Below are 57,090 nucleotides of genomic sequence, written 5' to 3' on the forward strand. Positions count from 1 at the left end.
GTGCACATGCCGGACGTGGCGTACTCGAGGGTCGGCGTGGTGGCGGGCGCGAAGTTCAAGGTGGCTGAGGCGAAGGACAAGAAGGGTCAGATCTACTACCGCGTCACCGTAAACCTGCCCACCGACCTGTTCCGGCTCGTCTTCACCGACCTGCTGCGCGACCCCCGGTGGAAGACATGACGCCGCCGGCCGCCCCTCACGCCGGGCCGAGCAGCGCGACGAGCCCGACGCGCGACCTGATCCCCAGCTTCCCGTACGCATGGCCCAGATGGTGCTCCACCGTCTTGGTGCTGAGCAGCAGTTCGCGGGCGATCTGCCGGTTGGTGAGACCCTGCGCGGCGAGCCGGGCCACGGCCAGTTCCTGCGGGGTGAGCCGCGCCACGGCCTGGGCCCGCTCACCGGAGGAACGCCCGTCGGAGGTGTGCGCGCGTGCCCCGCAAGCCGCCAACTCGCGCTCGCAGCGGCCCGCATACGGCAGGGCCGCCAGGGCGCCGAACAGAGCGCGCGCCGCCTCGAACCGCTCCGCGGCGGCCGCCCGCTTCCCGTCGCGCCGCAGCAACTGGCCGTACGAGAACAGGGTCTGTGCCTCCTCGAATGGATGCCCCGCCCCGTCGAGCAGTTCGAGCGCGCCGCGGAACGCCGCCGCTGCCGCGCCCCGCTCCCCGGCCGCCGTGTGCACCGCGCCCCGTGCCCGCGCGAGCGCGGCCCGCGCGGCGGGACCTCCGCGAGCCGCCGCGGCCCTCTCGTGGTGGACGAGGAACTCGGCCGCCTCGGCGCCCCGGCCGGTGCGGGCCAGGGATTCGGCCAGTAGCGCGGGCCAGGGGAAGAACCCGGGCTCGTCGATGCTGTCCCGATGCTCGAACTCGGGCCCGCGCAAGGCGTAGAGCGCATCCACCACTGCGGCGTGGTCCCCGGCGGCGGCCCGCACCTGGGCGAGCGCGGTCGTCGCGTACGCGGCGTCACTGGCGTCGCCGAGCGCGCGGGCGTGCCGCAGGGCCTGTTCGGCCTGGGCGAGCGCCGCGTCGTGCTCGCCGCGTCCGGCGAGCGGGCCCGCGGTCATGGCGTGGGCGAACGCCATCAGCCACTGCTGGTCGGTGTCCTGCGCGAGGGAGAGGCTCTGATGGGCGTGGGCGAGCGCGGCGTCCCAGTCGCCGCCGCGGTAGGCCGCCTCGGCGAGGAAGCCCGTCGCGAGAATGCCGAGTCCGGGCAGCCCGCCCCGGTGCAGATGCCCGTCGGCGGCCTCGGCGAGCGCCGTTCGGGCGCGCGCGAGTTCACCGCGCCACATCAGGAGCACGCCCCGGGCCAGGACACCGTCCAGCGGATGGCGTCCGCCGAGGGGTGCCGGACGGTCGAGCGCCGCGAGCCCGTCCTGCGTACGGCCGGTCAGAGCCAGGCCGAGACCGGTGACGTCGAGCGGGCCGGTGGTTCCCGAGTCGCCGGCGCGGGCCGCCCAGGTGACGGCCTCGGCACCGTCGCCGCGGATCAGGTTCAGCCAGGCGAGCTGTTCGGCCGCGCGGGCGGCCACATGGGGCGAGTCGTGCGGCGCTCGGTCGTACCAGGCGGCCGAGAGCAGCCTGGCCGCCTCGTCCTGGTGGCCCACGGTGAGGGCGAGGCGGCCGAGCAGATAGCGGCGGCCCGCGCCGTCGGTCAGTCGGCGCAGTTCGTCCGTCATGGCCTGGGCCTGGGCCACGTCTCCGGCCAGCAGCAGGCTCTCCGCGCACTCCAGGACGCGCCGCTCCCGCTCCAGGCGGCCCGGGGTGAGCGTGGCCGCCGTCCGCAGCCGTGCCGCGGCGGCCGCCCATGCCCCGTCCTCGCCGGACATGCGCGCCAACTCAGTCAACTGGTCCGCAAGTTCGCCGTCGAAGCCGACGGTGGCACAGGCCCGGTGCTCAAGTGCGGCCCCCGGATCATCCGCCCTCTCCGCGGCCCGCAGATGGAGCCGCGCCCGCAGCTCGGCTTCAAGCCCCTGGTAGACCGCGGCCCTCAGGAGCGGATGCGGAAACCTGGCGCGCGCGTTGCCGCCGACGCTCTCCTCCTCCAGGAGCCCGGCCCGTACCGCCTCCGTCAGCGCCGCCAGGGCCTCGTCGACTTCACCGGCCACGGCCGCGGCCCGTATGGGAAAGGCCACCCCCAGGACGCTCCCCGCCTGCACGAAACGCCGGGCCCGAGCAGAACACTTCGCCAGCGCACTGCCGACGAGCAGCTGGTGCCCGCGCGGAATGGGCAACGGCCCTGCCCCCGCGAGCAGTTCGGCGGGCACCTGCCGTACCAGTGCCCGCACGTGCAGCGGTACCCCGCCCGTGTGGTCGCGCAGCCGCAGCACCGCGCCGCGCGTGAGAGGGGCGGCGCCCAGCGCCAGGCCGAGCGCGCCGATCTGGTCCGCGGTGAGGCCTTCCAGGGCGATCCGCAGGGTCTGGTCATCGTCGCACAGCCGGTGCAGCCCCGCGGGCAGCCGCGCGTCGTCTGGGTCGCGCGTCAGGAGCACGGTCAGGACTCGGTCGACTCGCAGGCGCCGCAAGGCAAAGGCCAGAGCGTGCAGCGACGGGGTGTCGGCCCAGTGCACGTCGTCGACCACCACGGCCAAGGCACGGCAGTCACCGTCGGCGGCGCCCAAAAGGTCGAGCAGTTCCGCACCTGCTGCGAACGGGTCCCGGTACGCCCCCTTGCCGTCCGTGAGCTGGGCGAGCACCCCGTACGGCAGCGACCGCTCGTTCTCCTCGCCCGCCGCCCACAGCACCCGCACCCCGTCCTGGCCGCATAGGAATCTGCGGACCAAGGCGGTCTTGCCGATGCCCGCCTCACCCGACACGAGGACGAGCTGCGGCTCCTGCCGCTCGGCGAACGCGAGTCGCGCACGGAGCTCCTCACCCTCTTGCTCCCGACCCACGAACGCCGACGATGTATCCCGCATGGCCGCCCCCGGGCACCGTAGCGCGCGGGGGATCGATGGCTCCGTATCGAATCCGGCCATGAGTACGGCACCACCACAGTCCCGGCTGCAACTTCCCGCCCTCTGCTGAGCTGGCCGCAGTGCCCCCAGGGACGCGTCTGCTGCCGCTGGCCCTGTCTCTGCCATCCGCGCATAGGTCTGAGAGCCCCCTTCGCTCAACATGCAGGACTTGACAGACATCCCATGAGCTGGAGTGTCCAATCAGTAGGCGCGTGGGTTGCCTTTGTCGCGCGGGCGTTCGGCTCGAACGGATGCCCTAGCCTCGGCGGGTGACGCTCTACTTCGATCCGGTGACTACCGTCCGCAGCAGGGACCACAATGCGTTTCGGGGCTGCTGGGAGGACCGGCTGTGGCTCAACGTCCCCGGGCCCTTCTACGGCGGGGAGACCGACACCTGCTGGACTGGACGGCTTGCAGCGCCCGCCCACGTCCTCTACGGGGGTGAATACCTTACCGAGTATGTCTATCGCCAGCCCAGAACGCCTGCGGAGACCACCGTGCTAGTCGACGCGGCAGGCGACGACCCGTTCGGGGGGTACGGCTGTGACGGCGACTCCCGGTGGACACCGGAAGCCGTTCGGGAGTGGTGGCGTAACCGCGGACAGGTCCTGCAATACCTGTCCGACCAGCGGAGCACATGGGATGAGAGCGATGCCGCGCAGGGCCAGGATATCGCTGCTGCAGTCCGCGACTTCGAGTCCTACATCGGCGGCCGCCTGGCATCCGACCTGCAGATCTACCTCTACTGGCTGGAGAAGCGACAGTCTCCCGATCTCGGTGACCGGCTGCCAGAGCTGTAGCCGAGGTCATTTCGCCGCCGATCCGCGAGGAACGCAGCGATCCCAGGGGCTGAGGTGTCACGCGGCGAGTGCGTGGGCTCGGTGGGACCAGGCGGTCGCCTCGTCGTACGGTGTGCCGGTCTTGAGGCAGCCGTGCAGGATGCCCACGAGCCGGTTGGCGAGTTGGCGCAAGGCGGCGTTGAACTCGATGCCGCGGGCGCGTTGGTGCTCGTAGTAGGCCCTGGCGCCTGGGGAGACCCGCAGTGCGGAGAATGCTTGGGCGATCAGGGCGTCGATGAGGCGGTCGTTGCGGACGTGCCGGGCGGTCACGACCTTCTTCTTGCCGGAGGCGCGGGTGATCGGGCTGGTGCCAGCGTAGTTCTTGCGGGCCTTGGCGCTAGCGTAACGGTGCGGGTCGTCGCCGAATTCTGCGAGTACCCGGGCGCTGAGTATCGCTCCCAGTCCGGGCTGGGACCGGATGATCTCGGCGTTCGGGTGCTCGCCGAAGAAGTCCTCGACCTGCGCGTGCAGGAACTTGACCTGCTCGTTCAAGGTGACCAGCATCGAGATGAGTGCGCGAACGGAGACGGCGTAGGCCGCCGTCACAGCGGTGGGCTGGCCCAGGTGCTTGGCGCGCAGTACGGCTTGGATCCTGGTGACCTTGTGGGGGATGCCGCGTCGGCGGGCGCGCTTGAGGGCCGCACTGATTTGTGTGGTCGTCAGCTTCGCAGCGGCGACCGGATCGGCTGCCTTGGCCAGTAGTTCCAGGGTGTCGGGGGCGTCGAGGTCGTCGAACGCCTCCAGGGCGGCGGGGAAGTAGTCGAGCAGGGCGTGCCGCAGCCGCTGCGTGGTGCGGGTGCGTTCCCAGATCAGGGTCTTATGTGCGCGTGTCACGACCTTGACCGCTTCGGCGTCGGCGGTGTCCCCGGAGATCGGGCGGAGCTGGTGGGAGTCGGTACGCACCATGTCAGCGAGCATGTGCGCATCGGCCCCGTCGCTCTTAGCCCCCGACACAGCCAGGCGCTCCCGGTACCGGGATGCCTGCAGCGGATTGACCGCGTACACCGTGTAGCCGGCGGCGATCAGCGCCTGTACCCACGGGCCCCGATCGGTCTCGATTCCGATCACGACCTCGGCTTTGCTGTCTTCGCCGAGCTCCGCACCGATCATCGAGTGCAGTCGTTCGATTCCCGCGACGCCCTCCGGCAGGCGAGCCTTGGACAACCGACGGCCTGCGGCGTCCATCAACTCCACGTCGTGGTGGTCCTGGGCCCAGTCGTCCCCAACGAACAGCAACTCGTCCTCCGTCATCGACCTCGATCGGCAGCAGCCCGCAGGAGAACCATCAGCGACCTAATAAGGCTGTGCTCACGCCGCAACTGGGCAGGCACGACATCCCATCAGCGATTTCGCTCCTGGCCGACCAGCAGGGGCACGATCTGTCAACAGGACTCGGAGTCCAGGGAACAAAGAGTGCTCACCTGATGGCGGCTACCAGGCACCGAGTCTGCCGGATGGAGACTCGGTAGGTCCTATTAGGGAACGTGCGGTCGGCGGCCGCGGCCTGGCTCGCCGGCCGCGGCGAACAGGCGAGCTTCGAGTACACCGGCTCGGCCGGGGCACCGCTCGGGTCCGTCGTCGACATCCGCTGGCCGCGCGGCGCGCTGCGGGTGCACCTGGACCATGCGGTGGCGCCGGTGTGGGACGACGGCCTGGAGCCGGTGCTCGGCCTGGGCGTCCCGGTCGACCGGGACACGCTGATCCGGCGTTGGTACGTGCACCGGATCCGCCTGGACAGCGAGGGCACGAGCAGGCGGGTGCGGATCGGTACCGAGGCCTTCGCGCGGACCACCGAGTGGTTCGCCCTGGAGGAGTGCGAGGTGACGGAGCGCGGGCTGTCGACGCCGGCGGTCCAGCGGATCATCCAGGCCCGCAGCGCGGCGGCGCCCGTGAAGTGGACGCCGGGGCAGAACACGGACACGGCACAGGACACCCTGGCGCGGGAGCTGCTGCGCAAGCTGCTCTACGCCCGCCGAACCGAGTCCATCGCCCTGGCTGATTCGGTGTGCCGCGAGATGCCGGAACTCGCCGGCGTGAGCCCGCGGCTGCAGGAGCAGCTGGATGCCGCCCTGCGCTCCGGCCTCCTCTGGATCGAGAAGGAAGCCGAGGCCCGCAGAGGGCTGTTCGCCAGCCTGGAGAAGGCGGTGGCCGAGAAGCGGGCCGGGAAGGTCAAGAAGCTGTTGCGGCATGCTAAGACGGCCGCCAAAGACGCCTGTTCCGAGGAGGAGAGCCGCGTGATCGACGCGGCTACTGACCTTTCCGTTCAGTTGTCGGGGCTGACATTGCTAGATCCCTGCGGTACGCCGTGGCCATGAGATATGCGCAAGGCGGTGGTCTCACCGCGCGGGGTCAGGCCGCGAGGGAACGGGTGCGCATGCTGGCCGTCGATGGCTTTGCGCGGGGCGAGAAGAACACGGTGATCGCGAACGAACTGAGGGTCAGCATCCGGTCGGTGGAGCGGTGGCGCCGCTCCTGGCGCGAGGGAGGGCGGCAGGCCCTGCGTCCTTCGGGGCCGGCAAAACGGCCGAAGATCGGCGACAGTGACTTCGCCGTGCTCGAGCCGCTGTTACTGACAGGCGCGATGGCTCAGGGCTGGACGGATGAGCGGTGGACGCTGTCACGGGTGCAACTGCTGATTGCGGATCACCTGGGGGTGTCGTTGTCGATCCGCGGAGTGTGGGAGTTGCTGCGGCGGCACGGCTGGCCGTGTCAGCAGCCTGCGCGCCGGGCGATCGAGCGGGACGAAGCGGCGGTGGCCGGATGGGTGAAGGAGACCTGGCCCCGGGCAAAGCCACCGCGGCGGCGCTCGGGGCATGACTGGTCTTCGAGGACGAAGCCGCCGTCTCGATGACGTCGCACCGCTCCCGCACCTGGGCGCCGAAAGGCAGCACACCCGTGGTCCGGTTCAACGGCGCCTCCCGTGGTCGCATCTCGATGGCTGCGCTGGTGTGCTTCAAGTCCGGCGAACGCAGCCGCTTGATCTACCGTCCCCGCATCCAAGGCCATCACCGAGGCGCTCATCGAGGCTTCACCTGGCAGGACTACCGTGATCTTCTCGTGCGGGCGCACCTTCAGCTCGGCGGTCCCGTCGTGGTGATCTGGGACAACTTGAATGTTCATCGCTGCAGTCGATTACGTGAATACGCGGCAGACCATGACTGGCTCACCATCGTTCAGCTGCCCAGCTATGCACCCGACCTCAATCCCGTCGAGGGCATCTGGTCGTTGCTCCGGCGCAGCACTACCGCCAACGTCGTCTTCCGCGACCGCGACCACCTCGTCCGAGCCGTCCGCAGCGGCCTGCGCCGCATCCAACGACGTGCCGACCTCATCGAGGGTTGCCTCGCCGAAACCGGCCTTTCACTCAACACGACAACTGAACGGAAAGGTCAGTAACAACTGGGGACGTTCAAACGTACCGGCCCGGCCCGAAGCGAGAGTACGCCGACACCTCGACGAGAACCGCATCGAGGTCGGTGCAGCCGGCGAGAACTGAAGTCGCTCACGCGCGCGAGTGCTCGGAGGCAGGGCCGTAGAGTGGACTCCTCAACAGGGCGGTAGGGACAACAGCTGTGACCTCGACGGGCCCGTGGGTCAGGAACCGTGGCTAGGTAATTCCCCAGGTCAGCGACCGTTTTCAGCGGGGCAGGCCAGCCGGAGGCGTCCCCCAGGGCCAGGTAGTCTCCGGAGGCCACGCCGTTGGGCCCTCGCCGACAACGGCTTCCTCAAGTTCCCCTCAGGGATATGATCATGCACTTGTCGCGTGCATGCCCGACGCTTAGTGTCCAGGTACTTGATCGCCACGGGGGCGGTCCACCGAAAGGTGTCACATGGGCATCAGCTCACGGCGCGCTGGGACCGGCGCTGCCACTACTGCATTGCTTCTCTGCTTCGGGACCGCGGTCACTGCTGCAGCCGAGGAAGCACCCGACGACTCAGCCATATCGGCTGACCAGACGACGGAGATCAACGACAGACAGGGGTGGGAGGACGACACGGACCAGCCCGTTGCCGAGAGGGGTACGCGCCGGTGTGACGGTCCGTCGACGTGGTACAGCATTCCGACGAAGAAGGCCTACCACATTCCGTCGAAGTGGAACGGCACCAAGTTCAAGGACGGTCCAGGCGGGACGATGATGGTGTCCGTGACCAAGAGCGGAACCGTCGCCCTGGAGGTCGCGGGCTCGATCGAGTGGTCGTCCAGTGCGATCATCGCCAAAGCCAAAGCCACGGTAAGCACCAAGATCACTGGAAGTGTGACCGTCACCACCGGCCACAACTACACCCACAACATCAAGAGGAACAAATACGGTCACCTGCAGTACGGTTCGTGGGGATACAAGGTGACCTGGAAGAAGTACCGGTCCAGCGGCAGCAGTTGCGACGGCGTCCTCATCGGCAGCGGGACAGCGACCCTTCCCACCTCCGAGACCGGCTGGAAGTACTGGGAAACCTCGACATGAACAATGTGAGCACGCGGGCCTGGATCGCCGGATGCACCGTAGCGACAACCGCGCTCCTCCTCGCTGCGTGCACGTCCGGCAGCGGTGACCACACAGCCTCCGACTCCTCCTCGCCACCAGCACGGAGCACATCGCCGACGGCAACGAAGGCATCGGAGAAAGACCTCACCCAGCAGGCCCAGGCGGCTCTCGCCGACCTCCCCAGCGGAAAGCTGGTCGAGGCCGGTGCGGAACGGGTGACCGACGGCATCCACACCGAGCCCACCCTGAGCAAGGGCAAAACCTACCTGCTCACCCTGACATGCTTCGGCACAGGCAGCGCCCGGATGGCCTTCACACCAGCGGACACGGGCACGGACACCACGGTTCCCTGCGATCAGTCGGTGGTCCGCCAGCGGATCACCGTACACAAGCCGATACGCCTCGACGTCGACGGCACCACGGGATCAACCGGCGTGATCGCCTGGCAGATCGGCTCCATCTGATCCCAGCACACCACTGACGCCCTCCAGCCCACCCCCTGGAGGGCATCGGCCTGGGCCCAAGCGCGGTCTGCAGGTGAAGTCGCCGCGGGATGGCGCAACTTCGCGGGCCCACTGGACTACACGCGGACTTGGAGCAGGGCGAGGACGGCACCCGCATGCGCCCGGGAGCCGAGGGTCGGCACGAGCAGGCGGTCCGCGGCGGGCTCGGCGGGAACCGGACCTTGATCCTGAGTGGACGTTAAGGGCTCGCAGAGAATCAACATGCGGGTTTGATCTTCTTCGGGCGGTGTGTTCCGTACCGGTCGAGCTGCGTCGCTGGAGGCGACTCCAGCGCCGGGCTGTGCTCCACCGGCGCCCGGCGGCTGGGATCAGTCGTGGTAGCGGATGTACCCATTGCGGTCGGGATCGGATCCACTCATGGTGTAGGAGTGGACATCTGCCCGGCTGCCGGCAGGCTTGTACAGGTAGACGGTGTCCTTGTCGTTGTTCCACATGAAGTTGCAGTTGCCGCGGTAGACCACGTTGTCCGTGTCGGAGTCGGTGCCGTTACCGCCGCGCAGCTTCACGTAGTCGCCGGGCTGCAGGTAGTGGTTGGCGGTGAAAGAGAAGCGGTTGCCGGTGGCATCCTTGACGACGTAGCCCTTGAGGTTGACGGTCACCGACGGCGAGTAGTTCTTGATCGTCAAATATTCCTCATCGGTGTTGCCGGAGGAACAGCTGTTGGAGTCGCGGCCGGGCGCGTCGTACTGAACCCCGCGAACCTTGAGTGCCGAGGCGTACTCGGCGGCCTGCGCCGACACCGCAGGAACAAGGGCAGCAAGCGTGCCTGCGGTGATGGCTACGGCCAGGATGGAACGCTGACGCAAGGGGATGCTCCTCCACATTGAATGAACGGTGTTGCATGGGCAGGACTCATCAGAGCCCGCGGCAGTTGCACACCCGACGAGCTGTCACCCATTCGAGTTCGAGGCCCCCAGACAGAGCGGGCAGCCCAGAGCAAGCTCGCCATCTCGCGGCACGCGTAACCATCAGGCCGAAGGCGATCGGCCGCAGCGCCGCCTGCCGGCCCTACCCCGGGCCCGGCAGTTTCCCGTGCGGCCGTGACGGAGCGCCGGCCTTCCCAGTGGGTGCTGCGGAAGGTGCGTGACGGTCACGGCTTGGCTATTGCCGCGACCGGGATGGTTCACCGGCTTGACGGTACTGTCCGGCGCATGAAGCAGTTCCCCTGCACGTTGGAAGCCCTTGTGGTGCGCACCGACTTCTCGGCGGACGGTCCCTGGCATGCTCTTCGGGCGGCGCTGTATGCGCCCAGCAAGGACGGCTTCTTGGCCAACGTCGCGCTCGTCGACGACCGCAGGTACGAGAGTCTGACGCCTGACCAGGCCATCGACCTGATCCATCCCTCGTACCGGCATCCCCTTCTTGTACTGGCGGACTCCACGGCTGTCACCTCGGCCGAACTGCCGCTCCTCGTGGTGGACCTGCGGGGTGATCGTGGGTGTTGCGTCCGCGTGGTGGCAGCCGAGCTGTGGAGCATCGAGAACAACCTCTCGGGCGCGAACATGGACTTCGAGGAGTTCGCCGGTGCCGTCGACGACGACGGTGTTTTCCGGGGCTTCTGAGACGTCGTTGCATGTGGCGTGATCGGTAGTGTGCGGGACATGACGACCGTGGAACGTCTCGTTCCGGAGGGACTGTGGCAGCTGCTCCAGCGCGTAGTGCCCGTGCGGCCACAAGGCGGCGGCAGGCGCGCTATGGAGACCGGGAGGTGCTGGCCGCCATCCTGGTCGTGGCCACCTCTGGCATCTGTTACCGCCGCCTCCCCACCTGAGGCTACGAAAATCTAACCTTCTGGCCGTCCTGGTCAGCGAAGTCGTGATCGGAGAGTCTGGGGGCATGCTGCTGCCGCCAACCCATGGGAAGACCGAGCTCATCGAGGTCATCCGTATCACCGATCCCGCGAGGCACCTCAGTTCGGAGGACCTAGCGGGCGACACCGCCGCCATCTGGGAGGGCGACCAAGCCCAGCAAGGTCTGTCTCAACTTCCTGCCGATCAGCGTGGCCACCCTCGCCGCGGTCCACACCTGATCCTCCGTCCAGCCATGCGCGGCCGGACCCTGCTCCAGATATCCGGCGAGCATCTCCAGACAGCGGCGGCGACAGGCGACACCGGCCCCCACCCGGTCCTCGCGAAAGCAGCTCGTCGACACCGCCTCGCCGCCACAACTGCTGCCACTGATAAGCCGACTTCAGACTCACACGCAGCTGCCGGGCTACCTCGGCCGGCTTGACCTGCTGAGCGAACAGCTCCGCCGCCTGCATCCGCACCGCTTCCCGGCGCCGCCGTGCCGCAGGTGTCAGCCCGCCCCCATCCGCGTATCTCACACCCCACGGACTACCGACAACACCACACCCACATCAGCAGGTTCAGCAAACATCACCCTAACGAGCCGAGATCAGTACCGGAGCGCGGAATGAATGGCTGGAAAGGGCGTGGACGACACTCACCGCCCCGGCTGGTCTCCCCCGTCCAGCCGGGCCTTCGCATCCGGCACGCCCCAGGGTTGTCGCTACCGGGCCAGGGGGACGATGACCGCCTCGGATATGAGGACCTCCGCCCTCGTATTACAGCCGTCGGTGAACTGGCCGGCTTTCCAGTGCGAGAACTTGTCGCGCGTGCAGCCGTACCGCCTCTCCTCCTGAACCTCGAATGCCTGAAGGGCCTCGCGGACCGGCAGGGTCACCGTGTCCCCGAGCGCAGCCGGAGCGGCGTGGGCTGCGGGGCTACGGGGCTACGGGGACAAGCAGCGAGGCCAGGGCGGAGAGTGCGGCCACGGCGGGGTAGAGGGTGCGAGTGAAACGCAGAGTGGATCCCTTCGCAGATCACCGACAGTTCGTGATCTTCCTAGCGGGTCCTGGTCAGGACTCGCCCGGCCCACGGCCCCGGTTCACTCACGGAGACGGTACGTCACACCGCACGCTCACTGCAGCCGCTCTCAGCGGCCGAACCCCGACAGAACTGCCAGTGGCGACCGCGGAGCTGGCCGCTGCGCAGCATAGGTCCGGGTCAGCGGCGCGGTACTGGACTGGAGGGGCGCTTTCCGCCGCGGTGGAGCGCCGCCCAGGCAGCGCTTCTGTCAACGCTGTGCGGCGTGCGGGTGGCGAAGCACTCCCCAGTGGGACACAGGGACGCCCGTCGAGCCTGCGTGCCCCGGGGCGGTGAGATTCTCCTCCTCCCTGAGATCAGACGTCAGATGATCTCCGAGTTGGGCCGGAAGGTGTGCGGGCTTGTGGGCAGTTCAGGGAACATGGGGGAGGACAGTTCTCCGGTGAGGATCCGCGCCAGGAATTCGGCGCAGGGCAGCGCTTGGTGCTCCCAATCCGATCCTCGACCCTCGTTGATCATGATGGTCCAGTCCGACGGTTCCTGCTGCGGTAGGCCCAGCCAGTACAGGTAGTGGCCGCTTTCTTCCGCGTACGCCCACGGAATGAGCCGGGCGTCCTGCGACGCGAGCGGCTCGGGTTTCGGTTCGGTCTTCCACAACTCGGCGAGCACCTCTTCTCGCTCCGCCGTCATGGCCACGAGGTCGTAGTCGGGATCCTCACACCCCGGCTCGAGGAGCCAGAACGTGTCGTCAAGGACTCCCCCACCGAAGCGTTCGACGAGTTCCTTGTAGTCGTCGGGCAGTGGGCTGCCGAGCTCTGCTTCGGCCGATTCCCAGTCCACGGCAGGCCGGTCGTCTTGGGCGGCGGCCTGGGGGTAGAGGCGGGCGAGCCGTTCGACAGCAGGGTGCATCATGACTCCATGATCAAGTCGGTCAGACTGGTTTGGGCACGTTGAGGATAGTAAGTGCGTTCGTCGCCGAGTCCGAGCCGTACGGGGTGAACTCAAATCCGCGGTTTCCGTGGGCTTCGATGAGCAGGCCCTTGGGAACGACGTCGGTGGCGTCGTTCGTGGCGTAGATGGGCGTGACGCTGTATTCGATGGTCTCGCCTCTGTCCGCGGCTTCTCGAATCTGGCCCTCGATCTTCCGCATGACCGGTGAGTTCGCAAACCGGTGCATGGTCACAAAGTTACGGGGATCCTTGTTGGAGCCGCCGATCTGCGCACCAAGCAGATGCGTCTTGTTGAGCTTCTTGTACTTTTCGTATCCGGGAACCTCGACCGACGGATTGGTTTTGCCGCCCGTCATGTCCGCCTCGATGGTGGCCTTCATCCCGGTGGCTCTGCCTCCCGGTCCGGGTTCGCCGTAGCGGACCCGTCCGCCCCATGTGACGTCCGCTTCGTCACACGCAGCCAGGCCCAGCGGGTCGCTGGCGCAATGGGGGTTGCGGACGTAGGTGTACGGGTTGGGGTCCGGGGCGACACCGAGGGGGTCCAGGGTGGTGTACCGCCCGGTCTCGGGGTCGTAGTAGCGGAAGTAGTTGGAGTGCAGACCGGTTTCGGGGTCAAAGTACTGGCCGGGAAAGCGCAGCGGGGTGTAGGCGGTGCTGTCGGCGGTCCAGCTCGTTCTTCCCCACAGTGTGCTGCGTGCCCGCCATGCGATGTCGCCGTCCGGTTCGATCAGTTCTGCGGGTGCTCCGGAGGCGTCAGTGACGATGGCGAAGAAGCGCTCGTCGATGGCCTGCTGGTCCCAGTCGTCTCCGGAAGGCGGCCCTTCGGCTCGGTGCTCTTCGTCCAAGCGTTCTTCGGCGGGGAAGTGCATCGTGCGCTCGCCTTGTGCCACGAGTGGCTCGTGGCGTGGATCTGGCTGCAGAGATGCGTGTCGGCGCTCCGTCTGAGCGATGGGGGACAGTCCGTAGTGGTCCCAGGTGAGGGTGACGGGCGGACAGCCGTCGCTGGTCCAGGTGGTCTGTTCGCACAGGTGGGTGCCGTCCCACACGAAGTCGGTGCGCTCTTCGACGGTTGTGCCGTCGCTGCTGAGGCGTTCCTTTGCAGTGCGCCGACCCCAGGGGTCGTACCGGTAACGCCAGTGTGTGCCGTCGGGGGTGATGACGCCGACCAGCCGGTTCTCGGAGTCCCAGGTGTAGTGCCAGGTGTCGGGCTTGCGGGACAGACGGGTGCGGCTGCGGACGACCATGCGGCCGAGGTGATCGTAGGTGTAGTGGGTACGCCCGGCGCCGATGAGGCGTGTGCCCTCGTAGGTCCGGGGGCCCGTGGCGTCGCGGCTATGGTCGGGCCAGTGGGCTTCGGCTTGATTGCCTGCCGGGTCGTAGGCGTAGTGCTCGCTCCAGGCTCCCTGCACGCCGGTCACGCGTCCCGCTGGGTCCACGTCGAAGGTGCGGGTGCCGGCCAGTTGGTCGGTGACGGCGGCGAGGTGTCCGTCCGGCCGGTAGCTGTAGGCCCGTTGCTGGATGGGGTCATCGTGGCCGACGGTGAGCGTCTGGGCGCTGAGGCGGCCCAGTTCGTCGTAGGTCTGGGCGAGGTGAAGGCTGTCGGCGATCCGCCGACTCACTTCGTTGCCCGCCAGGTCGTGGGCGAACTCCAGGGGCCGGCCGGCGGTAATGAGGCGGGCCATGTTGTCGGCGGCGTCGTACTCCCACTGGCTTTGAGCTCCGGTGGGGGTGGTGCGTGTCTGGCGGAGCCCGGAAGGGCCGTAAGTGTTGCTGAGGGTGCGGCCGTTGACTGTCTCGCTCAGCAGACGTCCCAGGGCGTCGTGAGTGGCAGAGATGCGGGCCTCGCCGTCGTCGGCGTGAGTGATGCGTCCGAGGACGTCGTACTCGTAGCGTGTGGTCCGCTCCGGGGCGGTCTTGCTTACGACTTGCCCCTGGGTGTCGTAGGCGAAGGTGATCTGCTGGCCGACTGCATCCGTGCGGGTCAGAACGTTTCCGGCCGCATCCCGGGTGAAGGTGGTGCGCCTGCCGTCGTAGTCGTGGTGTGCGACGAGCCGTCCGGCGGTGTCGTACTCGTTGCGCCAGGTGCGGCCGAGCGGGTCGGTGACGGTGGTCAGACGCAGCGCGCTGTCGTAGGCGAAGGTGAGGTGTTCGCCTGCGGGTTCGGTGCTGGAGGCGAGCCGGTCGAAGTGGGTGTACGTGTACTGGGACACCACACCCTGCGGGTTGGTGTGGGAGGTGCAGTTGCCTTCGCCGTCGTATGTCCAGGTGTCGATGGCTCCGTCTGGGGCGGTGCGGGTGATGAGGTGGCCGTCGGTGCTCCACGTCATGCGCAGGCGTCTGCCGAGCGGGTCGGTGAAGGCAGCGACCCGGCCGAAGGCGTCCCGTTCCCAACGGGCTTGGGCGCCGCGGGGATCGGTGACACAGAGCGGCAGTCCGGCAGGGTCACTGTCCACCCTCGTGGTTCTGCCGAGATGGTCGGTGCTCGAAACCAGCGTCCCGGTGGGGGTGTAGGAGTATCGGGTGCTTTCCCCGAGAGGGTTGGTGACCTGGATGCAGCGGCCCTGCTCGTCGTAGATGCGCTTCCAGGAGGTGCCGTCGGGAAGGACGATGCGCGTGAGCTGGCCCGTGACGGGCGTGTACTCGTAGCGGACGACGGCGCCGTCCGGCCGGGTGACGCAGACGGGCTGTCCGCCAGCATTGTTCTCAAAACGCGTGACGTTGCCCAGCGGGTCAGTGTGGGCAGTGAGCCGATGTTGGTCGTCGAACTCCCGGCGGACGGTGTGGCCCAGCGGATCGATCTCGGCAACGACCAGGCAGTCGTCGTCGATGATGAAGCGGGTCACCTCGCCCTGCGGGGTGGTGACCCGTGTGACGCGGTGACCGGGCCACAGCGGGTCGATTACGTCGTAGGTGAAGGAGTTCGCCAGGTGGCCTGCTGCACCGCCCTGGGCGATGCAGCGGTCCTGTTCGTCGTAGTCGTAGGCGTACTGCCGGTCGTTGGTGTCCGTCCAGGAGGTGATCCGGCCGCGGCTGTCGTAGCCCAGGCGCAGCGGAGTGTCGCTCTCCCCGTAAATCTCGCCCAGCAACTCGTCGTCGGTGTACACGTACCGTCGCACGACGGCGTCACTGCCATCGGCTTCTGCACCGGCCACAGCCAACTGCGTGATCCGCTCACCGTCCACGCCGAAGCACACGTGGTAGCCGGCGGAATGGCGAATGCCTCGCGGTGTTCCCTCCGGGCCGCGTTCGAAGGTGAGGCGGTTGCCGTGCCTGTCCTCGATCTTCGTGAGCCAGGCGTCACCGTCGACGGCAGGCGCGAAGTGACGGATCAGCCCCTGGACGGGGTCGGTGACGACGAATCCCCCGCCGTCCAGGGGACGCAACGGCCAGGCGGGACCGTCCTGGGGAAGGACGTACTCACTGTCGTCTGCCGCTTCGGATGAACCGGAAGGCCCGGAACTGATGGTGTCGGCAGGTGCGGGAGGCTCTGTGGCACCCGGGCCGGGAAGAGGCGTACCGGCCAAGGGCACTGCACGGCCCGCCGCACTACCGGGCGGGGTCCGCGGCTCGGGAATGTCGGGTGCTGTCCGACTCCCACCTGGTATCGCATACGGCAGCAGCATGCCGTCGTCGGTCACCAGGACAAGGCCTTCATCATCGACCTCGATGCGCTGGTCGACCGTCGACGTCCAGGACGGGCCGAACCAGCGGCCTGTGCGGTACCCCGACGCGTAGCGGCGTGTGAAGCTCAGCGGAAGAATTCCCAGCAGCGTCAGGTCGTCCTGCTCCAGGAACATCTGACCCGTTGCCACATCGACGGGGTCACCACACCCCTTGATCTTGCTCCCCAGCCGGCTGTAGGCCCCGCGCGCTCCGTCTGCGATGGCCTCACGGGCACGGCCGGCCCTCTTCAGGAGGGACTTCCCCATGGCCTTCAAGCCCGCGCCAGCAAGGGCCTTCATTCCCTTGGCCAGCCCGCCGAGCGAGGTCAGTCCCTTCATCCCGGGAATGCAGTCCAGGGCCGCGAACGCCACATCCCACAGAGATGCCTGACCCTTCATATATTTGTTGAGCGTGTCAGCCAGCACGACGAGAGCGGCGATAAGAACAATGGCACCGAGGATAGGCCCGCCGATGATCATCGCGATGATGCCGAGGACCGCGACAACGACCTTGCAGACCGCGACGATAGTGTCCCAGTTGTCGGAGAACCAGTCCCCCACCTCCTCGTACCACTTGCGGTTCTGAATACCCGCGTCGGAGGCCTCCTCCAGCCTCCTCTTCGCCTCCCCCGCCGCGTCCTCACGCATCCTCCGCGCGTCCTCGGCCATCTTCTTCGCCGCATCCAACGCGCTCTGCGCGGAGGTGACATCCGACTGCGCAGCGGTGTGCGCGTCCTTGGCACTGGCCGCATCCCGAGTAGCGGCCCGGACCTTTGCCTCGTCCGGCTTCTCGACGTCCTTCCCGCCGGTCGGGTCGTCCTTGTACTTGTCCGCTTCCTTGTTCGCGCGGGTCACCCACGAATCAGCCGACGACAACCGGGACTTGGCTGACGACAGATCGGCCTGGGCTTCACGGCCCTTCGCCAGCGCCCTGTCAGCAAGGGCCTGAGCCCGCTCCAGCTTCGGCCAGTACGCCGCCAAAGCGTCACCAGCCAGGTCATAACTCTTCTTGAGTTTCTTCAGGTTCTTCGGAACGCCGGAAAACTCGTCCCGGAACACGTCGGCGGTCTTGCCCACCATCGTCAGGACGGCGTCCTCATCCGCCATCCCCTTCACCAGGCGGAGGGCATCGGCAACGTCATCCGCGAAGTCGTGCAGACCCTTCGCCAGCGACCGCACCCGGTCCGGATCCCCCGGCGTCGGATCCCTCTCCAAATCCAGCACATGCCAGTCCGTCGGCCGATACCCCGCCACCACGCAACCCCCGTCACGCCAACCCCGTCAGCAACTACGCATAAGCGAAGGTACCCGTGGCACGCTCACGAGAGAAACTGAACAACACCGACGGACCGATGGCCCTCTGCTCCACACGACTGCAACGACGCGGTCACTCCAACTCGCCCGCAGACCAGGCTCCCCGGGCGCACGGGACAGGGTCGATACATGGCGGAGACCGCTGGACAGAACAGCGAGACCGGCCAAGACACGGCTCCAAGTCGGTGGACATACTCCCCACGCTCGTTCGCCATCCAGCCGGAGTGAACCGTTCCGGGTTTGATCGCCGACTCCGGACTGTCCCGATTTGGGTTGAGTCGAGTTGCTTTGGTTTCACGCTACTGGTGGGGTGCGGAGTTCGTACTCCACCGGGGTGAGCATGCCCAGCGCGGAGTGTCTGCGCTGGCGGTTGTGGAAAATTTCCAGGTACTCGAAGAGCGCGGTGGACAGCTCCAGTCGGGTCCGCCACCCTCTGCGGTTGAGCAGTTCGACCCGAACCCGCGCCCAGAGGGACTCCATCATCGCGTTGTCCACGCAGTCTCCGATGGAGCCCATCGAGGGCAGCAGCCGGAGGCTCTCGCGCGCAGGGTGAATCCGCCCTCCACTCCATGGTCGGAGTGGATGATGGTGCCGCCCGGGCTCGGGGAGCGGTTGCCGATGGCCATGGCCAGGGCGTTGGTGGTCAGCGCCGCGGTGGGCGAAGCGTCGATCGACCAGCCCACCACGCGTCGTGAGAACGTGTCCAGGACGACCGCGCAGTACACCTTGCCCTCAAAGGTGGGGTGCTCGGTGATGTCGGTGACCCATAACTGGTCCCGGCGCTCATCCAGGCCGCCGCCGTCATCACCGAACCCACCGGTGTCGGTCGCCTCGGTCTGATCGGGCACCGTTCCTGACCGGTCTCCTGCCGCCCCGATGCCAGCGCGTCAGCACCCGCAAGATGAAGTGATGTCCCAGTCGCGTACGGACCAAAAGCACACAACTGGCCATACCGTATGGCTGGAAGATCGCCGTGAGATGGGCATGAATTCGGCTACGGTCGGGCGCATGGATCGCCTGTCCGAGATCACCTTCCTTCTGCCCGCGACCCCGGAATCAAGCAGTTTCCTCGGCGAGTTGCGCTCGCTGCTCGCCAAGGTGGCGTACACCGACTTCGCCGGGTCTGCGGACAGGGGCGACGGGGTAGTTGACCGATTGACCCTCACCCCACCGCAGCCCGCTGACGCCCGTCCGGTGACGACGTTTCAGCTGGCCGACGTAGCTGCGCCCGAGGTCGCCCTCGGCGCAGGCCACTCCATCGGCGTGTGGGGCGGTGACACGACCGATACGCCGTCCTTGCGGGCCAGCGTCGAAATGACCGACCTCACCCGCCGTCTCGCCGGGCACGTCCAGCGGGTCGATCACACGGGCGTGAACGTGCCCGCCTGTGCCACCTCACCCGAGCAATGGCAAGACCTTGTGAGCGCACTCGCCTCGGCGTCCACGATGTACCGCTATCCCACCGGCGAAGAGTGGCCGTTCGTCCTTCCCTCGACATCAGATGAGCTCGTCGGTGGTATCCGCGACTTCGTCGTCGGCCGCGAGCCTCGGTTCGAACTGGTATATGACCAGTGGCTGACGCAGACGCAGTGGCAGTTTGCGCTCTGGACCGACCTGACCCGTACAGAGCTGGAGCTGCTGTTTCCCGAGCCTGAGGGGATCACGTTCCCTGGCCTTGAAGAGATCTTCCGCGTCGTCCCAGTCATTCATCCTTGGCCGGGCCTGGGCATCCGATTTGACCTGTGCTACCGCATCGATGACGGCCCGTCCGATTGGGAAACCGGCGAATGGCTGATCACGGAAGGCGGCCGTATCCGTTGAGCCAGCCCGTGGACACCGGCGAAGCTCTCGGCTCCTGACGGGGCAACGACACATAGGCGACGACAGCCGCGATCACTGCCCCGCGTACCCGTGCACTTTTAGTGCACCAGGCTGTGCACGTTGTCGGCCCGTACGCCGACACCGTCCCCTTGCTGCGCAGGCCCGCTGTCGAGCCCGGGCCGCGATGTCGGTTCACAGCAGATAGGTGAGGTGGCAGGCTCACTCCACCGGGGCCGGTTGACGGCCACACGCGATGGGCCGCGAAGGGGACGGACAACATGCGCAGCAGCAGCCACGCACTGCGCCTGCTGGAAAGGGCGTGCAGGGTCATCGTGGCGCTCGGCGCGCTCTGCGCGGTGCTCCTGCTGTTGACCGTCAACCCTGAAGCTTTGTTGATCGTGTACAAGCGTGGCGGACTCACCCCGTTGATCCTCCTCTTTGCGGGGGCCTGCGTCGGCTGGCTCTGCCTGCTCCTGATCAGATCGCAGCAACGCCCACCGGTCGTGCTGGTCATCGGCGTTGTATGTGCCGTCGGCCTCCTGAGCGTGCTGTGGCAGACAACTCACGGCACGGCAGAAGAGCAGCGCTTCCCGCCACCCCCGCCCACCGCCGGGCCGTAGTCGCACCCCGAGCCCTCAGCCACCACCGCCAGCACCGGTCAGCCGACCGGCTCCCGGACGACGTCGATCGCGGGGCGCACCTCGTGCGCACCGCCCCACTCCTCATGCCATTCCGTGTCGTAGCCGCGAAAGCGCCGGGACACCAGCGCGTCAGCCACATCCGCGACGGCCTCCGTGCCGAATGGCGCGCGGGGTGGTTCCGGCGAAGGCGGCGGCATCGCCGATCTTGACTTCGCGGGGAGGCATGGCGGAGGGGTACATCGCAGACAGGGCCTTTCGTGCTGTGGTGCCCTCGACGACACCACATGCCGCTACGGCATGTGCAACTACACACCACCGGGCCCTGACGGGCCATCGGGCGGTCCCTCGCCATCGGTGTCCTGTCCCAGGACAGGCCCGCAATGGGTGGGGGGTGGGGAGATCCGTCGAGCGGGTCTGACGGCACCCCGAACAGGGGACGGGGATCCTCAAGGAGCCCCAACAGAAACGGCGTCCAGGTGTTCCGCCCCTGCCGGTCCAGGCGGGGGCGGAACTTGGAGCAGTCAGCTTGTCTGCGAGGTCGAACTCGACGCGGTCTTCTGCTGGTGGAGTTCGTTCAGAAGGTCCAGCATCTTCTCGAACTCGGTGTCGGTCATCTTCCGGATCAGGTGGTGGGCCAGGAAGACGCCGTCGTCGTAGGGCAGTTTGGGCGGAGTTCGGGTGTCGCTCTCCTGTCGCGCTGCCGGTGGGGCGGTGTTCGTACGCGGTTCGGGCACCGTCTCCGGGGACCTCTGAAGCCGCTCCCCCGCTGGAGCATCCGTTGGCGTACTGTCCGCCGCTCCGCCCGACTTTTCCACCACGGCGTAAGAGGGACTGGCGATAGCGACAGGGAGGGGCGCTGCTTCAGCGGGCTCCTCCTTCGGGTCTTCCTTCGCCCTCTTGCGCTCCTGCTTCTCAGCTTCCTTGCGGCTCCGCTGTTCCTTGAGCTCGTCCAGGGCGGCCTGTTGCTGTTCGGCGGGCTTGTTGCCGACCGCGCGCAGCAGGTCGATGGGCTCCTGGCCGATGAGGGACTGGAGTTCGGAGGTGAGATTGAGCAGGGCGAGCCGTTGCGAGACCCATCCCTGGGAGCGGTGGAGGCGTTTGGCGAGAGCGGTCTGGCTGCCGTGGATGCTCAGCAGACGGTCGAGAGCACGTGCTTCGTCGAGCTCTTCGAGGTCCTGGCGATGGATGTTGGCGACGAGAGCGGATTCGAGGAGTTCGTCGGGAGTGGCGCCCTGGTCGTCGCTGACCATGACTTTGACGGTGTCGAGGCCTGCTTCACGTGCGGCGGCGAGGCGGCTGCTGCCGTCGATGACGACGTGGGTGGTGTCCGGCTCGAGGTCGGCCTCCTGGCCCGGGTTGGCCTTCGCGTAGACGTCGCGGTTCATGACCGTGATCGCCTGCTTCTGTCCGTGATCCCTGAGACTGCCCGCGAGATCGGTGAGGTCTCCGAGGCTGGTGCGGGGGTTGTCGGGGTTGAGGCTGATGCGGTGGACGGGGAGTTCGGTCGGTGGGGCGATTCCCTCGGTGGGCACGCCGGTGGCGGCGGCGACTGCCTGCCGACGGGCGCTGATCGCCTGGGTCTGGCCGCCGAATCGCCCGGCTCCCAGCTTGTTGGCCTTGGTCATGAGATCTCCCGGGCCAGTGCGCGCATCCCGATCGCCTGCTGTGACTTGGGGGCGTAGGACAGCAAGGGCTGCTTCATGCGGACAGCTTCCTTCTGCTCCTTGAGGTCTCCGATGAGGCCTACGACCCTGGGGTCCTTTATGTCGACCCAGCCCTGCAAGGAGGAGGTGGCGATGTAGCCGCGGCGGCCGTCGTAGAGGTTGACGACGATGCCGAGGTAGTCGATGTCGATCTTCAGGTCGCCGCGGAGGTCGTCGATCTGGGCGGTGAGCAGTTCATAGGCGTCGGCCGAACTGTCTTCGGCCTGAACGACGATGAGGGCGCCGGACTGGCCGGGCTTCTCTCCATCACGGCGACGGCTGTAGTAGGCCGCGGCATCCATGCTGAGACCGAGGCTGGGCGGGCAGTCGACCAGGATGACGTCGTAGTCGGCTTCGAGCGGGGCGAGCGCGCGCTCAAGGGCTGCTTCCCGCGCGCGTACAGCAGACAGGCGCACGTCGAGCAGGAAGGCGTCGTTGCAGGCGGGCAGAAGGTGGAGGCGGCCGCCAAAGGTCTCGTCGTCGATGGAGACAACGAGGTCGCGAAGATCGCCCTTGGCGTCGCCGGCCATGTGGTTGGTGAGACTGTCGCCGTTCATCGGCAGGGGTGCGGCACCGAGCTGGTTGGTGAGGTGGCATTGCGGGTCGAAGTCGACGAGCAGTACCCGCAGTCCGAGGCCCGGCAGGTCTTCGACGTCGAGCGGACCCTCGTCGCCTCCGGCGGCGATCGCGAGTTGCTTGGCGATGCGGACCCGGTGGAGGGTGCCAGGGTCCTCGGCCAGCGCTTCACCGGTGCCCGCGGTGATGGCGGTCTTCCCGACGCCGCCCTTCTGGTTGCAGACAATGATGCGGCGCGTGATCGCAGGCCGTTCGATGTCCGGGGTGGGATTGGTGTCCAGCCACAGCTGCACGGACTGCGCCAGGCCCTGAATGAGGGAGAGCCCCCGGTCGGCGACGACGCCCCGGAACTGTTCCCACTGTCCTGCGGGAAGGAAGGTGGAAAACGAGTCGGCGCCCGCGGTGTCGATGGTCTCGGGAGCGGATGCGAGGTTGCACCAGGCGTCGATGCCCTGTTCGACTGCGGCCTGGATCTCTATGCCGTATTGAGCGGCTCTGATTTTGAGGTCCTGCCGGAGCCATCCCGGCAGTTTGGAGACGACCTTCTCGCGGTCGCCGGCGGCGGCAGGTGATGTCATGAGAGACACCTTACTAACGCGCATGATCCTTAGGAGCAGCGACACGTTAGTTAGATCTACTTGTTGCGATCGTAGGACGGACCCCTCCCCTATTACGCCGTAATAATCGGCCCCTCAAGCCCCGCCCCCTACACGACTATGACGACGTAGTCACCGACCCGGCCCGCCGTCACCACAGGCACCGCACAGACAACTGCTGCTGTGCGAACCGAACTTGGGCGACGTCGACACAAGGCCAATTCCAGGTTCTTGCGCACCAGCGATCGGATGCCGGCCCGCCAGGCGCGCAGAACGCGGTCGGTGACCATCTGGCGGGCGTGGCCGGTGCGGATGAGGTAGTGCAGCCAGACCAGCAGACCTCGTCGGGCAGCCGCAGCGGAACCGATCAGGTCCTGGGTGCCGGAGGCTGCCTGCACACGGCTTCTCCATCTGTCACGCTCGCTGCGACGGCGTCACTCTGCCCGGCATGACGGCTCGAAGCGGCCGTGCCGGCATCCCGGTCTCTGCCAGAGCCAACGAAAGCCGCCGCCGCTCAAGTGGGGCCGACCCAAGCCCCGGGCGAGGCGCCGAACGACACCGCAACCAAAGACGTGTCAGGCAGGTGAGGGTCGGTTGCGCCTGAGCGAAGAGCCTTGTCCCACCGTAAGCTGACGGAGACCATGACCGCGTGCAGCACCGAGAAGAACCCCACGAACTGCTCGTACGCGCCGGGCTCACGGTCGTCGAGGACGTGCCCCCAGGCAGCCTGTTCCCGCCAGAGGCAGCCTGGCGAATCGCGCGGGGAACTGCGGCGCCGGACGGAACGGTCGGGGAAACGCTCGATGCCGCCTGGTGGCGCCGCCTTTCCGATGTCGACGGCGAGTTCCTCGTGGCCGTCCTCGGACATCGGATCGGCGGCAACGACTCCTGGTGGACCCGGGTCCGCTACACCAGCGACGGCATACCGGAGCTGACCGGCGACCCCGGGTTCATCGCGCTCTCCCTCGACGGGCAAGTGCTGCTGGCGGAGGCGCCCACCGCGGACGGGCCTCAAGTGACAGCCGTCGACCGACTGCCGGAGCGGCTGGAGGAGGCCGCCGCAGCCGCCGGACGCGAGACGAAGGCCGAGCGCGCCGAGGTGTGGGCGGCAGTGCCCGGCCGCCGTGCGTGGCCTTTGCACTGGGCAGAAGGGATCGGCTCCAATCCGGCCGCGCCCGACGAGCTTCTGATCAGGCTGCTGGATGTGGCGGAGGGCTTCCTGCACGGCTGCGACCGACCCGCCGTCCTCGACGCCGCCGTGGATCACCCCGATCCGCAGGTGCGATCGACACCCGCCGGCACCTTCCGGCCGAAGCTCACATCCGATCAGTGGGTACGCCTGATCCGTGCCGAACCATCGCCGAGGCGCCGCGTGCTCTGGGCAGAGCATGCCCGCGCCGGGGGCGCCGACCTCCCCCAGGATCTGTATGACGACCTCCTCACCAGTTCCTCCCGCGCCCTAGCCGCCGAACTCCCGGGGCTCCCCGCACACCACCTCCCCGGCCTCGCGACCGACGCCGATCCCCGGGTGCGGACGGCGGCCTGCGGCCGGTGGGATGACATCGCAACGCCGCTACGCGAGCAGCTGCTTGCCGACACCGACGACGCGGTGCGCACGGCGGCGCTGCTCGCCCATCACACTCGCGTCCCCATGCCCCGTGAGAGCTTCGCCGCGCTGGCCGAACCGCTGCGGGCACTCGAACGGTGCCGCCTCGAGCCCGAGTTGGAGGCGGAGCTGATCCGGAACGGGGACGCGGAAGTACGCCGGGCGCTGGCCGCCAACCCGGGCCTGGGCGCGCACGGCGTCGCCGTCCTGGCGGAGGACCCGCTCGACGACATCCGCTCCGCAGTGGCATTGCGCCCTGACCTCACCGAGGAGCAACGTGCCGTGGTGCGCTACGACTTCGACCCGACGTCGATGTCGCACACCCTGCCCTGGGTCGCGGACCTGCACGGCGACACTGAGGCGATGCGCCGACTCGCAACGTCGTCCCATCCTCTTATCCGCCGCAGTGTGGCCCGTGCCCGGCATCTCCCACCAGACGTCGTGGAGCTTTTGGCACGGGACGAGGACCGGACGGTCCGCCTGTTTCTCGCCGAATCGTGCGACGACGCGCCGGCCGACATGCTGCTGGAGGTCTGGCGCTGGTGGGACGGCAGCTTCAGTCACCCCGACCGCCCCCGCAGCCACCCCCACTTCCCCCGTGCGGGCTTGCTGCACTACGCCGACGACCCCAGCGGGCGGATGCGCCGCCTGGCCCTGGACGATCCGGAGTCGACGGCGGCCGACGTCGCGCGCCTGGCCCGGGACCCCGAAGCCGGGGTGCGCCGCCGCGCAGCCGAGGATCCCCGGCTTTCACCGGCTGATGCCGTGCGGCTGCTCGACGACCCGGCGGCCCACGTCCGCGGGAGCGCGATGCGCAATCCGCGGCTGCCGGCCCGCATCCTGGCCGGGCTGCTGCACGACCGCGACACCGCATGCGCCGCAGTCACCAACCCAGCGATCCCGGTCCCCGTCCTGCACCGCATCCTGGCCGCGGCCGCGGCAGCCGTGGCAGCCCCGCGCTGAACACCGGCACCCCGCACAGCGTTCACGTTTGCCCGACAGTGAACTCCGGACGCACCTCAGCCAGTCACCCTTACACCAACCTCGCGAACACCCCCCGGGGCCCTCTGGGGGCAACGAGATCCGGACGAGCCAGAGTCGCATCGCCGCAGTAGCCCGCGCCGTTATCCGGTATTTTGACGACGCCGCACGGCTATGGCGAGAACGGATGCAGCGGCGACAGGGCTGCGTGCGAGTGTCAGTGTCAGTGGCAGCACATACGGTCTGCGCATGATTGATCAACGTTGGTCAGGAGTGCGGCAGCGCGTCTCGGCGTTGGGCGCCCAAGCGGCAAGCAGGGAAGTCTTCGGTTCGCTCGGGCACCAGTGGGCCCTGGAAGAGCCACTCACTCACGACGGGCTTGCCGAACTTGAAGCCCAGATAGGCGTGAGGCTGCCGGAGGAGTACCGGACTTTCCTCCTCCACGTCGCCGCCGGAGGCGCAGGCCCCGCCTACGGTCTCTTTCCTGTGCGCTGTGTACAGGGGCGTTGGCGCTGGGAAGGAGACGGGAGCGACCTGGCGGATCTGTCCCTGCTCGCCGAACCGTTCCCCGAACAGGGCCCGGACCCCAAGACCCGCGACGAACTCCTCGCGCAACGCCCCGAGGAAGAGAACTTCGATGAGATCGAGGAGTTCGACGACGCCATCGAAGCGTGGGACGAGAAATGGGATGCCCTCATGTTCGCTCCCGAACGCACTGCAGGCGCAATCGTCGTCAGTCACCGCGGGTGCGCCCTGCGGGAGTGGCTGGTCATCAGTGGCAGTCACCGAGGCACGATCTGGTCGGACGGCCGGGCAGACGACATCGACCTCGAGCCGCTTCTCGACGATGGAGGGAACCCGATGACCTTCTCCCGCTGGTACACCGACTGGCTAGAGCAAGCCGAGCGGACAGGACTTAAGACGTAGTCGGGACGCCTGATACTCCACACCAGCCCAGCCGCGAAGCCGGCATCGGTGTCCCAGTGCTCGCGCCTCTCCCGGCGCTGGCCATCCTCCTGCCTTCGCTACTCCAGGATGATCGTGACCTCTCTGCCACGGTGAGCATTGCGGTTGGCCGACATGGACCTGCTCCGATACGAGCGCGAGCAGCCGTTCTGCGGCCCCTCCCCCAGCTGAACCTCCGGCTATTACGGCGTAATAGCCGGACGTCGGCTCTCGCCCCCTCAGTCGCAGCCCGACAGGCCGAAGGGCCGGAACGCTGAACTATTACGGCGTAATAGAGGAAGAGCCTTGTGGGTGCAGCGCACCGAGAGCATGGCAGCTGTCCTGTCTCAGCGAAGCCAGTCGATCCCGAGTCGATGACCAGGGCGGACCAATTCCGTTGAGACGGTCGCCTTGCACTTTTGTCCGGGATGCCGCCGATGCTCAAGCCGCCTCACGCCAGCTCAGTCTGAGATGAGGTCGGAACGCATCGCTTTGCGAAGTGCGTCGAGTGCCTCGCTGAGGGCTCTTTGGGCTGATGGCCAATCGGGGTCTGCGCCTATGTCGGCCTCGTCGAAGCGGTCTCGCAGGTCCCGGACTCGCATGAACGCCAAGTCGGCCATGTAGCCAAGATGTTCCGGGGCGATGATCAGCATCTGATAGCGGAGATGGTAGGCATTGGTGGATCCGAGGATCTCGCCTGCCCGTTCCATAAGCTCTTCCCGGGGCAAGCCAGTACTGCGTTTCAGGTCTCGGAGGCGGTGCGTGGTGAGTGAGAGCGCTCCGAGGTATTCGGCATATAGCTGCTGCTTAACGGCCCGTTCGCGGGCTGAGTTCTCCCGCTGCCACCGTGACCGTTCGGCCAAAAGGGTAGTACTGACGCCCAGGATGGCGCCGAGCGCAGTGCCTGCGAGAGTCCCCCAGTCCATGGTCCCGATCGTAGGGGCGTGTTGCGGCGGGCTGGAAGAGGATCCAGGGCCCTCTGGTCCTCGATGGTGCGCTGCGATCCGTCCAGGGGTGGAGATTCCAAGGAAGCCAAGACAGTGGTGCCGCAGCCGGATGGATTCGATGAGAAGGCGACTGCCTTCAATGAGAACGGACAGCAACGGTCCGTTCAGGCTCGTACTGCTCGTACCGCGCGTGCAGATGGACGGCTTGAGCTGAGAGACGCTGAGGCAACTGGAGCCCAGGAAACGCTGGATCTGGAGCGGCGTCGTCTGTCTCGGCTATTACGCCGTAATAGATCAGCGCCTGCCGTGCTCGTCGCTGCTTGGGGTGCTGTCGTACGAGGCAGGGCGTTGCTCGGGCCGTCATCTCGTTGACGCGAGCATGTGGGCGGGCTCCTGCATTGCTTCGGTCTGCTCGACTGCAGGGGCGGTAGGCAGAACTGCTCGCTTGTCCTGGCCCCTGGATGACGGGCTAGTGCTGTGACCGCGTTGGTTCGCCGGGTTGGTGATCGTGGCGGTTGGATGGGCGGTGACGTCCGATCCGATCGTTGGAGGTGCGGTGGCTGAGCCTGTCCGTGTGCGCAGACTGACCGACCAGGAGGGGCAGAAGCTGCAGCAGATCGTGCGTCGGGGCAGCACCAGTTCGGTGCGTTACCGGCGGGCGATGATGCTGCTGGCCTCGGCCGGCGGGAACCGGGTGCCGGTGATCGCCCAGCTGGTCCAGGCCGACGAGGACACCGTCCGCGACGTGATCCACCGCTTCAACGAGATCGGCCTGGCCTGCCTGGACCCTCAGTGGGCGGGAGGCCGTCCCCGCCGACTCAGCCCTGACGACGAGGACTTCGTCGTGGCGACGGCCACCACCCGCCCGACCAAGCTCGGTCAGCCCTTCACCCGCTGGTCACTGCGCAAACTCGTCGGCTACCTGCGGAAAATCCACGGTCGGGTCATCCGGATCGGCCGCGAGACCTTACGCGGCCTGCTCGCCCGACGCGGTGTCACCTTCCAGCGCACCAAGACGTGGAAGGAGTCCCCCGACCCGGACCGCGAGACGAAGCTGGACCGGATCGAAGAGGTCCTCGACCGATTCCCAGACCGGGTCTTCGCCTTCGACGAATTCGGCCCGCTCGGGATCCGGCCCACCGCGGGCTCGGGCTGGGCAGAACGCAAACGCCCCGACCGGCTGCCCGCCACCTACCACCGCACCCACGGAGTCCGCTACTTCCACGGCTGCTACTCGGTCGGCGACGACACCCTGTGGGGCGTCAACCACCGCAAGAAGGGCGCCGCGAACACGCTGGCCGCGCTGAAATCGATCCGCGCCGCCCGGCCCGACGGCGCCCCCATCTACGTGATCCTGGACAACCTGTCCGCCCACAAGGGCACCGACATCCGCCGCTGGGCCAGGAAACACAAGGTCGAACTGTGCTTCACCCCGACCTACGCCTCGTGGGCCAACCCGATCGAGGCCCACTTCGGACCGCTGAGGCAGTTCACCATCGCCAACTCCCACCACCCCAACCACACCGTCCAGACCCGCGCCCTGCACGCCTACCTGCGCTGGCGCAACGCCAACGCCCGCCACCGCGACGTCCTGACCGCCGAACGTAAGGAACGCGCCCGCATCCGCAGCGAGAAGAACATCCGCTGGGGCGGACGCCCCCTCGCCGCTGCGGCCTGAACGACCCGGCGAACCAATGCGGTCAGAGCACTAGCGAACTAGGTGTGATGCCAGCAGTCGTGCTAGCTCACACGCTAGGCGCCGTGCCTGCCCTCGCTGTGTGCGGTGCAGACCGGGCTGCGGCCGTCCAGGTGAATTGCGGCACCAGCGATGCGTTGCTGTGGTGTTGCTGCCTGGCCGGCGAATGATCTATCCCTACGTTCGATCATCACATGATGTCCAGAATGGGACAGGAAGTGATGTCCGTGCGCTTGGACCCTGCGGGGCTCGACGTCGTCGATCTCTCCGAAGTGAAAGCCGCCCTCCGTCGCCGGGCCCAGTTGATGAGAGAAGGTCTGTTTCCCCGGAAGGTCCTTGTCGTGGTCAACGGCAAGGGCGGCGTCGGGAAGAGCAGCCTTTCCACTGCGCTGGCCGCCGCTCTCGCGAAGACCAGAGCCCGCGTTCTGCTCATCGAGATGGACGAGCAGGGAAACCACAGCGAGGACCTCGGCACCAACGGCACCGAGCTCGCTGATGATGGCATGGCACAGGCCGCTGCCATCCTCGACGGCAAGCCTCTCACCCCGACCGGTGAGGCCCGCCCCGGCCTGTACGTCGTCCCCGGCGGCAGCGCCCTGGAAGACGTGGTCGAGGAGCTGTATTGCCAAAGGCGCATTGCGGCCCACAGCGACGATCCAGAAGACCAGCTCGCCTGGATGGGCCTGTACGCCGCTGCCATCGACGCGGTGCGCGACGACTACGACGTGATCATTCTTGACGTCGCCCCCGGCTGCGAGCCCCTGCAGCTCCAGGCCCTCGTCGCCGGGGAAATGGTCCTTATCCCCTCGAAGAGCGACCCCTCCTCCCGGAAGGGCCTGCGCACCGTCGCCCGTCGCTTCGCCCAGGCCCGGGCTCTCACTCCGGTCCTACGCCTGCTGGGCGTCGTCGTCTTTGCCACCAACTCCTCTGCCACCAAGGTGCAGGCGAACATCAAGGACCAGCTGGCCGACGACCTCAACGGCGCGGCACCCGTGCTGGAGCAGACGATCCGTCACGTCGAATCCGCCGCAGTCGCCTGCCGCACGCAGGGCCGCCTTCCCCAGGAGATGGCCACAGACCCCAATCTCGATCCCGCCCTGCGGCGCTCCGTCAAAGCTCTGGCCGGCGACTACCGCTCCCTGGCCATGGAAGTGCTCCAGACCAAGGCACAGCTCGACTACGCCGATGAGGAGGAAGCAGCATGAAGAAGAACCAGACGGCCCCCGACACGAAGGACGCGAAGCGGGGCGGGCTGCCCGCCGATGGCGCCCTGGATGCATTCGCCGTCGACAGCGATGCCGTGCAGGCCGCTTTCACTCCCCGCAGACGCCGGACCCCGCCGCCCGCTCCAGCGGAAGGAACCAGTACTTCGCCGACTGCGGGGGAGGGGACCGCCACCCGGCTGCAGCCGTTCGTCGGCTCTGCTGGCTCATCGGCTCCGGGGGAGGACTCGCCGGAGCCGAACACCGCACCGGTCCACACAGCACGGTCGTCGGCACCGACAGCAACGGCAGTACGGCCCGTCGCCCCGAACATTCAGATCACCGCGCCGTCTGTTGACTCTGCCAGCGAGCCGACCCAGTGCACAGTCATGGTGGAGAGCCAGGTCCGGAAACGCTTCACGCACTACCAGACCGCAGTGAAGCTGGAGACGGGGAGCGAACCCACCAACGCGGTCGTTGTCCGCCGGGCTTTCCTGCACGTCAAAAAGAACAACTCGTGGAACATCCTTCGGGAGCGAGCGCGCCACCGGCAGCATCCCGTGACGGAAGAGGACAACGACCCAGACGGTCTCTTCGGGGATGTACCGGCCCGCCGCGTAGACCGGGGATCCGTCAAGAACAGCACCCAGCAGAGCTTCCGCCCCTCGCGGCAGGAGCTCGCCGTCTACGACGCCTTCGCCGCGGCCCATGGCTTCGACAACCGCAGCGACTTTCTCGACGCGGTCCTCGACGCCTTTCTGCCCGACCTCCCCACCAGCCGGCGCTCCACCCGCTGACGCCACCCACTCGCCAATGCCAGCCACCCGCTCGCCGGCCTCGGCGGCCAGGTTCGAAGACAGAGGCGAACCGCACCTCACACCCATTCCGCACCTGCCGCCCCTGAAATCGGTCAGCATCCCTGCCTGCCCGAGGACGCCGGAGGGGGCGGCACTGCGTTGCACGCGAGGACGCCCACGAGTCAGCAGGGCGAACGAAGCCCGCCGGGCTATTACGGCGTAATAGCCGGAGCTGCCGACAACAACGCCCCGGCTGCGTACACCACGGACCCCACGGCCTCCGAGAGGATCACAACCAGCCCGGGCCCACGTGAATCCTGGACATGCGTCCTTCCTTCGATCCTGCCTCGGCCCTAGGCTCGTGGCGGCGGCCCGTATGGGCGTCGAGCCGCTGGTGCCACTGAGGAACGCCGTGGACGTGCCATCACTGATCCTCCTCGGAGCGGTGGGATGCACTACGCGGCCTCCTAGAAACCTACAACCGGTTCCGGGAATGGCAGACGGACCGCAGGACAAGAAGGTGAACAGCCCCGGTTCGCGGAGTACTTCGATCCCGTCGCAGCCTTGTGCACAGTGCGATGAGCGCCAGTGCCGCCGTGTTCTTCGGACCACCGGCCAGATCAGCGATGCGTACGCACCCAACGTCGTCGGCACTTCGTCGTGGGTGATCCTTACGCAACTGGGCCGTGTTCAGGCAGTGAGCGATGCCATCACCGTTACGCCCCAGCCGGGGACGAGTACCCGGGGGGCCACCGGCCGAGGATTCCCCGCAACCTGTTCCGCCCGCTCCAATGCCGACGCTGCCGGACGCCACGACCGCGCCTCAGAGGCCATCCGTCACCACCGGCAGTCCCACACACGCACCCTCGATCCTGGCCTCGACCTCGGCATCCGCGATGAGCCCCGCACCGACGCTCTGAACACCAACCTCCCGCCGAACAGCGCAGCCACCGGGCCACAGCCGAACGGCCAGCCTGTGCACGGGAACCGGCGGGGGAGTGGTGGCAGCCAACAATCGGCGCCGCTTCCCCACAGCCCAGCCGTCAGCGAGGAGGGAACAGCACGATGACACAGCCCTTTGTCAGTCGGCGTATCGCCTCCGCAGCCGTGGGCGCCAACCGCTCAGGCAGTCGCCGTTCAGCCGCAGCGCAGCAGCGCCAACTTCCCGTTGGATATCGGCTGATGGCCTTGCTTTTTGGGCATCCATAACACGCTCGGTCGGACGACGACAGGATCACTGTCCTTCGCCGCATACGTCACCTCAGGTTCAGCCTGACGAGCAACGACTCGACCTCGCGCAACGCGGCGTAGCTTGGCGCCCGTGCCAGCAGCAGCACGGCGCGGCACGTCAGCAGTACGAGGAAGTCACTGATGAAGAACCGCGTCCCGCACCGCGCTCTGATCAGCACGTCAAAGGGCACCTGCTGAGTGAGGACCGCCAAGAGTACGAGCGGATCCTCGACGAGGCGCTGCGCCCCGCACCACACCGTCCGGAACTCGCCGCTGTCGGTCAGCGGCTCAACCCCGAGCAGCTGCGCACGATGGCGCTCAACGCCACCACGATCATCACGGCGGCCGCGGCGACCGAGTACCAGCACTACGTGAAGGTCCGCGAGGAACTGCGCCAGCCGGCGCCGTCCACCCCTCCCGTCCGGTGTGAAGTCGGTTCCATGAAGCCGGACGTAACTGGCCTAGGAAAAGGCCGCCGAGACCGCCAGGGCAAGTGCCGCTGCGGTCGTCGCCGTCTTCACCGGCACGGCCGCAGCGATCCTTCTGCTCGTCGGCTACGTGCTGCGGGGTACCGCAACTCGGCTACCACCCCCGGGCTTCAACAATGCCGACGGCGACGTCGGCAGCTCGCCAGCGGGCCTCCGCTCCAGTCTCTCCAGTTCGGACTTCAGCAGCCCAGACGTCGGGGGACTGGGGCACACTCCCGAGTAGCGGTCCGCCGAAGGAGTTCCGCCACGCGGTTCGCGTACTGGACTGATCACCGGAGGAATGCGATCCCGAATCGCAGCTTCCTGATGCACATCTACATACAAAACGGCACAAAAGGCTCGAAGCGGCCGAAAATGCGAATGCCAGAAAGGCCCCTAGAACGCTCGAACTCGCGGGTTCCGGTATGAGGAGGCGCTTGGCTGCGCGGCAAGCCGTCAGACGCCCTCTCAGGCGATTCGGAGAAGCCAAAAGGACCTCGACTCACCCATTCGAGTCAGCAAATACACGCAGAGTGCATATCAGTTGGCGTCGGGCCATGCCCCGGACCTCGGACTGGTATGGCTGACCGAGCTGCTCTGGGGCCAGTTCGCGGTTCTCCTGCCTGAGCGGCAGCAGTACCACACGGACACCCACTGGGCTGCCATCTCCACGCATCAGCGACCGGATCGCCAAATATGTTGCAGCTCCCGCGGTTCGGCTTCGCCGACCAGGCGATCGCCGACATGTCCTGCTCGGCCACCACGATTCACTACCGTCGCGACAGGCGGATCAGGCTCGGCACCTACGTCGTACCCAAGACGATCGCGCTGAAGTCCACGACCGGATCGTCGGCCTTGCTCTCGATCAGATGGCGCTCGATCAACGTCGAAGTCGATACCAAACTCGCCAAGCCTGACCCGGCCGGCAACCGGCCGCTGCGGGCCCGGTGTCCGGAACGGCCATAGCGTCACGATGACATACAGTGCGGCGGCCGTGGCGGCGGGGTGGTCGGGGCAGGCCCGTGAACTGGTGCTCGTGTGGTGGAGCGGGAACATTGCGGATGCCTGCTGCCGGGCCCTCTCGGCGTACGGCCGATTTGCCAGTAGGAGTACTCAAGACGAATGTCTGACGCTGCCGCAGCGAGAACGGGTGGAGCGTGACATCGATGGAGCGAACGGCGTATCCGCGATTCAAGCGGCTCTGCCTCACGCGGCTGATGTAAGTGGAAGGCCACGCTCTGCCCGACGGGTGCGGCCCCGGGCAGAGGAGGCCCCGCTCTCTCTGGGGCGCCGGGCACGCCCCGGTCCGTCAGACGTCCGCCCCGGCCGCCCGCACGATGATCTTGCCCTGGTTCTCGCCCCGCAGCATCCCCAGGAACCCGTCCACGATGCTGCCGAAGCCGTCGACGACGGTCTCATCAAGTGTGACACGTCCACTCTGTAGATGCGGTACGACGAACTCGTACAACTCCTCCTGCAGGTCACGGTAGTTGCGGACCAGGAAGCCTTCCATGCGCAGGCTCTTCTCGACAATGTCGGAAAGGTTGCGCAGGGCGTAGGGCGTGCCGGTGCTGTTGTACTGGGCGATCGTGCCGATCCGCACGATCCGTCCGTACTCACGCAGCGAGGAAATCGCCGCTTCGAGGTGCTCGCCGCCGACATTGTCCACGTAGAGGTCGATCCCGTCGGGCGCCGCCTTGGCGAGCAGCTCGGCCACCGGGCCCGAATGGTAGTCGAAGGACTCGTCGTAGCCGACGTGTTCGGTCAGGTAGGCGGCCTTCGCTGTCCGGCCCGCGCTGCCGACCAGTCGTCCCGCGCCCATCAGCCGGGCGAGCCGCCCGGTGGCCGTGCCCACACCGCCAGCTGCCGCCGAGACGAACACGTCCTGCCCCTCGCGGAGTTCGGCGATGCGGGTGAGACCGATGTAGGCGGTCAGGCCGGTGCCGCCGAGGATGCTCAGGTGCGCGGAGAGCGGCACACCGTCGAAGCGCGGGACGACACGCGCCTCTTCGGGGGTGACGACGGTGTGGGTGCGCCAGCCCAGCCGGTGGAAGACGATCTCGCCCTCGCGGAGCGCCGGATCGCGGGAGTCCACGACCCGGCCGATGGTACGGCCCTCCAGGGGCGCGTTCAGCGCGAAGTCCCCGTCCATCATTTCGCGGTGGTAGGGGTCCACCGACCAGTACAGGTTCTCCACCAGCACCGCTCCAGGGCCGGGTTCCGGCATCGCGGACTCGACGAAGGCGAAGTGGCCGGAAGTGGGGAAGCCATGGGGGCGGGCGGTCTGGTGCACGGTGAGCGCGGTCTCGGTCATGACCGTGACCGTACGGAGGAATGCGGAGGCCGGGGAGAGGGTTGCGCTCATGGAACGGCCCGATCCATGAAGGGCCCTCATAGAAGCAGGTAGAACCCCCTATGGCAGCGACAGCCCCCGTAGCCCCCGCGCTCAAAGCGGCTGCGGCCACCGACCTCGCCCCGCACGAGCTCCGCATCCTCGCGGCTGTCGACCGCGAGCGCGGGTTCTCGGCGGCCGCCAAGGCCCTCGGGCTGACCCAGTCCGCAGTCTCGCACTCCATACGCGGGACGGAACGCAAGGTCGGAGCGGTCCTCTTCGAGCGGGGCCGCAAGGGCGCGACGCCCACCGCGGCCGGCGCCACCGCGGCCGCCCACGCCCGCCGGATCCTGCGGCTCCTGGACACCCTGGCCGCAGAAGCCCGCGGCGCCGAGCGGGGCACGGTCGCCGGCCCGCTGCGCATCGCCGCCTTTCGTAGCGCCGCCCTCTACCTGCTCCCGCCCGTCCTGGAGCGCCTCAGCGCCCGCCACCCCGGCATCGAACCGGAGGTACGTGTCGTCCGCGAGCTGGGCGCGGGCACCGCCGGCGAGGTCGCCGAGGGGCGCGCGGACGTGGGTATCGCAACGATCGGCGCCACCTCGGCCCTGCCCGCTGGGCTCATCGGCGACATACTCATCAAGGAGCCCTACTCGCTGGTGCACCCGGCCGGCCACCCCGCCCCGCGCTCCCTGCCGCTGGTGGACTGGCACGAGAACTGCGGCTCCTACACCCGCCAGTGGTGGGCCGTGCAGGACTGGATTCCGAAGGCTACCGTCCTGACCGAGGACGACGGCGCGGTGCTCTCCATGGTGAGCAGAGGTCTCGGCATGGCGATCATGCCCGCGCTCTCGCTGAACGAAGCACCCGACGGCATTGAGATCACCGACCTCGGACCCGAGCGTCCGACCCGTTCCGTGGGCTACATCACCACCCCGGAGCTGGCCTCCAGCGTCTCCGTCCGCGCCCTGATCCGCGAGCTCAGAGCGACCCGCCAGTGAATGTGCGAGGGTCGAGTATGAGCGGAGCAGAGAGTGTAGTTTGATGTCAGGCCAGCCGTCCCCTCCCTTCGCTCCAGCTGTCCCGGCGTTGGGGACCATCGGTACAGCCGCTGGGTTAAGCACTTGATCTTGGTCGTTTAGCACACATGATCGGCCTTTCGGAGGTATTCGGCGGAAGATCCACGGTCGCTCACAGCGGCTGGTTACGTCCGCAATATGCCCGTGGCATTTTTGACTGATGAGCAGGCCACCGCGTTCCTATCGTTCGCGGATGAGCCGACGAGACTTGAGCTGAAACGGTTCTTCTTCCTCGATGACGAGGACCGGAAGCTGATCGCGAAGTGGCGTGGTGATCACAGCCGTCTCGGTTTCGCGGTGCAGATCTGTACAGTCCGTATATCGGACTGCTCCTGGACGATCCCTTGGCGGTCCCGTGGTCGGTGGTGGAGCACCTGGCCGAGCAGTTGGAGATCGAGGATGTCTCCTGCGTCAAGGAGTACACCGAGCGGCTGAAGACGGCGTACGAGCGCGCGTGGGCGATACGCGGGACGACGCGGTATTTGGACGCTGTCGTCGCCCAACTCCGCGCTGCGGGCCACGACATCAAGGACGAAGACGTGGCCCGGCTGTCCTCTCTCAAGCACAAGAATTTGAATGTCCTGGGCCGCTACAGCTTCAGCGCCTGGAAGCCGGTCGACGGTTTGCGACCGCTGCGCGACCCGGACGCCCGACCTCGACGGCGACGAAGGCGGCGACGAGTGAGGCCGGGGGCGGACAGGATCAGTCTGCTGCCCTGACGCCCACTGGTCCCGGTTCCGTCACCTCCTGGCACCTCGGTCAAGGCCGTTACTGGCTGTACCGAACACCCCGGAGTGGGTCTGCGTGAGGAAGTCGCTGGGGAATCCGAGAGTGAAGTCGGCGGCGGCTTCCAGGCGCCGTACCTGTTCCTCCGACAGGGTTGTGTCGAGCGCGCCAAGGTTATCGGCCAGCTGTTCGGCAGTGCTGGCGCCCAGGATTGGATGCACAGCCGCGGAATGTGACCGGGTCCAGGCAAGGGCGACCTGGGCGTGCGTGGCGCCGATCTCGTCGGCGACCTCACGCACGGCTGCGACCACGGTGTGTTGCTGAGGGGTGAGGTCGGAGGGCCGGCCGGTCAGGATGCCGTGCGCCAGGGGGCTCCACGCTGCGACGGTCATCTCGAACGACTCGGCCATAGGGAGCAGTTCGCGCTCGATGTCCCGCTTCAGCAGATTGTAGGGCACTTGCAGGCCGGCGAAGGGTGTCCAGCCTCGCCAGTGGGCCAGCGTATTGGCCTGGGCGACGACCCACGCCGGGGCATCGGAGATCCCGACGTAGAGGATTTTGCCGGCGCGGACCGCGTCGTCCAGCGCCCGCATGGTCTCGTCGACGGGAGTGTGCCGGTCCCACAGGTGCACCCAGTAGATGTCGATGTAGTCGGTCCGCAGCCGCTCGAGGCTCTGTTCCAACGACAGGGTGAGGCTCTTGCGGTGATTGCCTGCGGCGTTGGGGTCGGTGATGTCGCGCGAGAGCGTGTACTTGGTCGCCAGGGCGAAGCGGTCGCGGCGGCCGTGCAGCAGCTCACCGAGGATGCTCTCGCTCTGCCCGTCGCGGTAGACGTTGGCGGTGTCGACCACGTTGCCGCCGGCGTCGTCATAAAGGTCGATGATGCGGCGGGACTCGGCGGGCGAGGCGGCGCCGTCCCCGAAGCTCATCGCGCCCAGGAACAGTTCGGAGACGCGAAGCCCGGTCCTGCCCAATAGTCGGTACTGCATGACTCCCCCGGTCTTCGTGGATGGTCCGGATGCTTGTCGCTACGCGGGTGCTGCCTGCGTGGTGGCCGTACGCAGAGACTTGAGCGCCCCGGACCAGGCAATGACCTCGTCCAGCAGCTCGTTCAGCGTCGGTTCCTGGTGGGGGCCCGGGGTGATGACGCCGGGCTCGGCCGGGTCGGTGATCTCGAAGTCGGTGAAGGCGGAGAGGGCGACTTGGGTGCGCACGTTGGCGGCCTGAAGTTCGGTCATGGTCAGCCGCAGGTGCTCCACGGCGCGGGTGCCCCCGTGTACGCCGTGGCTGACGAACCCGGCCGCTTTGTTGTTCCACTCCGCGTACAGGAAGTCGATCGCGTTCTTCAGCGCGCCGGGGAAGGAGTGGTTGTACTCCGGGGTGACGAAGACGAACCCGTCGAACGAGCCGATGGTTCGTGCCCACCGGATGGTGTGCGGGTGGCGGTAGTCACCGAACAGGGCCGGGAGCGGCTCATCCAGGACGGGAAGCGCGTAGTCCGCCAGATCCACGGTCTCGAAGGCCGCCTCTCCCCGGGAAACGGCTGTGTGCCGGGCGGCGACTTGTGCGACCCATTTGGCCGTGACGGCCGTCCTGCGGGCCGACCGGGTGCTGCCGATGATGATGGCGATCTTGAGCATGTCTCTCTCCTCGACTCGACGTGCACACGCAGCAGCGGACCGCGGTGCTGTGTGCCTCAGCAGGAGGTAAAGTACAACGCTCATAGCATTTAGTAAAACGATCGTTGCAAAAAAAGCCTGGAGGGCCCAGCATGACCAGTCAGAACACCGCAACCGGACGCCCTCGAGGCCGGTCAGCGGACAAGCGCCAGGCAATCCTTGGAGGCGCACTGACCGTCTTCGCCCGGGACGGCTACACCCGCGCCAGCATCGACGACATCGCCACCGAGGCCGGGGTGTCCACGCGCACCATCTACAACCACTTCACGGACAAGGCCGAGCTCTTTCAGGTCACCATCAAGGAGAGCGCCACCCTCGCAGCCGGAGCCCAGCTCGCCATCATCGACCGGCACCTGCGCAAGATCATCGACCTGGAGGCCGACCTCCTAGACTTCGGCCGGGACTTCGCCACCCCGATGGCTGCCGCGCACTCGGCGCACTTCGCACTCGTACGCCAGATCAACGCCGACGCCGGACACATCCCGCAGGCCGCCATCGACGTCTGGCAGGAATCCGGCCCCCTGCGGGTCCGCCGCGAACTCGCCGCACACCTGCGCCAATGGTCGGACCAGGGGCTGCTCCGCACTGCCGACCCCGACCAGGCAGCCGTCCACCTCATGCTGCTGATCTCAGCCGCGGACCCCTCTCGCCCAGGCTCCGGCGCACCCACACAGGAGGACATCGACGACAGGATCGCCGCCGGCATCCATGTCTTCCTCAACGGCTACCGGCGCTGACCCCTCGGACCCGCTCTCCGCCAGCTCCGAGGCAGCTCCGCGCGTCGGGTCACCCCTCTTGGAGGGATACTGACAAGCGGGCGGAAGCAGGGCCTACGACTCCTGAGCCAAGCCGCAGCCCCGACTGCGATGACCCGACGCTCTTACAAATGAACATCTGTGAGAGTTCTGAGAACGGCCCGCGAGTGATCACGTTTCCGCAGGTCGGCGTTCCCAAAGGTCCCCTCGAAAACGGCGTGTTGTGCGAGGCATTTCTGAGAGACTGCGGCCACGGATCTCACGCCCGATCAGGCCGCATTGGCGGTAGAACGTCACGACTGCCCGAACTGTGACGCGCTCGTCGGCAGTGCCGCACCCGTGGCGGGAAGACCGCCGTGAAGTACCACACCCCGCGCTTCGTCCTCGTCCCCGCGCTCCGCGAGGAACTGGAGGTCGCCGACCGCGCCCCCGACCGCGCCTGGAAGCAGGTCCCCGGCCTCGCGGTGGTCCCCCAACCGCGTGCCGAGCCGCCGATCAGAATCGGGTACGCGAGAACATCGACCGCCAGGCAGGAACTGGCGAGCCAGCTCGAAAAGCCCTCAACCGGGCGGAGTGCCACAGGGTCTTCAAGGAGCAGATCAGCACCCGGGTCAAGGTCCGGCCCAAACTGGAGAAGGCGCTCGCGCTGGCCCATCAGTTCAAGGAGGCGGCCCCCGAGACACCAGTCATCCTGACCGTGCACGAGCTGAAGCGCCTGGCCAGGAACGCGGCCGAGCTGATGACGCTGTCCGCCGAGCTCCAGGCCGGCGACATCCAGCTCGGGGATCCTCACCGGCCCACTCACCGGCATCTAAGACCTGTCCGGCGTGGGCGCCATGCTCTTCGCGGTCCTGGCCGTCGCCGCCCAGCTCGACCGCAACTACATCCGGGAGAAGACCCTCGAAGGCCAGGTCGCCGCCGCGTTCAAGGGCAACCACGGCGGATGTCCGAAGGTCATCGACGACGACATGCTCACCTTCGCCCTAGCACTGAAGGACAAAGGCGTCCCCGTCCCCGACATTGCGAAGAAGCTCACCATCAAGGTCGGGAAGAACGCGGACAAGGACCCCTCGGTCGCCTCGCTGTACCGGGCGCTCGCGGAAGCCGAGTCCGCCTCGAACTGCCCGTCCGGGAAGGGCAGTTGCTGGGCTCCTACGCGTCAGTGGCGGCATAGAGTCTGGTGCGCCATCCGACCGCCATGCCTGCGGCACCAGCGCCTAGAACGCTGACGGGTTGTTCCGGCTCGTCAGGGTCTGCCTCGGACTGGTCTTAACCGAGCCGACAGCAACTATCAGGGTGTCTGCCACCTCGCCAGCAGCCCCGACGGGTGGATCGAGATCCAGTCCACCCCGGTTCCCGGACACAACGGTGAAGATGACCTCTACGCTCCGGAACAGCCTGCGGCCCAGGAGCTGTTGCCACCACTTCTATTCCGGATCCAGCCCTGCAGGCCTGCCTGGGTTCTATTGAAGGGCTCATCTACCTCCACCTCGAGGCAACGTGAACAGCTACTGATCCACAGGTTCTGACAATTGTCCCCGGCAGGGGCCTGCCCTTACTGAGAAGGGCCTCTGCGGTTTCAGTCCCTGCCCTTCGGTCTCTTACAAACATGCAGGTCAAAGCTGCAAGCGCTGTCACCAAGGGACTGAAGGGACTGTAGTTGGAAGTTATGAACGAGTCATGTGTGCGTGTACGCGCGGGCGTGTGTACTGAGGCACATATACGTAGGTGGCTCATAATTGGAGTTCTCAGTCCCTACAGTCCCTGCCAGTGCCGCATTCCGTTCCTGAGCTGCGGAAATGTCCAGGGACTCAACGCAGGGAATCAGGTCTACGCCACCCAGTTCAGGCCCTGTCCGGAGCGAGGCCGCCGCGAGAGCCGTCCGGCGGTGGAGGCTCCGCCCCCCGCTGGGACTGGTTCGTTCATCAGTCCCTGAGCCAGGAATGCCTCTCCAGGGCTACTGATAGATGAATTACGGTCCCTCCAGACACTCTCATTAAGAACATTACGGTCATTTCTTGCGCGTCCTGCTCTCTCTTCAGAGACTCAAGGGACCGTAGGGACCCGAAAACAGATACGGCGCCACGCGGGGGAGCTGCAACCTGTCCCCGCTCGGGGGTCCTACACTCTCTTCCGAAAGCCAGTCCCTACAGTCCCTTTGGTCCCTCACTCCAGAACGCGGCCCGTACCCGGCCGGGTCTGGCAGAGGGACTGAGGGACAAGACCCTCGCCGAAGGACAGACCCGTGCCCGGCCCCGACGTGACGAGAGTGCCTGCTGCTGCTGCGCGGACCGCCACATCCCAGGCGGTGGCCCGCTGGTGTGCTGAACAGGGCTGGCCAGTCCACCCCCTCGCGACCGGCCGCAAAACGCCGGCCGCCAACTGCCCCGCCTGCAAGGACAAACACCACTCTCCCGCAGGATGCGCCTGTATCCCGGCCGGCCGCCCCTGCCACGGATTCCACGCCGCGACGACCGACACGACGCGTATCGACGCCTGGTGGTCCGATCACCCGTCCTGGGGCGTCGGTGTGGCCTGCGGCGGAGCCGACCTGATCGTCATCGATATCGACGCCCACTCCGCGGCGGTCCCTGACCGCAGCCGGCTCCTGCCCGGCATCGCCATCCACGACTCGGTGAACCTGCACGGCCTGGCCTCAGGCTTCGACACCCTGGCCCTTCTGGCAGCACTGCGCGGACAGCCCACCCCAGCCAAGGACGACAGCACCCTGCGCGTGCGCACCCCCTCCGGCGGCCTGCACGTCTGGTACCGAAACCCCCACCCGGCCACCCGGTTCCGCTGCTCCACCGGGTCCAGCACAAAGACCGCGCTCGCCTGGCAGGTCGACGTGCGGGCCGACGGCGGCTACATCGTCGCCCCCACCACCCGTACCACGCACGGCACTTACCTGCGGGAGGGGCCGTCCCACCTGCCCGCACCGCTGCCAGAGTGGCTGGGCGAGGAACTCGTGCGGACCGGACACACGATCCAGAGGCCGCCAGCCTCCTCCCGGCCCGAGATCCCCCGCAGCCGTCGTCCCAGGACCCCGGTGCGTGCGCACCGCGTCCTGGACCCGTTGCTGCTGGAGGTTGCCGAGTGCGTGACCACGCCCGAGGGAGCGGCCTTCACGGAGAAGCTCAACAAGGCCGCCTACACGGCCGGGGGACTGGCGGCCGCAGGCCACCTCGACGAAGGCGCCGCACGCGCCCTGTTGCGCGAGGCCGCTGAGACCGCGCGGCCCTGGCAGAGTGCCCGCAACGAACGCATCATTGACGACGCCCTCGCCGCCGGGTCCGCCCGCCCGCTCCACCTCGAAGGACGTTCATGAGCAGCGCCGAGACGCCGCGCTTCGACGCCACCGCCGCTGCCCAGCAGATGCTCGACCTTGAACAGACAGGGCAGCAACCGCCCGCGCTGCCCGCCCAGGCCCACACTTCTCCGCTCGCCACGCCGTCCTGGGCGCTGACGGCTCCGCTGCCCGGAACACTCACCGACCGCGGCAACGCCAAGTTGTTCGTCAAGCTCTACCGTGATCAGTTCCGCCATGTCGAAGGCCTCGGATGGTTTTCCTGGGACGGCTACCGCTGGAAGCGCACCGGTGGTGAGAAGGCCGCACTGTGGGCCGCGGGCGAGATGGCCGAGGACATGCCCGACACCGACCCCCGTGGCCTGTTCAACGACCGCGAGCTCCACCACCACAAGAAGCGCACCCTGTCGACCACCGGTATGAGGGCCCTCCTCACCCAGGCCAAAGCCTCCCCGGACCTGTCCGTGGATCCCGACACCCTCGACGGCGACCCCTACGCCCTGTGCACCCCCGCCGGCGTCGTAGACCTGAACACCGGCCTGCTGCGAAAGCCTGACCCCACCCGCGACTTCCACTCCCGCGCCACCAGCGTCGCCCCCCAGCAGACGTCCACCCCGCGCTGGCACCGCTTCCTGTACGACACCTTCGGCGACGACGCCGAAGGCCAGGAAATGATCGACTTTCTACACCTGCTGCTCGGTTACTCCATCACCGGCGACGTCGGCGCCCAGGTCCTGCCCTTCCTCCACGGACACGGCAAGAACGGCAAGAGCGTCCTGCTGGACGTCATGATCCAGATTCTGGGGGACTACGCGGACGCCGCGCCGCCCGGATTTCTCATGGACCGCGGCGCGTTCTCCGAGCACTCGACCGAACTGACCGAGCTCCACGGCCGCCGGCTGATCGTCTGCAGCGAGCTCAAGCCCAACGACAAGTTCGACGAGGCCCGCGTCCGCCTGCTGACCGGCGGAGACAAGATCAAAGCGCGCAGGATGCGGCAGGACTACTTTTCCTTCAGCCCCACCCACCACCTGTGGCTGCTCGGCAACCACCGTCCTGAGGTCTCCACCGGTGGATTCGCGTTCTGGCGCCGCATCCGCCTGCTGCCCTTCGAGCGGACAGTCCCAGACCACCGCAAAATCGACAACCTGGCGCTCGAGCTCGTCCGCGACGAAGGCCCCGGCATCCTGCAGTGGCTCATCGAGGGCGCCCGCCGCTACCTCACTACCCGAGACAACCTCGAAGGCCCCGACCGCGTCCGTATCGCGACAAGTGCCTACGCGAACACCGAGGACCACATCGGCCGCTTCCTCACCGAGTGCTGCACCCGCGACATCGAGATTCAGCCCGACCTGCGTGTCGAACAGGGCCTGCTGTACACCGCCTACGCGTCCTGGTGCAGTACCGGCGAGGGCATCCGCCCCGCCGGTACCCGTGCCTTCGCCACCCGTGTCAGGCAGGAAGTTGGCCTCGCCTCACCCGCCGACATGATCAAATCCAACGGCCGCAAGTATTACCCCGGCCTCGCCCTGCTGGACGGCCCGTCATGAACCAACTCACGCACCCTTGCGCCAAGCTGCCCCACACCAGGCCCGGCCTTCAGCAGGCCCAGCAGTGCCTACCCACCGGCATCCGCCCGACTTACCATGGACCCGCAGGGCCATGTCCGGCACCGGGCGGCTCACCACACCACGAGGCGGGCCGCGCTCGGGTCCCGCAGACGAAGAAGGAGGGGCTACAGCCATGAGCTCGCTACTGACCGAGGGCGATCTCACCCACGAAGAACACGTCGTGTGGCTGGAAGACCCCGACAACCTCGACTACGTCCGCCAGGCCCTCGACAAGACCCGCCGCCGCAACACCAAACCCCCCTACGCGCGCGACGGCCGCATGGTCGGCTACGCCCTCCTCGACGACCAGGCCGAACCCGACCCCGATAGCGGCTTGTACAAACGCCGGGTCTTCTTCCTCCTCCCGCACGACCGCGACAGCCTCCCCGGCGGCCTGTACCGCGAAGGTGCCCCCGGCGAAGCCGTGGACCCGCGCACCATCGAGGTGAAGAAGGTCGGCGAGAAGACACCCCGCTCTCAGAGCGGGCCGACCGCCATAACCGGAACCCGCTCCTGACGGCCTGCGGAAGGTGCCCGCCATCGATCGGCTCCACTCCGACCGCATGGTCGGCTACGGACGAGCCTGGGCGTCGAGGGTCTGCCGCTGCTCCGCGGGCGGTACCCGGCGACCAGCAGCCTGAGCCGGGAGACGCCGTTGCCCGTCTTCCGCATCATTTGGGCAAAGCCGGAGCTGAGCCCTCGGGGGGACCTTCGTACGGGTGATGCCGCGTTCCGCCACGAGCGGGTCATGGGTGACCAGTTTTGCGCCCGGCCTATTCCTGACGCCCCAGAAGGTGCACCAGGACGGGTGTAGGCGCCCGTCGGGAGGGCCTGTGGAGTGAAGGCGAGAGCGTCGTTGGACATCCGGACGTACGGAGGCTGGCTGCCCCATGTCGATCTTCGTGATGTCCCGTCTGTCGCCCGTCGAGGCCCCGAGCTGGCAAACGCTTGGTCGCGTTGCAGCATCCGTGGAGCATGGCGATCCCCAACCACATCCCAGGGGCTGACAGGTGCGGGCCATACCTCGAAGCGTGTGACGCCGCTCGCCTGCAGTTGCTTGCCGTACAGCGATGCAAGCGACCGAAGCGACCAGCGGCCGAACATGGTTCTGGCAGGTCCCCAGCTCACAAGCGAACCCCCGGCGTCAGTCGCTTTGGTCGCTTGTGTCCCTGTACGGCAGTTGGCGGCAGCTGAAGTCCAGCGGCCAGCACCAAGTCGGGGCCGACCAGGGCTTGTTCTCATCACACGGATGCAGGCCATTTCCGTCCCGGAGGCGGCGAGTGACTGGCTTTGCGCGTTGTGACGGTCAGAGCCAGAGACCGTGTTTGGCGTTCTGCGGAGGTGGGTTTTGGTGCTCAGGCCGCCGCGCCGCGAGACGGTGCCCATGAGTGTTGTTCCCGGCTCGGCGGCTGTGGGGTAGGGGTGCCTGCGGTCTGGGCATGGACCGGGGATGGGACGTTTTGAGGGGTACGCGGTTTTGGTCACTGGGGCGGCGCGCGGTATCGGGGCGGCGACTGCCCGCAGGTTTGTGATGGAGGGCGCCCGCGTCCTGGTCACCGACGTCGATCTGGCCGAGGCGCAGAGGACGGCCGCCGCGATCGGGTCGGCCGAGGCGTTTGTGTGTGATGTCGGCTCCCGGGAATCGGTCGAGGCTGCTGTCGCCTGCGCCGTGGAGGCGTACGGTTCGCTGGACGTGCTGGTCAACAACGCCTGCGCGTGCCACCGCGATGCCCCGCTCTTCGAAGAGGAGCCGGACGAGGTGTGGGGCCGTGACCTTGACATCACCCTGACCGGCGCCTTCCGCTGCTGTCGTGCCGCGCTCCCGCATCTGGCCGCCTCCGGCCGCGGAGCCATCGTGAACGTCGGTTCCGTCAACGGCCTGATGGACTTCGGCAATCACGCCTACAGCGCCGCAAAGGCGGGGCTCGGCTCGCTCACCCGCACCCTCGCCGGGGACGTGGCCGCACGCGGTGTTCGCGTCAACCTGGTCGCCCCGGGCACGGTCCGGACCTCGGCATGGGAGGGCCGGGAAGCCGATCTGGAGCGGGTGAGCGGCCTGTACCCGCTGGGCCGGGTCGGGGAGCCGGAGGACATCGCCGCCGCGATTGCCTTCCTCGCCTCGCGTGACGCGTCCTGGATCACGGGTACGACGTTGTGCGTGGACGGCGGACTGCTGGCCGTCAACACCGCCTTCCAGCATGCAGGTTGGGACAGCTGACGCAGCCGGTGTACTGCAGACGTCCGGCGGTTTTGTATTCGCGAGCAACAGCGAGCACGGGGCCATGAGGAGGCCGGTGACCGCGCCGACGATGGCCTCGACTGTCTCGCGCACCTGCTGTTGAAGAGGCAGCGTTCCACGCCTGCGCTACTTCATCAGAAGTGCTGGCTGGAGCGATGGGCCAGCAGGCCAGCAGACGTGGCCGATGGTCTCGGCTCCTCGCACGCGCGCATGCAAGCAAAGGAATATTCCAGTGCGGTGATAACTGCAGATGACGGCCCCGTCAGTCCCGTGGCATGCGGAAGTAGCCTTCTGACCTGGGCATATGATGTGCGGGACTGAACGGGACCAATCACGACGGGACTAACATGCGCCCAGGACTGGACGCCCGTGCCACGGGACTGCGTGACTGACGGGACTCAACTTTCGTGACACGCGGTGCCCTGCCAGCAGCCGCCCACCATGCTCGGCCAGGCTCTCCTTCGGCAAACCCGAAACGTCAGTCCCTTCAGTCCCGTTAGGCCCGCCGGGGCCTGAAGCTGACGCGAGTCAGACCCCAAAAGCCCAGCCCCGCAAGGACGATGCCTTGGCCAGCCAGTCTGCGACGACACCTGTGATGCCTACCGGGCATGGACCAGGCCACGTGGTCGCCTGCTGGTGCGCCCGACAGGGGCGGCCCGTCCACCCGCTGGCTCCCGGTCAGAAAGTCCCGCCGGCCAACAGCCCCGCCCGCCGGGACCACGCCCATCCACCGAAAACGTGCCCGTGCCATGCCAAAGGCTGCTGGTGCCACGGCTTCCATGCCGCCACCACCGGACCCGACCGCATTGACACCTGATGGCAGGAGCAGCCCCGCTTCGGCGTAGGCGTCTCGTGCGGGCCTGCGAACCTGGTCGTCTTGGACGTTGACGCCCGCGCACCCCAGGCCCCCGGCCGCTCCCGTCTCCTGCCGGGCATCGCGATCGGCCCGCACGTCAACCTCGCCGGATTGGCCACAGGCTCCGACACACTGGCCCTCCTGGCCGCCCGGCGCCGCCAGCCAGACCCCACCAAGGACGACAGCAGCGCTGCCCCAGCCACCCCGCCGCCAACCCGAACCCCCGGCCACGCGTCGGGGGTTCGGGTTGGAACGGCTTCAGCGCGCACGAGACGCCCACCCTGGCCAACCGCGACCGGCGGTCCAACCGACGCTGCCACGGCCGCATGGAGCGTCTGGAGCCCGGCGAGAGCTGGCAGGCGCGAGCCTTGCCATCACGTCGCTTGCCAGTTCTGCCACCGCTTCCAGCGACGATGCCTGTCGATGTTGAGGGACATAGCAGGAACGCTGGTTGCAGACCTCACCGTCCTTCTTGACGGCTCGGCAGTACTCGGCGTGGTCCTTGCACCGGTCCCCACCGTCGAGGGGAGCGATCCGGCAGATACGGGAGTCCTTGGCACCCGCGTAGGTACAACGTCCGAGGTCCGCGGCGCGCTCGGGACGGTGCAGATCGCACGGCAGGTCCCGGGCCTGGACGGGGCGGAAACACCAGGTTTTCGGGAGGGTCTCGTACGACAGCACAGGGTCCAGGGGCTCCATGCACAGCGGCTTCGAGAGCTGCTCGAGCCAGCTGACGAGCTCAGGCTCGTGGCTGGTGCGTGACAGATGTGCCAGGGCGCGCAGAAGATCCGGTGTGGCCTCGATGTACCACTCGTCGTACTGGTGGCCGTTGATGTAGCCGGGTTGCGGACGGAGCCGAGCAGCAGCCTCGAAAACCGCCGCAATGCTGCCGGTGATCTCGCCCGGTGCGCCCGTCGTACCAGCTTCCTCCGCGCGATCGACTGGCTCGCCGTCGTGGGCGACATCCACGCGGTGCGCCCGGACGTGGGCGGCATCCCGGACGATGTCGAAGCGGCGCAGTTCGGGTGTCTCGTAGGCGGTGACGTCCGGGGTGTCATGGAGTGTGCAGTGCTGGGCGAGCCAACGATCAGTATCGACCGTCTCGCCGGAGCTCAGGGAGCCGTACGCCTGGACGTACCCGGCGGAGCCGAGCTGGAACTCATGAAGCCCAAGCAGCTGCCCGTACTCAACCGGGTTCTGACAACGGCTGCCCTTCTTGGTGCGAGCAACGCACTGCAATGCGTGAGCATCCCCGCTGGGATTGACCCACAGGCGGCCGCGCAACACGACGAGCTGCCGTGGCTCCATGACGCTACTCCGTTCGCTTCCACTGATTCCGAGAGTGTGCGGACAGGCACGTGAAGCGGCCTCGCTCCGTTCCTGAGCCGAAGGCCGGCCACTGCGGTCAGTCCTCAGTGCGGGTGCACAGGTGACCCGCCGGACACGCCTCGCACCCCTTCTCATCGACGGCACCGGACGCCAGGGCCGCGGCGAACAGCTCCCTGGCGTGCGCAGTGCCGTTCATTCCCTCGCGCCGGCTGTACGCCTCAGGGTCGGGCTTCTCCAGTCGAGACCGGCACATCCGCAGATACGCCACGGCCCCAGCAACCTCGAGGGGCAGTTCCTCCCAGATGCGGTTCGGCATACAGGTCATCGCGGTGACCGCGTCGGGGTCTCCCTGGAACCGCCAGGGCTGCCCGGGCTCCTCGGGTCTCTTGGCAACCACGCGGATGAAGGCGATGTCGTGCTCGTCGTCCGTATCGACGAGCAGCGCTCCCAGCGCATGCAGGTCGTGGAGCGACTGGCGAATGTTGCCCGTGGAGCCGAACCTCGCCGCTGCCTCTGCGAGGGGCAGGAGAGTGCCCTCCTCGCCGTCCCCGAAAATCGGAAGCTGGCCGGCGTCGATGAGGTCATCCAGATACAAGGCGGCCTTCGGTACCTTGTTGCCGTACAGAGGACCGAGACGAGCCAGACGCTTCATCAGAGCGCGGGCTTCGTCACTGACCCGCGGATCGTCGATCTGGTCCGGGTTCATGCCAGCGGTCACCCGATACCACTCCTCGTAACCTTCGCCAGGCGGCTGGAGCTCCTGGAGGGTGTACTGACGCGGAACGCGAGGCCGACGCGGCTTCCCCGGCTTCGTCCTGCCCATCACAACTCCTCGCGTGGTCTCTGTATGGGGCGCACCAAACACAACGCTCAGCGCCACGGCAGGGTGCTGCGCCATCCGGGTGTGCCCTTCATCAGGAGGGTGCGGTGTAGGTGCTCGCGCGCCACGCTTCCACACGCCCTGGTCCCGCCCGCCGGTCCGGCAGGCGATGGAGTCGCGGGCGACCCGGAGGGCGAGGGCGCGCGGATCGCGTCCGTCGGCTCGATCAAGGGTGGCGGCCGGGCTGCGGGAGGCGATGGACGATGCCTCCCAGCGTCGCCGCCCCGGCGGCAGCGCCGCGTCCGGAGCGCACCAGACCGACGTTGCTGACGACGCGCCAGGCGAGGTGAACTGGGCGTCGGCGTTGCCCGCGACGCTAGAGGCCCAGCCTCCTACGGTTCGCATCATGACAGAAGTGATCTTGATGTACGGCCCGGCGCACGGGCGGACTCTCACCACCGAAGCAGCAGAAGGAGAGGTGCTGCGTGAGGCCGGCTGGAGCTACCAGCTGACCAACGACCTTGACGATCATGGAAGACGCATCGCCAAGGCGTACATGGACTGATAGATCATCCAGGTCGGGGCAGCGCCGTCCTCGATTGGCACTGCCCCGGCAGTTCTACCGGCGGTAGAATCCTCGGCATGAGCAAGCCGACGAGCATCAAGACCAGCGAGGAAGTGCGCAACCGGCTGCGTATCCTCGCCGACGAGCGCGGCACCACCATCACCGAGCTGCTGGAAGAGCTGGCCACGCGCGAGCTCACGGAAACCGAGCGGGAGCAGCGTGCTGTTGAGGCCGCCCGCGAACTCGGCATTGAGTACACCGAGCAGGTCCAGCAGGTCGGCCAGGATGCCTGGGCGAAGATCCGCGCCCACCAGGGCGGCGCCGCGGCATGAACCTGACGGCCGTCCTGGACCACACGGCTCTGGCCGCCCTGTACCGCGCGGACTCCTTCTTCACGGGCCTCTACATCGAGGCCTCGCGCGGCACCGGTCGCGTCATCATCCCCTCCCTCTCCGTGCTCGCTGCCGAACGGCAGGTTGCGGGGGCAGGCAAGCATGCGGCATCACTGCGGTTCGCGGAGAACGTTCCGTTCACCGCAGCGCACGCAGTGGATGCAATGGACTGGAGAAACGTGGACTGGCCGGTGGCCCACGCTGCTGCGATCGCCTGGCACGCGGTGAAAGCGGGAGAGCCGCTGACGGTCCTGTCGCTGGAGCCTGAGTTGTACGCGGGTACCGGCATCACTCCGCTGAACCCCACTTGACCCGGGCCGTCTCGGACGAAGGGGGGGGCCGTTTCCCGCGGGAAACGGCCCCCCTTCTTTGGTCAGCGCCCGGCGTGCAGGTGCGCCTGGCGGGCGACGACCAGGCCACGCCAGCGTCTGCGAGTTGTCGAGCCACCGGACTCCGGAAGTCTGATCGACAGGCATGTCAGCCATGAACGGGGCGATGTCGCTGTAGTAGGCGTATTCGCCGCTGGGGGTGCTCTCCCGCAGCCGGGCGATCGCGGTGGCCGTCTGGGCGTCGGCGTGGTGGAAGGCGAGCATGAGGTCCAGGGTGAGTTCGGCGTAGGTCACGCCCGCCGTTCGGATGTCGGCCCGTAGAACTTGGGCGCGGTCGTCGATATCCGCGTCGTCGCGGCCGGCGTCGCGGACCAGGGCGGCGATGCGGGTGGTCAGGGTGGTGGCGCGCAGATCGAGGCCGGTCAGCAGCTGACTTGCGAGGGCGAGTTGCCGTCGGCGGCCGCGGGGTTGGTGAAGGCGAGGGCGAAGGCGCGCTGGGCCTGGCTGGTGTCGCGTTCGCCGGCGATCCCGTGCTGTTCGGCTTCGTCGCGTGCGGCGGCGTACGCGACGGCCGCGCGGTCCATGTCGCCGTGGGGCCACCAGGGTCGCCTTCGACGCGGTGGTGGCGGCCTTCCCAGCCCAGGTTGCGGGCGATGGCCAGGGCGGTGGGGAAGCCGCCGACGGTGCGGGCGAGGTGGGCGAGGTGGGCGAGTCCGCGGCGGGCGGCCGGGGCGAGGCGGGTGTCGCCGTCGGCGACGGTCTGCATGCCTGCCTGGGAGGCTGCGCTGTCACCAAGGTCGCGGTGGGCTTTGGCCCGGTAGTAGAGGGCCATGTGCTGCAGGTCGTCGGGAAGCAGGCGGCTGTCGACGACCGCAGTAAGCCGGGCGGCGGTGCGGGAGCGGTGCTCGTGTTGGCGCCGGTCTAGCGCGCTGAGGAGTTCTACCAGGGCGTCGGCAGCCACGCTCAGGCCGGTGTCGGTGTCGGTGCCGGTGTCTGGTGGGGCGAGGGGCTCCCAGATCGAGTCGCTGATGTAGGTCCAGGCGGCAGGGGTGAGCCAGTCGAGGGCCAGGCGGTGGTCGCGGGCCAGGCGCAGGCCTTGGCGCAGGCAGGCGATCAGCAGCAGCCGGTCCGGGCCGGGCGCGTTCTGGTAGGTGTCGCCCAGGGTGGTGAGAGCGCGCTGGGCGGCCTGGTGCCAGTCGCGCTCGCTCCAGCGGTCGTCGGTGGTGGCGTCGGCGTTGCGTACCGCGGAGCGGATCAGTCCGTGGAGGTGGAACGGCCACAGGCCGAAGGGGTCCTCACGGACGAAGGGCCGCTCCGTCAGCCGCAGGGCGGGCCCTTCGTGGGCGAGGCCGACGGCCCGGGTGGCGAGGGGCACGTCGAAGGCGTCCAGCAGGCTGACCGAGCGCAGGACGTGGCGTTCGTCGGGAGTGAGGTCGGACAGGGTGCGGGCGACCAGGGCGGGGAAGTCATGGTCGAAGTCGACGGGCTGCGGGGTACGGCCGACGCGGTGCAGCTCAAGGAACCGGGCGACGGACAGATCGAGGTACAGGGGCAGGCCGTGCGATCGGGCGGTAATGACCTGCCGGACGCACACGGAGAACGCACTCGAAGCTGTGCAATATCTCATGATCTATGACGTTATGTGACGGATGACAGAGGCGGCCTACATGTAGGCGTCCCAGGCGTCGGTGAGGGTCACGGCCAGACGGACGGTGATGCCGTCGGCCCCCTGACGCCCGCCGGCGCTCTTGCCTACGGCCTGTCCTCGGTCAGCTGGCTGGCGGTGTTCTCGATCCAAAGCAGCGTCCACTCGACTCCGGACCGCCATCCGGGTTCCGCACCGTCATACCGGCCTTCGGCGTCGGTGCGCACGTTGGCGGCGAGGGCGCGCAGATCCTTCTGCAGTCCTTGCCGCCGGGCCGTGTCCATGGCCTGGCGCATCTCGTCAGTAATGTCACCAGGGCGGAGTTCGTCGCTCATCGACCCACCTTGGACGAACGCCTCTGTGGATGGCCATACCGCGAGGTCACCAAGCTGAATAGCCGTAGGGAGAAACCCTGGTCAGCCGGTGATCATCCGTGGCAGGCTCGTGGTCTCCACACACCGCTTCTCATGCACGCCACGTGCATGAGAAGCGGTTGTGAGGACGTCCTTGATGGCATCAGCGCAATCTGTGCCCCCACCCCCAGTGGGACTGTGCGCCGTAGGTGGCGGATGAGCGCTCTGCTTGGCGGAACTGAGAGTTGTAGTTGGCGGGACGCGCAGCGTAAAGGGCCTGAAAAGGAACCACCTCTTCAGCCCCTTTCGTCCACGCTCACGGAGGTCGGCAAGCAGCACGGCCTGACGCGCGAGCGCATCCGCCAGATCGAGAAGCACGCGCTGGTCGAGCTGAAGAAGCTCGCCCGCGATACGGGCTTCGAGTCCGCGGCGTAACCCCGGGCGGGGCTTGTGCCCCGCCCCTCACAGACAGCCCCCAGCACGCCTTCCCCCTGGCGGCCGGCGGCTTCCTTGTGCGCAGGCCCGCTAGAAGGTGTAGCGGGTGTGGCTGAACACCTGGCCGTCGTGCCCGAAGCCGTACGCCGTGCCGGGTGCCACCGCGAACAGCAGGTCGTTGCCCTTGCGGATGCTGTCGCCGAAGCCGTGGAAGATCCCCTCCGGCGAGGTGATGTGGTCCCCGTACTGCGCCTCGAACGCGGCGATGACCTCGTCCTGCCGCGCCGGATCCGTCACCCGCTCCGCCATGCCCTCGATCACGATGTCGAGGCCCTCGGAGAGTGAGTTGTGCCCTGTGGTGAGTGCGCAGTGGGCATTGCCGGCCAGGTTCTTCGCCTTCTGCTCACCCAGCCCGGTGCTGAAGTGCAGCGCCCCGTCGTGCCAGGCGGCGATCAGCGGCGTGACGTGCAGCCGGCCGTCCGGCCGGACCGTGGTGATCCAGAAGACCTCGGAGGCGCGCAGCCGGCGTTGGGCCTCCGCCCAGTCGGTGGCAGCGACGTTCTCCGCGCCCGGGCGCGGGTTGAGCGCGGAGCTGTAGCGGGCGTCGAGCTCGGTCTTGGGCTGCTTCGGCGTCATGCGGAACTCCTTTCCACATCCTGCAACGAAGGCTACGCAGTCCGGCCCGGCGGCGCTCAGGCCCGGCTCCTGGCAGAGATCAATGAGCACGAGGAACAGCACAAGTCAGTTCCGCCAAGTAGAGCGCTCATCCGCCACCTACGGCGCACAGTCACATCAGTGAGCCTGACGGCATCCGCCGCCCTGGCGGGCGGACCCGACGTATGGACCTGTGACGCGCTGGGCATGCCCACCACCTCTCGTACCGCTTGCTGGCGCTGTCACGTTGGCTGACCAGGTGGGATGATCTCCGGGTTGAACACGCTGGGAAGGATCGTCCGTGGACAGTGCGTCGCCGTCGTACAAGGGGCATCGCTACCCGGTCGAGGTCATCTCCCAGTGCGTGTGGCTGTACTTCCGCTTTCCGCCGTCGTTCCGCGAGGTGGAGGAGCTGATGCTCCAGCGCGGCGTCATCGTCTCGTACGAGACCGTGCGCCGCTGGTGCGCCATGTTTGGTCAGGCGTATGCGAACGGACTGCGCAGCCGCCGGCCCCGGCCCGGGGACAAATGGCATTTGGACGAGGTGCGCATCAAGGTCAACGGCGAGCTGAAGTATCTGTGGCGAGCCGTCGACGTCGGCGGCAACGTCCTCGACATCCTCGTGCAGAACCGGCGGGACAGGGCCGCCGCCAGGCGGTTCTTCCGCCACCTGATGAAGAAGACGCGTGCGGTGCCGCGGATGGTGGTCACCGACAAGCTGCGCTCCTACCGCGCCGCCCACCGCGAGGTCATGCCCTCCGTCGAGCACCGCTGTCACAACGGATTGAACAACCGGGCCGAGAACAGCCACCAGCCCACGCGGCAGCGGGAACGCGCGATGAAGGGCTTTCGCTCCGTCGGCGGGGCGCAGCGGTTTCTGTCCGCGTTCACCGGCATCTCGCCGCACTTCCGGCCCCACCGTCACCTGATGCCCGCACATCACTACCGAGCCGAGATGACCGTCCGCTTCGCCATCTGGGATCAGATCACCGGCGCCGCTGGCCGGCCCACCACGGCCTGAACACAGGACCGGACCCGGGGTCCATCACGCCCCGACACGCCGTCAGGCAATCACGTACCCAACAACATGACAACGCCAGCAGCAGCGAGCCCACTGCTGTCGGCGGGCCGGTGACCGCGCCGACGATGGCCTCGGTCGTCTCCCGCACCTACTGGCGAAGAGACAGTATTCGATTCGGGCACTATTCGCGCTGCGGTCCGCGGCAGATGGTGCGCACAGCCCGCCGTATCGCCGATGCGGCAGGCCGTTGTCCAGGGGCGCCCGTCATCCGGCCTCTGGTGCGCCGTAGGAGAACCTGTGTCCGGCGAAGTCGGCGAGATGGACGTAGCCGATGCGCTGGTAGAGGGCGTTGCTCGTGGGGTTGTCCGGGTCTGTGAACAGGACGACGTCCGTCGCCCCTGCGGCCTGTGCGGCCCTGCTCGCCTCGACCGTCACAGCTCCGGCGTAGCCGCGGCCGCGGAGGTGGGCCGGGGTATAGACGGGATCCACCCGGACCATGCCGCCGACGACCGAGGTCGAGGCCGCCATCGAGACGGGGACGCCCTCCGGGGTCTCCCAGAACATGAAGTGCCTGTCGCCGAAACGCGAGTCCTCCCAGGATCCGGCGTCGATCAAGTCGATGGAACGCTGCTCCCCGACGTCGACGCAGAACTCACGGCACCAGCGCACGATTTGGGCACGGTCCTTACTACCCGTGAGGCGGCCCTCGCCCTCCGGGCGCTGCGGCGGTGGGATGAGCGTGCCGAGACGGTAGAGATGCGTCTTCCAGAAAGGTACCGACGCCGCGCCCGTCTGCTTCTGCCATGACTCGGAGAAGGCGCCAGCGGTGTCGTGCTCCGCGATGACATGAGCGGGTGAGTGCCCCAGGCCGGCCAGGTGCGCAGCGAGGGTGTCGGTCTGCTCGGCAGAGAGCGGAGTGAGGCCCAGGCGTCCGAGCGGGGTGAGATAGAAGATCGCGCGAACCTCACCCTGTGACTCTAGTCGGCCGAAAACGGCGGCTTCGTCGTCGGACTCGGCCGCCCTGTGTGTCCGCAGCTTCTCGATGTCCGTCAGCGGCGTGTTGTGCAGAGCAGCGCGCGAGCGCAGGAAGTGCCCAGCTCGGGCAAGGAAGGCGTCGACGTCCTGGGTGAGGTGCCAGTCATCCGGATGCATGCTTCATGTTCCCGGACGACCTCGACTCGGGGCCGCTCCTTCAACTCCTTTCAGCCACGTCCCGTTCCTCTCATTTGGTGCGGGCGCGGGCGAGTCGCGGCCAGGTAGTCGGACCAGTTCTCGCCGGCCAAGGCTGCGAAGCGTTCCGCGGTTCTCGGCTGGATGCCGATCAAGTCGGAGAGCACGACGGGTGGCAGGTCGGCGAGCGCTTGCATCATGGCCGTGTTCCGGGCTGCGCGGGCGGGGCGGCACGGGTACAGCCCGGTGAACACCTCGAACCGGTTGATCAGACGCAGCCGTGGTTCGTTCGTCGACGCCTTCAGGAACCGGGCGTGTTGCTGCCGGGCCCAGCCCTCCTTCATCGCCGTGAACACCGCTGCTTCCGGGGCCAGGTGTACGACGTTCGGAGCGAGGAGGAGACGCGCCGAACCGGGTGCCTCAGCGACCATGGCGGCTGTTGTATCAAACGCATCAATGTTGCGTCTATCGCTACCGTCCTGGTCGCGGCTCCGCTGTGACGCCGACAGGGCAAGGGAGTTGGGGGAGTGATCAGCGGAAACGGCGATTCCGGCGAGCCGCAGGATGTTGCATCAACTACAATTCATCGCGTTTGTGTACTTTAGCCACCCTCTGACCGAGGACCGGTACGAACTGCCGAGCCTCTTGAAGACGACGCCCTCCAGACCGACCGCGTTCCATGAGCACAACCACTTGCGCACGGTGTCCGGGCCGGTGGTCGAGGAGCACAGGACCCACGGCGCCGTCAGCTGGTGCTCGCGGAACACTTCCTCAAGTGCGGCCCGCCGTCGCTCGCACGCCATGCCAGGGTGGTGATGCCCGCCAGGCGCAGGACGTCGAATGCGGAAGCGCGCGGTTTCTCGGACTCGAACGCACACGACCCGGTGCGTCGCCTGGCTGATTGCGCTGGCCTGTGCCGGGGTTCGTCGTGGGACGCCTGGAAACGTTGGGAGCCCGTGGAGTGGTCACGGGCAGACGGTGCGTGCCCTGAGCGGGTGTGGGGTCGTTGTCGACGAAGGCGATATCTCGGCCGGGGCC

At 67.6% G+C, this 57,090-nt stretch carries 48 protein-coding genes and 8 pseudogenes (1 of these 56 running past the window's edge); 32 read left to right on the forward strand and 24 right to left on the reverse strand.

Annotated features, from left to right (window positions below; genetic code table 11):
- On the forward strand, positions 1-180 hold the 3' end of the coding sequence (locus O1Q96_RS01025) for a hypothetical protein (RefSeq protein ID WP_269246387.1). It extends 855 nt beyond the left edge of the window; 180 of the gene's 1,035 nt are visible here — the last part of the coding sequence; its start codon lies beyond the left edge, outside the window; its stop codon occupies positions 178-180.
- A gap of 16 nt (positions 181-196) precedes the next feature.
- Here O1Q96_RS01025 and O1Q96_RS01030 read toward each other — a convergent pair whose 3' ends face one another.
- Positions 197-2,887: a helix-turn-helix transcriptional regulator gene (locus O1Q96_RS01030; protein WP_269246388.1), complete on the reverse strand. Its 2,691-nt coding sequence runs from the start codon at positions 2,885-2,887 to the stop codon at positions 197-199.
- Positions 2,888-3,219: 332 nt separating this feature from the next.
- Here O1Q96_RS01030 and O1Q96_RS01035 point away from each other — a divergent pair, with 332 nt between their 5' ends.
- Positions 3,220-3,750, forward strand: coding sequence for a ferredoxin (locus O1Q96_RS01035; protein WP_269246389.1), 531 nt, complete (start codon positions 3,220-3,222; stop codon positions 3,748-3,750).
- 57 nt (positions 3,751-3,807) lie between these two features.
- On the opposite strand, the gene O1Q96_RS01040 is transcribed toward O1Q96_RS01035, so the two are convergent.
- Positions 3,808-5,025, reverse strand: a complete 1,218-nt coding sequence (locus tag O1Q96_RS01040) for an IS110 family RNA-guided transposase (protein ID WP_269246507.1) — start codon at positions 5,023-5,025, stop codon at positions 3,808-3,810.
- A 248-nt stretch (positions 5,026-5,273) separates the two neighbouring features.
- On the opposite strand from O1Q96_RS01040, the gene O1Q96_RS01045 reads away from it, so the two are divergent.
- From O1Q96_RS01045 to O1Q96_RS01065, 4 genes are all read left to right on the forward strand, one after another.
- Complete coding sequence (locus O1Q96_RS01045; RefSeq protein WP_269246390.1) at positions 5,274-6,104, forward strand: hypothetical protein; 831 nt, start codon at positions 5,274-5,276, stop codon at positions 6,102-6,104.
- Positions 6,101-7,185 (forward strand): IS630 family transposase gene (locus O1Q96_RS44400; protein ID WP_419586409.1). Its coding sequence is split into 2 segments (ribosomal slippage): positions 6,101-6,608 and positions 6,608-7,185, totalling 1,086 coding nucleotides; the frame shifts between segments, so codons are not numbered across the junction. Before O1Q96_RS01045 ends, O1Q96_RS44400 begins: the two co-directional genes overlap by 4 nt.
- A gap of 434 nt (positions 7,186-7,619) precedes the next feature.
- Positions 7,620-8,252, forward strand: coding sequence for a hypothetical protein (locus O1Q96_RS01060; RefSeq protein WP_269246393.1), 633 nt, complete (start codon positions 7,620-7,622; stop codon positions 8,250-8,252).
- A complete protein-coding gene (locus tag O1Q96_RS01065; protein WP_269246394.1) occupies positions 8,249-8,737 on the forward strand; it encodes a hypothetical protein in 489 nt (162 codons plus the stop codon). Before O1Q96_RS01060 ends, O1Q96_RS01065 begins: the two co-directional genes overlap by 4 nt.
- Positions 8,738-9,105: 368 nt before the next feature.
- Here O1Q96_RS01065 and O1Q96_RS01070 read toward each other — a convergent pair whose 3' ends face one another.
- Positions 9,106-9,603, reverse strand: a complete 498-nt coding sequence (locus tag O1Q96_RS01070; RefSeq protein ID WP_269246395.1) for a lamin tail domain-containing protein — start codon at positions 9,601-9,603, stop codon at positions 9,106-9,108.
- Between the two features lie 345 nt (positions 9,604-9,948).
- Here O1Q96_RS01070 and O1Q96_RS01075 point away from each other — a divergent pair, with 345 nt between their 5' ends.
- Positions 9,949-10,359: a DUF6924 domain-containing protein gene (locus tag O1Q96_RS01075; protein WP_269246396.1), complete on the forward strand. Its 411-nt coding sequence runs from the start codon at positions 9,949-9,951 to the stop codon at positions 10,357-10,359.
- 39 nt (positions 10,360-10,398) lie between these two features.
- A pseudogene (locus tag O1Q96_RS01080) lies at positions 10,399-10,562 on the forward strand (IS5/IS1182 family transposase); the annotation flags it as partial.
- A gap of 218 nt (positions 10,563-10,780) precedes the next feature.
- Here the strand turns inward: O1Q96_RS01080 and O1Q96_RS01085 are convergent.
- The 5 genes and pseudogenes from O1Q96_RS01085 to O1Q96_RS01105 all read right to left on the reverse strand — a co-directional run.
- Positions 10,781-11,123, reverse strand: a pseudogene (locus tag O1Q96_RS01085) (helix-turn-helix domain-containing protein); the annotation flags it as partial.
- 865 nt (positions 11,124-11,988) lie between these two features.
- Positions 11,989-12,537: an SMI1/KNR4 family protein gene (locus tag O1Q96_RS01090; protein WP_269246397.1), complete on the reverse strand. Its 549-nt coding sequence runs from the start codon at positions 12,535-12,537 to the stop codon at positions 11,989-11,991.
- Between the two features lie 19 nt (positions 12,538-12,556).
- Positions 12,557-17,491: a DUF6531 domain-containing protein gene (locus O1Q96_RS01095; RefSeq protein WP_419586411.1), complete on the reverse strand. Its 4,935-nt coding sequence runs from the start codon at positions 17,489-17,491 to the stop codon at positions 12,557-12,559.
- Positions 17,492-17,845: 354 nt separating this feature from the next.
- On the reverse strand, positions 17,846-18,046 hold the full coding sequence (locus tag O1Q96_RS01100; RefSeq protein WP_269246399.1) for an integrase core domain-containing protein: 201 nt from the start codon (positions 18,044-18,046) through the stop codon (positions 17,846-17,848).
- On the reverse strand, positions 18,031-18,399 hold the full coding sequence (locus tag O1Q96_RS01105; protein WP_269246400.1) for a DDE-type integrase/transposase/recombinase: 369 nt from the start codon (positions 18,397-18,399) through the stop codon (positions 18,031-18,033). Before O1Q96_RS01105 ends, O1Q96_RS01100 begins: the two co-directional genes overlap by 16 nt.
- A gap of 160 nt (positions 18,400-18,559) precedes the next feature.
- Between O1Q96_RS01105 and O1Q96_RS01110 the strand changes: the two genes are divergently transcribed.
- A complete protein-coding gene (locus O1Q96_RS01110; protein ID WP_269246401.1) occupies positions 18,560-19,372 on the forward strand; it encodes a hypothetical protein in 813 nt (270 codons plus the stop codon).
- Positions 19,373-19,650: 278 nt separating this feature from the next.
- The gene (locus O1Q96_RS01115; protein WP_269246402.1) at positions 19,651-19,992 is read left to right on the forward strand and encodes a hypothetical protein; all 342 of its coding nucleotides are present in this window, start codon (positions 19,651-19,653) and stop codon (positions 19,990-19,992) included.
- A gap of 174 nt (positions 19,993-20,166) precedes the next feature.
- On the opposite strand, the pseudogene O1Q96_RS01120 reads toward O1Q96_RS01115, so the two are convergent.
- From O1Q96_RS01120 to O1Q96_RS44155, 4 genes and pseudogenes are all read right to left on the reverse strand, one after another.
- Positions 20,167-20,253: pseudogene (locus O1Q96_RS01120) on the reverse strand (MerR family transcriptional regulator); the annotation flags it as partial.
- 281 nt (positions 20,254-20,534) lie between these two features.
- The gene (locus O1Q96_RS01125; RefSeq protein ID WP_269246403.1) at positions 20,535-21,638 is read right to left on the reverse strand and encodes a ParB/RepB/Spo0J family partition protein; all 1,104 of its coding nucleotides are present in this window, start codon (positions 21,636-21,638) and stop codon (positions 20,535-20,537) included.
- Positions 21,635-22,870, reverse strand: a complete 1,236-nt coding sequence (locus O1Q96_RS01130) for a ParA family protein (RefSeq protein WP_269246404.1) — start codon at positions 22,868-22,870, stop codon at positions 21,635-21,637. Before O1Q96_RS01130 ends, O1Q96_RS01125 begins: the two co-directional genes overlap by 4 nt.
- A 128-nt stretch (positions 22,871-22,998) precedes the next feature.
- Positions 22,999-23,286 carry a hypothetical protein gene (locus tag O1Q96_RS44155; protein ID WP_331276011.1) on the reverse strand — a complete coding sequence of 96 codons (288 nt, stop codon included), beginning with the start codon at positions 23,284-23,286 and terminating at the stop codon, positions 22,999-23,001.
- Between the two features lie 251 nt (positions 23,287-23,537).
- Here O1Q96_RS44155 and O1Q96_RS01140 point away from each other — a divergent pair, with 251 nt between their 5' ends.
- Both O1Q96_RS01140 and O1Q96_RS01145 read left to right on the forward strand, forming a co-directional pair.
- The gene (locus tag O1Q96_RS01140) at positions 23,538-25,457 is read left to right on the forward strand and encodes a hypothetical protein (RefSeq protein ID WP_269246405.1); all 1,920 of its coding nucleotides are present in this window, start codon (positions 23,538-23,540) and stop codon (positions 25,455-25,457) included.
- A gap of 267 nt (positions 25,458-25,724) precedes the next feature.
- Positions 25,725-26,402 (forward strand): SMI1/KNR4 family protein, encoded by a 678-nt coding sequence (locus O1Q96_RS01145; protein ID WP_269246406.1) that lies wholly within the window; start codon positions 25,725-25,727, stop codon positions 26,400-26,402.
- A 479-nt stretch (positions 26,403-26,881) separates the two neighbouring features.
- On the opposite strand, the gene O1Q96_RS01150 is transcribed toward O1Q96_RS01145, so the two are convergent.
- Complete coding sequence (locus O1Q96_RS01150; RefSeq protein ID WP_269246407.1) at positions 26,882-27,346, reverse strand: hypothetical protein; 465 nt, start codon at positions 27,344-27,346, stop codon at positions 26,882-26,884.
- 577 nt (positions 27,347-27,923) lie between these two features.
- Here O1Q96_RS01150 and O1Q96_RS01155 point away from each other — a divergent pair.
- The 5 genes and pseudogenes from O1Q96_RS01155 to O1Q96_RS01175 all read left to right on the forward strand — a co-directional run bounded on the left by O1Q96_RS01155 (position 27,924) and on the right by O1Q96_RS01175 (position 33,725).
- Entirely contained in the window at positions 27,924-29,045 is a 1,122-nt protein-coding gene (locus O1Q96_RS01155; RefSeq protein ID WP_269246408.1) for an IS630 family transposase, read from the forward strand.
- A gap of 224 nt (positions 29,046-29,269) precedes the next feature.
- Positions 29,270-30,268, forward strand: coding sequence for a ParA family protein (locus O1Q96_RS01160; RefSeq protein WP_269246409.1), 999 nt, complete (start codon positions 29,270-29,272; stop codon positions 30,266-30,268).
- A 386-nt stretch (positions 30,269-30,654) separates the two neighbouring features.
- Complete coding sequence (locus tag O1Q96_RS01165; RefSeq protein WP_269246410.1) at positions 30,655-31,062, forward strand: hypothetical protein; 408 nt, start codon at positions 30,655-30,657, stop codon at positions 31,060-31,062.
- Positions 31,063-32,483: 1,421 nt separating this feature from the next.
- Positions 32,484-32,859: pseudogene (locus tag O1Q96_RS01170) on the forward strand (hypothetical protein); the annotation flags it as partial.
- A gap of 596 nt (positions 32,860-33,455) precedes the next feature.
- Positions 33,456-33,725: a hypothetical protein gene (locus O1Q96_RS01175; RefSeq protein WP_269246411.1), complete on the forward strand. Its 270-nt coding sequence runs from the start codon at positions 33,456-33,458 to the stop codon at positions 33,723-33,725.
- A gap of 343 nt (positions 33,726-34,068) precedes the next feature.
- Here the strand turns inward: O1Q96_RS01175 and O1Q96_RS01180 are convergent, their stop codons facing one another.
- Entirely contained in the window at positions 34,069-35,073 is a 1,005-nt protein-coding gene (locus O1Q96_RS01180; protein ID WP_269246412.1) for an NADP-dependent oxidoreductase, read from the reverse strand.
- Positions 35,074-35,174: 101 nt separating this feature from the next.
- Here O1Q96_RS01180 and O1Q96_RS01185 point away from each other — a divergent pair, with 101 nt between their 5' ends.
- Positions 35,175-36,089, forward strand: a complete 915-nt coding sequence (locus tag O1Q96_RS01185) for a LysR family transcriptional regulator (protein WP_269246413.1) — start codon at positions 35,175-35,177, stop codon at positions 36,087-36,089.
- Between the two features lie 216 nt (positions 36,090-36,305).
- Positions 36,306-36,851: pseudogene (locus O1Q96_RS44405) on the forward strand (DUF4158 domain-containing protein).
- Between the two features lie 56 nt (positions 36,852-36,907).
- On the opposite strand, the gene O1Q96_RS01200 reads toward O1Q96_RS44405, so the two are convergent.
- Both O1Q96_RS01200 and O1Q96_RS01205 read right to left on the reverse strand, forming a co-directional pair.
- Positions 36,908-37,882: an aldo/keto reductase gene (locus O1Q96_RS01200; RefSeq protein ID WP_269246414.1), complete on the reverse strand. Its 975-nt coding sequence runs from the start codon at positions 37,880-37,882 to the stop codon at positions 36,908-36,910.
- Between the two features lie 39 nt (positions 37,883-37,921).
- Positions 37,922-38,533 (reverse strand): NADPH-dependent FMN reductase, encoded by a 612-nt coding sequence (locus O1Q96_RS01205; protein WP_269246415.1) that lies wholly within the window; start codon positions 38,531-38,533, stop codon positions 37,922-37,924.
- A 131-nt stretch (positions 38,534-38,664) separates the two neighbouring features.
- Between O1Q96_RS01205 and O1Q96_RS01210 the strand changes: the two genes are divergently transcribed.
- From O1Q96_RS01210 to O1Q96_RS44160, 8 genes and pseudogenes are all read left to right on the forward strand, one after another.
- On the forward strand, positions 38,665-39,309 hold the full coding sequence (locus O1Q96_RS01210; protein ID WP_269246416.1) for a TetR/AcrR family transcriptional regulator: 645 nt from the start codon (positions 38,665-38,667) through the stop codon (positions 39,307-39,309).
- A 346-nt stretch (positions 39,310-39,655) separates the two neighbouring features.
- Positions 39,656-40,048 (forward strand): annotated as a pseudogene (locus O1Q96_RS01215) (recombinase family protein); the annotation flags it as partial.
- A gap of 106 nt (positions 40,049-40,154) precedes the next feature.
- Entirely contained in the window at positions 40,155-40,556 is a 402-nt protein-coding gene (locus O1Q96_RS01220) for a serine integrase family protein (protein ID WP_269246515.1), read from the forward strand.
- Positions 40,557-41,635: 1,079 nt separating this feature from the next.
- Entirely contained in the window at positions 41,636-42,655 is a 1,020-nt protein-coding gene (locus tag O1Q96_RS01225; RefSeq protein ID WP_269246509.1) for a bifunctional DNA primase/polymerase, read from the forward strand.
- Positions 42,652-44,184 carry a DNA primase family protein gene (locus O1Q96_RS01230; protein ID WP_269246417.1) on the forward strand — a complete coding sequence of 511 codons (1,533 nt, stop codon included), beginning with the start codon at positions 42,652-42,654 and terminating at the stop codon, positions 44,182-44,184. The genes O1Q96_RS01225 and O1Q96_RS01230 overlap by 4 nt, the downstream gene beginning before the upstream one ends.
- Positions 44,185-44,377: 193 nt before the next feature.
- Positions 44,378-44,761, forward strand: a complete 384-nt coding sequence (locus tag O1Q96_RS01235; RefSeq protein WP_269246418.1) for a DUF6009 family protein — start codon at positions 44,378-44,380, stop codon at positions 44,759-44,761.
- Between the two features lie 933 nt (positions 44,762-45,694).
- Positions 45,695-46,462: an SDR family NAD(P)-dependent oxidoreductase gene (locus O1Q96_RS01240; protein ID WP_269246419.1), complete on the forward strand. Its 768-nt coding sequence runs from the start codon at positions 45,695-45,697 to the stop codon at positions 46,460-46,462.
- Between the two features lie 850 nt (positions 46,463-47,312).
- A pseudogene (locus O1Q96_RS44160) lies at positions 47,313-47,495 on the forward strand (bifunctional DNA primase/polymerase); the annotation flags it as partial.
- Positions 47,496-47,597: 102 nt separating this feature from the next.
- Here the strand turns inward: O1Q96_RS44160 and O1Q96_RS01245 are convergent.
- Positions 47,598-48,647, reverse strand: coding sequence for a hypothetical protein (locus O1Q96_RS01245; protein WP_269246420.1), 1,050 nt, complete (start codon positions 48,645-48,647; stop codon positions 47,598-47,600).
- 97 nt (positions 48,648-48,744) lie between these two features.
- On the reverse strand, positions 48,745-49,386 hold the full coding sequence (locus O1Q96_RS01250) for a hypothetical protein (RefSeq protein ID WP_269246421.1): 642 nt from the start codon (positions 49,384-49,386) through the stop codon (positions 48,745-48,747).
- Positions 49,387-49,894: 508 nt separating this feature from the next.
- Between O1Q96_RS01250 and O1Q96_RS01255 the strand changes: the two genes are divergently transcribed.
- The 3 genes from O1Q96_RS01255 to O1Q96_RS01265 all read left to right on the forward strand — a co-directional run bounded on the left by O1Q96_RS01255 (position 49,895) and on the right by O1Q96_RS01265 (position 50,756).
- Positions 49,895-50,053, forward strand: a complete 159-nt coding sequence (locus tag O1Q96_RS01255) for a hypothetical protein (protein ID WP_269246422.1) — start codon at positions 49,895-49,897, stop codon at positions 50,051-50,053.
- A 77-nt stretch (positions 50,054-50,130) separates the two neighbouring features.
- Positions 50,131-50,385 (forward strand): hypothetical protein, encoded by a 255-nt coding sequence (locus tag O1Q96_RS01260; protein WP_269246423.1) that lies wholly within the window; start codon positions 50,131-50,133, stop codon positions 50,383-50,385.
- On the forward strand, positions 50,382-50,756 hold the full coding sequence (locus tag O1Q96_RS01265; protein WP_269246424.1) for a PIN domain-containing protein: 375 nt from the start codon (positions 50,382-50,384) through the stop codon (positions 50,754-50,756). Before O1Q96_RS01260 ends, O1Q96_RS01265 begins: the two co-directional genes overlap by 4 nt.
- Positions 50,757-50,922: 166 nt before the next feature.
- Here the strand turns inward: O1Q96_RS01265 and O1Q96_RS01270 are convergent, their stop codons facing one another.
- Both O1Q96_RS01270 and O1Q96_RS01275 read right to left on the reverse strand, forming a co-directional pair.
- Positions 50,923-52,401, reverse strand: a complete 1,479-nt coding sequence (locus tag O1Q96_RS01270) for a hypothetical protein (protein WP_331276012.1) — start codon at positions 52,399-52,401, stop codon at positions 50,923-50,925.
- 125 nt (positions 52,402-52,526) lie between these two features.
- Positions 52,527-52,754 carry a hypothetical protein gene (locus tag O1Q96_RS01275; RefSeq protein ID WP_269246425.1) on the reverse strand — a complete coding sequence of 76 codons (228 nt, stop codon included), beginning with the start codon at positions 52,752-52,754 and terminating at the stop codon, positions 52,527-52,529.
- A gap of 330 nt (positions 52,755-53,084) precedes the next feature.
- On the opposite strand from O1Q96_RS01275, the pseudogene O1Q96_RS01280 reads away from it, so the two are divergent.
- Positions 53,085-53,207, forward strand: a pseudogene (locus tag O1Q96_RS01280) (sigma factor-like helix-turn-helix DNA-binding protein); the annotation flags it as partial.
- Positions 53,208-53,297: 90 nt separating this feature from the next.
- On the opposite strand, the gene O1Q96_RS01285 reads toward O1Q96_RS01280, so the two are convergent.
- Entirely contained in the window at positions 53,298-53,843 is a 546-nt protein-coding gene (locus O1Q96_RS01285) for a pyridoxamine 5'-phosphate oxidase family protein (protein ID WP_269246426.1), read from the reverse strand.
- Positions 53,844-54,162: 319 nt separating this feature from the next.
- Here O1Q96_RS01285 and O1Q96_RS01290 point away from each other — a divergent pair, with 319 nt between their 5' ends.
- Positions 54,163-54,882, forward strand: a complete 720-nt coding sequence (locus O1Q96_RS01290) for an IS6 family transposase (RefSeq protein WP_269246427.1) — start codon at positions 54,163-54,165, stop codon at positions 54,880-54,882.
- Between the two features lie 264 nt (positions 54,883-55,146).
- Here O1Q96_RS01290 and O1Q96_RS01295 read toward each other — a convergent pair whose 3' ends face one another.
- The 3 genes from O1Q96_RS01295 to O1Q96_RS44170 form a co-directional block, all read right to left on the reverse strand.
- Positions 55,147-56,034: a GNAT family N-acetyltransferase gene (locus O1Q96_RS01295; RefSeq protein WP_269246428.1), complete on the reverse strand. Its 888-nt coding sequence runs from the start codon at positions 56,032-56,034 to the stop codon at positions 55,147-55,149.
- Positions 56,035-56,084: 50 nt separating this feature from the next.
- Positions 56,085-56,483, reverse strand: a complete 399-nt coding sequence (locus tag O1Q96_RS44410; protein ID WP_269246429.1) for a hypothetical protein — start codon at positions 56,481-56,483, stop codon at positions 56,085-56,087.
- Between the two features lie 141 nt (positions 56,484-56,624).
- Positions 56,625-56,855 carry an ATP-dependent DNA ligase gene (locus O1Q96_RS44170; RefSeq protein ID WP_331276013.1) on the reverse strand — a complete coding sequence of 77 codons (231 nt, stop codon included), beginning with the start codon at positions 56,853-56,855 and terminating at the stop codon, positions 56,625-56,627.
- Between the last annotated feature and the right edge of the window lie 235 nt (positions 56,856-57,090).

Origin of the sequence: Streptomyces aurantiacus, assembly GCF_027107535.1 — a bacterium.
GTDB lineage: Bacteria > Actinomycetota > Actinomycetes > Streptomycetales > Streptomycetaceae > Streptomyces.

Excerpts from the sequence above, each read along its gene's own strand:
- O1Q96_RS01065 (WP_269246394.1), top strand. The coding sequence starts at position 8,249 with ATGAACAATGTGAGCACGCGGGCCTGGATCGCCGGATGCACCGTAGCG.
- O1Q96_RS01285 (WP_269246426.1), bottom strand. The coding sequence starts at position 53,843 with ATGACGCCGAAGCAGCCCAAGACCGAGCTCGACGCCCGCTACAGCTCC.
- O1Q96_RS01270 (WP_331276012.1), bottom strand. The coding sequence starts at position 52,401 with ATGAGATATTGCACAGCTTCGAGTGCGTTCTCCGTGTGCGTCCGGCAG.
- O1Q96_RS01235 (WP_269246418.1), top strand. The coding sequence starts at position 44,378 with ATGAGCTCGCTACTGACCGAGGGCGATCTCACCCACGAAGAACACGTC.
- O1Q96_RS01265 (WP_269246424.1), top strand. The coding sequence starts at position 50,382 with ATGAACCTGACGGCCGTCCTGGACCACACGGCTCTGGCCGCCCTGTAC.
- O1Q96_RS01160 (WP_269246409.1), top strand. The coding sequence starts at position 29,270 with ATGGGACAGGAAGTGATGTCCGTGCGCTTGGACCCTGCGGGGCTCGAC.
- O1Q96_RS01075 (WP_269246396.1), top strand. The coding sequence starts at position 9,949 with ATGAAGCAGTTCCCCTGCACGTTGGAAGCCCTTGTGGTGCGCACCGAC.
- O1Q96_RS01295 (WP_269246428.1), bottom strand. The coding sequence starts at position 56,034 with ATGCATCCGGATGACTGGCACCTCACCCAGGACGTCGACGCCTTCCTT.
- O1Q96_RS01175 (WP_269246411.1), top strand. The coding sequence starts at position 33,456 with ATGTTGCAGCTCCCGCGGTTCGGCTTCGCCGACCAGGCGATCGCCGAC.
- O1Q96_RS01165 (WP_269246410.1), top strand. The coding sequence starts at position 30,655 with ATGGTGGAGAGCCAGGTCCGGAAACGCTTCACGCACTACCAGACCGCA.
- O1Q96_RS01185 (WP_269246413.1), top strand. The coding sequence starts at position 35,175 with ATGGCAGCGACAGCCCCCGTAGCCCCCGCGCTCAAAGCGGCTGCGGCC.
- O1Q96_RS01090 (WP_269246397.1), bottom strand. The coding sequence starts at position 12,537 with ATGATGCACCCTGCTGTCGAACGGCTCGCCCGCCTCTACCCCCAGGCC.
- O1Q96_RS44410 (WP_269246429.1), bottom strand. The coding sequence starts at position 56,483 with ATGGTCGCTGAGGCACCCGGTTCGGCGCGTCTCCTCCTCGCTCCGAAC.
- O1Q96_RS01255 (WP_269246422.1), top strand. The coding sequence starts at position 49,895 with ATGACAGAAGTGATCTTGATGTACGGCCCGGCGCACGGGCGGACTCTC.
- O1Q96_RS44170 (WP_331276013.1), bottom strand. The coding sequence starts at position 56,855 with ATGGCGTGCGAGCGACGGCGGGCCGCACTTGAGGAAGTGTTCCGCGAG.
- O1Q96_RS01200 (WP_269246414.1), bottom strand. The coding sequence starts at position 37,882 with ATGCAGTACCGACTATTGGGCAGGACCGGGCTTCGCGTCTCCGAACTG.
- O1Q96_RS01180 (WP_269246412.1), bottom strand. The coding sequence starts at position 35,073 with ATGACCGAGACCGCGCTCACCGTGCACCAGACCGCCCGCCCCCATGGC.
- O1Q96_RS01230 (WP_269246417.1), top strand. The coding sequence starts at position 42,652 with ATGAGCAGCGCCGAGACGCCGCGCTTCGACGCCACCGCCGCTGCCCAG.
- O1Q96_RS01150 (WP_269246407.1), bottom strand. The coding sequence starts at position 27,346 with ATGGACTGGGGGACTCTCGCAGGCACTGCGCTCGGCGCCATCCTGGGC.
- O1Q96_RS01210 (WP_269246416.1), top strand. The coding sequence starts at position 38,665 with ATGACCAGTCAGAACACCGCAACCGGACGCCCTCGAGGCCGGTCAGCG.
- O1Q96_RS01130 (WP_269246404.1), bottom strand. The coding sequence starts at position 22,870 with ATGACATCACCTGCCGCCGCCGGCGACCGCGAGAAGGTCGTCTCCAAA.
- O1Q96_RS01275 (WP_269246425.1), bottom strand. The coding sequence starts at position 52,754 with ATGAGCGACGAACTCCGCCCTGGTGACATTACTGACGAGATGCGCCAG.
- O1Q96_RS01110 (WP_269246401.1), top strand. The coding sequence starts at position 18,560 with ATGGATCGCCTGTCCGAGATCACCTTCCTTCTGCCCGCGACCCCGGAA.
- O1Q96_RS01125 (WP_269246403.1), bottom strand. The coding sequence starts at position 21,638 with ATGACCAAGGCCAACAAGCTGGGAGCCGGGCGATTCGGCGGCCAGACC.
- O1Q96_RS01205 (WP_269246415.1), bottom strand. The coding sequence starts at position 38,533 with ATGCTCAAGATCGCCATCATCATCGGCAGCACCCGGTCGGCCCGCAGG.
- O1Q96_RS01245 (WP_269246420.1), bottom strand. The coding sequence starts at position 48,647 with ATGGAGCCACGGCAGCTCGTCGTGTTGCGCGGCCGCCTGTGGGTCAAT.
- O1Q96_RS01240 (WP_269246419.1), top strand. The coding sequence starts at position 45,695 with ATGGGACGTTTTGAGGGGTACGCGGTTTTGGTCACTGGGGCGGCGCGC.
- O1Q96_RS01145 (WP_269246406.1), top strand. The coding sequence starts at position 25,725 with ATGATTGATCAACGTTGGTCAGGAGTGCGGCAGCGCGTCTCGGCGTTG.
- O1Q96_RS01115 (WP_269246402.1), top strand. The coding sequence starts at position 19,651 with ATGCGCAGCAGCAGCCACGCACTGCGCCTGCTGGAAAGGGCGTGCAGG.
- O1Q96_RS01060 (WP_269246393.1), top strand. The coding sequence starts at position 7,620 with ATGGGCATCAGCTCACGGCGCGCTGGGACCGGCGCTGCCACTACTGCA.
- O1Q96_RS01260 (WP_269246423.1), top strand. The coding sequence starts at position 50,131 with ATGAGCAAGCCGACGAGCATCAAGACCAGCGAGGAAGTGCGCAACCGG.